A 57671-nucleotide genomic window follows, 5' to 3' on the forward strand; every position below is an offset into this window, starting at 1 on the left:
GCGGGGAGTCCCGCGCGGTTACGGAGGCAGGCACCCAGGTCGCCATCCGCGGCTCCAAAGAAAGCTTCACAGAGACCATCAGCACGAATATTGCCCTGGTCCGCAAAATCATCAAGAACCCGGACCTCTGGACCGAAACGATGAAGCTGGGCGATGTTACCCACACTGATATCACGATTATGTATATCCGCGGCATTGCCGATGAAGCGACGATTCAGGCGTTCAAGGATAAGCTTCAGGAGATTAAGGTCGATATGATTCTGGAGTCGGGATATATCGAGCAGATCGTAGAGGACAATAAATATTCGCCGTTCCCCACAATGTTCAATACGGAGCGCCCGGATAGTGTGGCAGCCAATCTGCTGGATGGACGGATAGCTATCTTCGTGGACGGTACCCCATTTGTCCTGATTGCTCCTACGACCTTCTTCATGTTCTTTCATACGGTGGAGGATTACTACCAGCGGTATGATATCTCCTCGCTGATCCGGATGCTCCGGTTTGTGTGCCTGGTCATTTCGATGTATGGTCCGGCAATCTTCGTTGCTGCGCTGAACTTCCATCAGGAGATGATTCCAACCCCGCTGCTGATCAATCTGGCGTCACAGCGGGAGGGGGTGCCGTTCCCTGCCTTTGTTGAAGCGGTTCTCATGGAGGTTACCTTTGAGATTATCCGGGAAGCAGGGGTCCGTATGCCTTCACCGATCGGCCAGACCGTCTCCATCATTGGCGGTCTCGTGCTTGGGACAGCAGCGGTTCAGGCAGGGATCGTCTCGCCGGCGATGGTCATTGTGGTCTCGCTGACAGGAATCTCCAGTTTTGCTACACCTGCCTTCAACATGGCGCTCTCCATCCGCATGCTGCGGTTTATCATCATGGCGATCGCCGCATTTATGGGATTGTATGGCATCGCCATATTCACTATTATGCTGATTGCTCATCTATGCAGCCTGCGCTCGCTCGGGGTTCCTTACATGACGCCTATCGGTCCCTTTGTTCCGGGGAATCTGAAGGATACCTTCATCCGCTCCCCGCAGAGCTTCACGAGGCTCAGAAAGCGGCTAGTCAACAACAGCAACCGCTCTTCAGCCTCTCCCGCAGGGAAAAGGGCCGCCGGGAGGAAATCTGATGAACGGTAAGGGGCTACTGCGCCTGATCGCCGTAGCGGTGCTGGTCCTGCCGCTTGGCGGCTGCTGGAACAGCCGTGAATTGAATGAGCTGGCCGTTGTAAGCGGCATAGGGATGGATCTTGTCCCGGAGACAGATGAATACCGGGTCACCTTTCAATTGGTCAATCCGTCTTCAACATCGACAAGTACCTCTCCCGGAAGTGGCAAACCTGCTGTAGTGGTGGTAACGGCCACTGACAAAACGATGTTCGGCGCGCTGCGGCGGGCGTCGAAGCATGTAACCCGCCAGCTTTTTTTTGCCCATACCCAGCTTATTGTACTTGGGGAGCCCCTGGCGCGGGATGGTATTAACGATATCTTCGACATCTTCGAGCGGTCCCATGAGCTGCGGCTCAATTCAGAAATACTGGTCGCCCGTGGCAGCGATGCCGCCTCTGTCTTGAAGCTGCTGACCCCTGTAGAGAGTCTGCCTGCTCTGGGGCTGGTCAAAAAAGCGCAGAATACCTCCAGTGTCTGGGGGGAGAACCGGCCAATCAGCGTATTTGATGTCATTCACGGCATTACTGGAGAAGGTGATCTGACGATCAATGCGGTGAAGATCAAGGGAGATGCTCAGGAGGGGGAGAAGAAAAGCAATCTGGAGGGGTCAGAGACCCTGACCGAGACGGTGATGAACGGGCTTGGGGTGTTCAGACAGGGAAAGCTGCTCTACTGGATGAAGGACTCAGAAGCACGGGGCACCGAGTGGCTGCTTAACCAGATAGATGAAACCGTGCTCGATATTGATGCGGATGACAAAAAAGAGTCCGTTGCCGTCAATATCATCTATTCCAGAACGGAGGTAAAAACCACGATGGAGAACGGTCTTCCGGTCTTTCATGTGACGATTGCGGAGGAGGGAAGCGTTAATGAAACAGACAGCTTCGTGGATCTCAGCAAGCGGGAAGAAATTATGAAGCTTGAGCAGGAGCTGGAAAAGAAGACGAGGATTGAGGTTATGCAGGCTTTTGAGAAGGGACAAGAGCTGGAGAGTGATATTTTCAATTTCGGCAATGAGCTGAAGCGGACGAATCCGCAGGAATGGGCAGCGCTGGACGGGGACTGGGGCCAGATCTTCGCGAAGGGCAAGCTGGATCTTAAGATCAAGGCTTACATCCGCAGTACCGGCATGAGTCTGAAACCCTATATTCCGGAAGGTAAATAATCGGTTTAACCGCAGAAATCAGGTGATTGGTGTTATGAAAAAAGAAGCGATCAGTCCGAACCAGCTGCTTGCGTTGATCATTCTGTTTGAGCTGGGAACCGCCGTGCTTGTCCCTATCGGCCTGGAGAGCGGCCATTCGGTCTGGCTCGCGATTCTGATGGCCCTTCCCGGAGGCATCCTGCTGTATCTGGTATTCGCACAGCTCTATCTCCAGTTTCCGAACCAGATTATTAGCGGGTATACACGCACCATTCTCGGGCCGTGGCTGGGCTGGCCGGTCAGCCTGCTGTTTCTGCCGGTGATTCTCTATAACGGCTCCAGAAATCTGCGGGAAGCGGGGGATTTGCTGATCACGGCCTCCTATGACAAAACCCCGATTCTGATCATTAATTCGATCATGGTTATTGCCGTGATATATATCCTGAGCAAGGGGATAGAAGTGTTCGCCAGAACCGCCGAGATTGTCCTGTGGATCGTGATCTTTATGGGGTGCATCTGTATTATCGCTGTTATTTCGGCCGGGCTGGTGGAGTATAAGAATCTGTTCCCGCTACATCTGAATGACTACACGAAAGCCTTGAAATCAGCCTATCCCAACATCCTGATCTTTCCGTTCGGCGAATTGATGTGCTTCACTACCATTCTGCCCCACTTCAATAAATCCCGGAAAATTAAGAAGACCGGAATCGCAGCCATCATTGTCAGCGCCTGTCTGCTCAGCTTCACGCATGCAATCGAAATGTCTGTGCTTGGCGAGAACCTGTACAGCCGTACCGCCTTTCCCATGTTTACGACCATTACCCTTGTGAATATGGCCAATTTCATTCAACGGCTGGATGCCCTGGTAATGCTGACGCTGATTATCGGGGCGTTCTTTAAGCTGACCGTCTACTGTTATGCTGCTGTTGCGATTGCCAACGATCTGTTCAAGGTAAACGATACAAGCAGGCTGGTTATTCCGGCAGGCGTGATTATGCTGTTCAGCTCTTTTGTCAGCGCGCAGAATTATCCGGAGCATATGAATGACGGGAAGACTTTTCTGCAGACGATTCTGCCGGTATTCTGTGCGGTGATTCCAATCCTGCTGTTGCTGATTCATCTTGTCCGGCGTAAGTTCGGATTGTACCGTTAGAAGAATTAAGACGGTTTCCGGCGGGATTGACGCTTCTTAGAGGCATGAACGGCTACCTGAACGAACGGGAGAAGCAGGAAGATTGTGATACATATGGCTTCCTGTAGTGTGGTTGTAGCAAAGATGGTCGAGAGCGAATGAATGGATGCACGCAGGCTGATGCCGGACATCACATCAATGATGACTATTAACGTAAGCGTAAGCACAGCGAACAGCACATAGATAGAGATAATCTTCATGGAGGTCTCCTTGTGCACCGCAAGAATAATTTGCCGGTTCCGGCGCGGCGGGCTACAGATATTATCTCCGAGTATCGGATAGGGTAAACGCCAAAAGCTGCCGGAAGCCATTCGAGGCTCCGGGCAGCTTATTCATGAGTCCATTATTGTTGTGCCCCGGTCAGCCAATCGGCCAGCTCCTCCGTCTGAGCCAGAACGGCAATCGGATCATAATACCAGGAGCGATCTTCTTTCCATACATAGATCTTCCCGTTCTTGACCGCCGGCAGGCTGCCCCAGATCGGGTCTGCCTGGAAGTCTTGGGCAGTCCGGGTGTTGTCGGTGATGACCAGGTAATCACCTGCATACTTGCCCAGAGTCTCAGCGGATAATTCAGCCCACTGCTTCTCCATAATTTCAGCAGCCTCCCCAGCCGGCGGCTTGCGCCCCAGCGCCTGATAAATAGGCTGTCCTCCGCGTCCGAAGTTGTCCCCATAGACCCAGGTAGACTTGTCTGCATGCTCTAGAATGCTGAAGGTGGCCCCGGCAGGAATGGCTGCATCCACCCGGGCCTTGGCGTCAGCAATACGCTTATCGTAATCAGCCAGCCACGCTGCTGCTTCCTGCTCCTTGCCCAGCAGCTTCCCGAAATAGGTTAGTTCTTCATGTGCATTCTTCAAATCGCCGTATGGTACAATGACCGTCGGGGCAATCTGGCTGAGCGCCGCATAGCTGTCTGCATTGCCGGAGATAATCAAGTCTGGATTCAGCGCGATGATGTTCTCCGGTGACATTTTACCGTATGTGCCGGTATCGAATACTCCTGTGAGGAATTCTTTGAAATACATATTCTCCAGTGTAAGCCCGGGCGCACCGACCGGAATGGTATCCAGTGCAATTAAGCTGCCCAGATATTCCTCGGCAACAATCCGCTGCGGTGCTGCCGGCACCTCAATATCTCCATTCACAGTTGTCACGGTATGGAAGGCGGGAGCTGCGGTTGCAGCAGCCTTCTCCGGCTGAGGGGAGGAAGCGGGTATCGCGGTAGCCTTAGCTGAAGCAGCACCATTGCTGCTATTAGAAGGGTTGTTTCCACAAGCCGAGGCGATAAGAGTCAAAACCAGAAGCACAGAAAAGGCTAACCAATGCTTCGGATGAATGTGGCGTGAACGTAAGTACGGGATTTTCAAGATGTCTCCTCCTTAATCTGGAACGATTATCATTCTCAATAACACTTTACAGAGTTTGCGCTGATTAGACTATGGCTGAATGTGATGTCCGGCTATGTAAATTTATGATGTCAGCGCCTGCACCAGGACCTTCAGCTGGGCCTCGGAGGAGAGCGGATCGAAGCCGTAGAACATGTCTGACTGATTCAGGAAATAGATTCTTCCGCCTGCTGAGCCATTAACGGGCTGATGCTTCGCAGGGTGAAGTAAGCTCTGCAGCGGCTCCAGCGCTTCAGCAGCCTCAGCATTGGAGGTAATGAAGATATGGTCGGTGTGGTAGCGGGTGATGTTATGGAAGGCAATCTCCAGATAGCCCTTATGCAGCAGTCCCTCGGCAATGAGGCCAAGCGGCGGACGGAAGCCAAGATCATGATACAAAATCTGCGCCCCGCGGCCGTAGCTGCTGCTGAAGCAGTAGGCTGTCTCTGCGCCAAGCTCCAGGACCATGGCGGTTCCCCGGTCACCGATCCGCTGGTCTAGCAACTGATTAGCCTGGTCACAATGCCAGTCATACATACTTAGCCAGGCCTCAGCCTGCGGCTTGCGTCCCGTCACCTCGGCAATCAGCCGGAATTGCTCCCGCCAGTCCATTTGCATGAAGGGAATCTCAATCACCGGGGCTACGGACAGGAGCTGCTTGCTCTGGTCAGGCAAGGAGTAGCTGATAATGACATCCGGCCGTGCAGATGATAGACGTTCGTATAGACCCGCCGATCCGATCCCTTCATTCAGCAGCTTCTTCCTGGAGGGAACGGGCTGCATGCTCTCCATCCAGGCCGAATAGACTCCCAGCCGCGGGACCACTTCAAGCGCCTGGAGGCTGGCCGTATGATTGAAGTTCAGTGAGGCTACGGATTTGCTCTTACGGTGATAGGCTGAAGGCGAAATTCCTACGACCTGCTTGAATTTGCGGCTTAAATAGGTTCCTTCGCTATAACCAACCTCAAGCGCCAGCGTACTCAGATTCGGAGCCCCTGTAAGGATACGCTGCTGGGCCTTACGGATGCGCAACAGTGTTATATATTCATTGAAGGTCTGCCCGGTGAACCTGCGGAAGCTGCGGGAGAAATGCTCCGGGGTGATTCCGGCAAGTCCGGCAGCCTGTACTCTCGTCAAATCTTCATTATAGTGGGACTCTATATAATGCAGTACACGGTCAATCCACAGAGAGGGCGGCTCTGTGTACTCCGCAGCACTGTCATACAGCTCCGTGAGCAGTTCCGTGAACTGGGCTTGCAAGGAAAACGGCGTGCGCTGCTCCGGCTGATTCCAGCCGCTAAGAAGCTGCACAGCAAGCGTGCTTACCCGGGGAGGACAGTTTCGGACCGGCAGAGCGTGATTCACCAGGCTGAAGGGCCGGCTGTTACCGGAGATCACTGTATATTCGATCCACACGCCCTGCAGCTTATGGCTGCGGGGCAGCCTGATATCCACCGGACTGTCGCTGCACACAATATGACCGCCGGACAGACGGATACGTTCTCCATTCCAATCTATATCCCCATTTCCGCTGGTAACCACTATCAGAAATGAGGTGTAGGGCTCAATGGTATTTTTATGGTCAAAGAAGGCTTGATCCAGTGCCATTACACGCACCGGGATATAAAAGCTATGGGGTGTAGGCAATGAACTGCCGGCTTTTCGCGTCTGCATATTTGGAGTCACTCTTTTCATAGATGATAATCATTCTCAATGTTAGTATAACAGTCTTTCCTGCTATTGACGATCCTTGAACAGGAAGGTAAAGTTTAGGGTCAGAGACAAGCAGGGTATAGTTGTATTAGAGGGGGCGAAGAAGGCCATGACAACCTGGAATCTGCAAGGCACGGTCAGCCATTTGCTGATCTGTAACGGAAGTGACTGCAAGAAGCATAAGGGTGAAGAGGTAGCGGAAGCGATTGAGGATGAGATTACGAAGCAAGGGGCAGATGCGCTGATACATACAACAGTAACCCGCTGCAACGGAAGGTGCTCGGATGCCTGTGTCGTGATCTCTTACCCGGAAGGCGTATGGTACAGGGATGTCACCCCTAAATCTGCCAAAAGCCTGGTGCGCAAGGTGCTGAAGGGAGAACAGCTCGAAGAGAATCTGCTCTATACGTATGAAGAAGGCTTCAAGGCCGCTACCCCCAAGGGTGCCAAAGGTAAAAAGAAGAAATGATAGTATAGCGATTAGTGCAGCCCGCCGCTGGAATTCTCCGGCTAAGGGCTGTTTATTTTTTCCAAGGGGGGCATTACAATAGATAGAAAAGTCTAAGAGGGGGAAGCGGGATGTTCGTAAGCTTTGGGCCGGGGGATGATGTGCTGCACAGCAATCCGTTCATGCAGGAAGAGGTGGAATATAATCTTATTCATCTGATCGCGGGGAATAAGGAAGCCATGCGGCTGAAGACGGAGGAGAATGATCTGATCTTCGCCCATGCCGCCGGGCGTAACTCGTGGTTGTGGTTATCACCGGAGCTGGCTGAAGAGAGGCGCCATTCCCTTGTCCGCCAGTTGGCGGAAATGCTGGCGGACCGCGAGTTGCCGGGGGTTACCGGAACGCCGGAGACAGGGAAGCTGTTCGCTGATGCGTACAGCAAGCTTAACGGCAAGTCCTACCACGTCCGGATGATGATGGAGGCCTATCACTGCCCGCAGGTGCAGATGCCGCATGGTGTTAGCGGGAAACTGCAGCAGGCGGAGGCAGGCGATATTCCGCTCATCGCCGGGTATTTAGCCGGATTCGTGCAGGATTGCTTCGGTATGGAGAGTGCACCGGAGGATCATCTGGACTATGCCGCAGAGGTTACGGAGTCGGGCAAGCTACGACTGTGGATCGATCGGGACCAGCCGGTGTCCATGGTTAATCTGGCCCATCAGTCTGCCAGATATGCACGGATTAATGAGGTATATACTCCGCATGAATTCCGCAAGCACGGGTATGCCAGTGCAGCCGTTGCTGCCCTGTGTGCTGAACTGCTCAGCAAGGACATAACGCCCATGCTCTATGCCGATGCGGCGAATCCCGATTCCAATAAGGTCTATCAGTCGGTGGGCTTCAAGCGGACCGGAAGTATTGTTGATTTGCGCTTTCAGTAAGATTGTAATTATTAAGTCTATTACAGGGAGGAATGTCAAAGGATGCTGCAAGGAATGAAAATAATAGTGACCGGTGCTGCTTCAGGTATTGGTAAGTCCATTGTCAGACACAGTCTGGAGGCGGGAGCTGAGGTCATTGGTTGTGACCTGGATGGTCCCCGTCTGGAGGAGTTGAAGCACGAAGCCGCTTCGGATAAGCTCTACACTTACCGGTTGGATGTCGCCGATTACAGCGCGGTGGAGCACTTCTTCTCAGCCCTTCAGCAAGACCATGCGGATGTAAGCGGCCTGGTTAATAATGCAGGAATCTATCTTGGCCGCGGCCTGCTTGAGTATACGCCGGAGGAGATCAGCAGGGTGATGGATGTCAACATTAAAGGGTATGTCTACTTCTCGCAGGCCTTCGGACGGATGCTGCTGGAGCGCAAGCAAAAGGGCGTCATCGTCAACATGTCATCAGTTTCCGGCCAGGAAGGCAGCTCAGATGCAGTATATGGTCTAACGAAGGCTGCTATTCTTGGCTTGACCAAGAGCTGCGCAATGAATTTTGCTCCTTTGATCCGCGTGAATGCAGTGGCTCCGACCATGGCGGACACCCCGATGATGGGACATATTCCGGCCTGGAGGCAGCAGGAATACCGGGAACACCAGTTGAATCCTGAACCGCTGCTGGCGGAGGATGTTGCCGATACGGTGATTTTTATGCTGAGCAGCAGAGCCAGAGCTTATACAGGAGCCACCTTTGATATTAACAATGGCTGCTATTTGCGTTGATAGTTTCTGATTTGACTTGCAGCCACAGGGTTACTATGCTTATACATAGTGCAAATAATCACACTTAACAGGTAAGAGTTGCAGCTAGGGGGCGGCAGGATATGGATAGACGGCAGGTATGGCCGGATAAATTCAAGAAGTTTTTTCTGAACAACAAGTTTGTGGTAGGTCTGCTGATTGCGCTGCTGGTGGGCTTAACGATACTCGTATTCTCAAAGATTCCGTTTGTGTTCAAGCCGCTGTCTGTGCTTCTGCATACGGTGGCAGCGCCGCTGCTGCTCTCGGGAATCGCCTATTATCTGCTGAATCCGCTGGTGGACCGTCTGGAGAAGAGAAGCCGGGTAAAGCGGGCGTATGGCATTGTCATTCTATATCTGATCATCATGGGGATCATTACCCTGGTTCTGCTTATGGTCATCCCGATCATCCGCACCCAGCTTATGGGCCTGATTGACAACTTCCCCGTCTACAGTGAGCAGATCCAAGAGGAGTTCGTCCAGCTTACCGGCAGTGAACTGTTCAACAAGATTCAGTCGAGCGTGGGCACTGACCTTAGCGATATCACCAGCAAAGTGACGACCTGGGCCTCCGCCTTCCTGAATAATGCCGTCAGCGGCGTAGGCAGCTTCGTAGGAACACTGACCGAAATTGTACTGGCTGTAGTGACCACACCGTTCATTCTCTTCTATCTCCTGCGCGACGGCAAAAGATTGCCCGACTATCTCATGAGACTCATCCCTACCGCGCTGCGGCCGCAGTCCCGGATGGTGATGCAGGAAATGAACAATCAGATCGCATCGTATATCCGCGGCCAGATTATTGTCAGCTGCTGTATCGGAGCACTGCTCTATATCGGGTATCTGATTATCGGGCTGGAGTATTCGCTGGTTCTGGCAATCGTTGCCGCTTGTACGGCGGTGGTCCCTTATCTGGGGCCGGCCATTGCGATTACCCCTGCGCTGATTGTGGCGATGGTTACCTCACCGTTTATGCTGCTGAAGATGGTCATTGTCTGGACCGCCGTCCAGTTGATTGAAGGGAAGTTCATCTCGCCGCAGATTATGGGGAAATCGCTGAAGATCCACCCGATTACGATTATTTTTGTGATTATTTTTGCCGGAAAAATGTTCGGTGTACTCGGTATCATACTTGCGGTTCCGGGCTACGCCGTGCTTAAGGTGGTAATGACCCATATCTTCCAGTGGTTCCGCTTCCGCTCCGGGCTCTACAGAGTCATCGAAGAAAAGACTGAGGAATAAAGCGAAAAGGAATGAGTGCAATGACAGGACAACTGGTGAATACAGCTTATGGGCAACTGAAGGGAGAAGCGGGAAACGGCGTGAATGTGTGGCGCGGCATCCCGTTCGCTGCCCCGCCGCTTGGAGAGCTGCGCTTCCGGGCACCGCAGCCGCCGGAGTCCTGGAGCGGCGTGCGGGAGGCCGTCAAGTTCGGACCGGTCAGCCTGCAGCCGGTCAGCACCAGCGGGACGCGGTTCGGCGGCACCACCCCTATCTATGATGAAGACTGTCTATATCTGAATGTCTGGTCCCCGGCGGTTGCGGAGGAGACCGAAGCGCTGCCGGTGATGGTGTGGATTCACGGCGGTACCTTCGTTACCGGCGCAGGCAGCCAGCCAATGTTCGAGGGCAGCAATATGGCCGTCTCCGGGAACGTCGTAGTGGTTACCGTGAATTACCGGCTGGGTCCGCTCGGCTTCCTGCATCTGTCTCCGCTGGGCGGAGGACTGGGCAGTAATCTGGGCCTCCTGGATCAGATTGCTGCCCTGGAATGGGTGCAGCAGAATATCGCTGCATTCGGCGGTGATCCGGCGCGTGTCACGGTCTTCGGGGAGTCGGCAGGGAGCATGAGTATTGCTGCACTGCTGGCGATGCCTGCGGCGAAGGGACTGTTCGCCCGGGCCATTATGGAGAGCGGGGCGGGGCAGACACTGAATGAAGAGCTCGGCGGGCAGATTGCCGCAGCTTTCCTGGCAGAGCTGGGCCTTCAACCCGGCGGCGATACGCAGCTTCTGCATACGCTGTCGGCCGGAGAGATCATGGAAGCCGCAGGGCGGATGGCGTACAAGCTGTCCGGAGACTCGATGAATATGTTTTTCCAGCCAGTTGTTGAGCCGGGAACCCTGCCGGTTGAACCGGTACAGGCCATTGCGGCGGGAGCCGCCAGCGGCATTCCCGTGGTGATCGGAACGAATCTGCACGAAGGCAATCTGTTCTTCCGCGAGGGGCAGAAGGCCGATAACTTCGAGCAATCGCTCAAAGCGCTGGAGCAGCTGATGGGAGTGGACGACCTCTCCGAGCTGACCTCGGATTACAGCCATACCTGGGAAGGACAGGCGGAGGTGCTGACCGACCTGTTCTTCTGGGCCAGCTCGATTTCGTTCGCGGACAAGCAGCAGGGACATGCCCCCGTCTGGATGTACCGCTTCGACTGGACGGTGCAAGGGCATCCACTGCTGGAGAAAGCCATTCACGGCGCCGAGATTCTGTATGTCTTCAACAACCTCCCGCTGCTGAAGCAGTACGGCCTGAGCGTGACGCCGGAGATGGAGGCAGTGGCCGGGGCGATGCAGACCGCCTGGACCGCCTTCGCCCATAGTGGAGATCCGGCAGCGCCGGGACTGGATTGGCCTCAGTACACGCCGAAGACGCGGGCAACGATGATATTTGACCAGTCCTCGCGTGTGGTGAACGACCCGGACGGGGAGAAGCGCAGACGGATATTTGAGTATTATAAGGGATAAGTTTACAGACAGCAGCCCTCGCCGGAGGAAGACCTCCAGGAGGGCTGCTGCCTGTGTGCGGGCCGGAATGTAAGTGGAAACCCGGAGTGTGGGCCAAATGTAATCGAAAAACCGATTACAATGGACGTTGCGTGGGTGTTAGAGCGGAATGTAATCGAAAAACCGAACACAATGGGCGGACGCGGCGGTGTGCTGGCTGCATGTTATGCCATCAGAAAGCGATGAGGCACCAGCATCCTTCCCCCTTAAAGGATGCTGGTGCCTCTGTTTATTTAACCGGCGTATAGCCCGTCCTCTCAACCAGTTCCTGGCCCTCGGCGGACAGAATCCAGTCCAGGAAAGGCTCGATGTTAGGGTTGGTGCTGCCGGCCGTTACGGCGTAGAATTCGACGGCGAGCGGGTATTTGCCGCTGCGGATGGTCTCCTTGGAAGGCGGCACCTGATCGATGGCCAGCAGCTTGATCTCATCGCTGGCATTCATCTGTGAGGCGTAGAACAGGAAGCTGAAGCCGAGTGCGTTATTGAAGTTACGGTAGCTGGCGGTCAGGCTGATAATCCCGCTCATCACATCAGCTACATTCTCCTTCGGAGGAGCCATCAGCTGGCGGTCCTCCATGATTTTTTGCAGCTTGGTCTGGCTGCCGCTGTTCTCTTCCCGCTGAAAAGCCCGGATGGACGCCTTCTTGCCGCCGACCTGCTTCCAGTTTGTGACGGTGCCGGAATAGATATCCTTAATCTGATCTACCGTTAAGCTATCCACCGGATTGCGTTTGTTGACGAAGAAGACGAATGCTTCGCGCCCGATCGGAGTGAGCTTCAGCTCAACGCCTGCGCGCTTCGCCTGCTTCGTCTGGGCTAGGGAAGGGGCTGCGGCAAATATAATATCAGCATTCCCGGCGATCAGACGCTTGTAAGCCTCGGAAGTGCTGGTGCACAGGACGAGATCATTTCCGGTTAGCTCAATGCTGGAGTTATAGGTATCCTTTGGATACACCGCCTGGGCAAAGGCGGAATACAGCGGATACAGTGCCGTTGCGCCATCCAGACGGGGCATTTGCTCCGTAAGCTGATAGGATGCCTTATGATCCAGAGAAGCAGCTTTGGTATTTGCCTCAAAGGGCGCGTATTGGTACAGGTTCACCTCTGGTTCCCTGACTTCTGCCAGGCTGTTCACATACGCTTGTCTGATCTCATGGCCTGCGGCTGTCAGCACACAGATTCCGGCAAAAGCGGCCAGGAGCATCCGCCTTACCTTGCTGCTGAACAGGCGGAAGATGCCCAGCACGGAGAATACAGCGAGCCCTGAAGCAACGACCAGGACTAGTGGGCCATAGAACAGCATCCCGCCTGTAAAAGAGACAATAAAGTAAGTAATAAAGCCAATAATGGCAATGCCGGCCAGAGCAAAGATGGAATACAGCAGATTGGTCGGAAAACTTCTTTTCATGATAACCTCCATAAATCTCTATATTAGGGATGATTAATGTTCATACTATAGTGTAGCGCACACTGCCGTTTCTGCCAAACGAACCAGAACCTGGATGCGGCACGCAAATTGGATTAGCAGAATGATGGTTTGAATGATTATTGAATGAAATATAATGATTATTTTCATAAAAAGCTGGACGAAATCAAAAATCAGAGGTATTCTGGGATTGTGAAAATAATAACAGAATACAAGATTCTCGGGGTAAGGTGAAATTCCTGACCGGCGGTGATGTTCGTGAGAACTAAGCCCGCGACTCGTTACTCTATCACAAGAGGAAGCGACTGATCTGGTGACAATCCAGAGCCGACGGTAAAGTCCGGATGGGAGAGGATCATAAGATAAAGGCGGCGGGTCTATTCCGTATGTCTTTATTGATAACGACCCCCGATGTTTGTCCTGTTCACAGGACTCATGGGGGTTTTTGGTCTCTATCGAGGGTTTGTATCGACAAGGAGAATGAAAGATGAGTAATGTATCTGCTTCATCCCAAGGCTTGCGTACCGCACCGGTGCGCAGCGGATTCTGGCTGGTGGTTCTGGGGGCGGCCTTATGGGGAGTTGACCCGCTGTTCCGCATTATCCTGCTGAAATCCCTGACTTCGTCCCAGATTGTACTGCTTGAGCATGTTGTGCTCTTCCTGGTTGCCGCTCCGGTAATGTGGCGTAACCGCGCAGAGCTGAAGGGTGTACGTCTGCGTCAGGCTGCAGCGCTGCTAGTGGTATCGTGGGGCGGCTCAGCCGTAGCGACCATTCTGTTCACCAAAGCTCTATCCAGCGGAGACTTCAATGCCGTGCTGCTGCTCCAGAAGCTTCAGCCCTTGTTCGCCATTGGTCTTGCCGCTGTTATTCTAAAAGAACGCCTGCCGCGCAATTTCGCACCGCTGCTTATCGTTGCCCTGGCCGGGACGTACCTGCTGACCTTCGGCTGGACGATTCCCTTCGGCCATGTAAACAGCTTCATGGGTGTAGGAAGCCTGATGGCGCTGGGTGCTGCCGCTTTGTGGGGCGGCTCTACGGTCATGGGCCGTTATCTGCTCGGCTCAATGAAATATGAGACGGTAACCTCATTACGCTTCATTCTGGCGCTCCCGTTGCTGTTCGTCATTACAAGCATGGAAGGCGCTCCGTGGCAGATGAGCGGCGGAGTCAGCGGCTCGGCGGCAGTTGCCGTTAACCTGCTGCTGCAGGCGCTGCTGCCCGGACTGCTCAGCATGCTGCTCTACTACAAGGGACTGAATACGACCAAAGCTTCGGTAGCAACCCTGGCCGAACTAAGCTTCCCGATGACCGGTATTCTGATTAACTGGGTGGTCTATCAGCAGCTTGTAACCCTGCCGCAGATTGTCGGCTTCGCGCTGATCTGGACGGCACTGTTCTTCATCTCCAGTCAGCAGCGGGATCAGCTGCAGCCGGCCAAACAGAATTAACTTCATAGCGCTACAGTCTGAGGGGACATACCCCAGGACCCAGCGCATCATAGTCAAAGAGGATGTTCCTACACGGCCGCGCCGTCCGGGAACATCCTCTTTGCCTTATAGCAGAAGCAGGGGAAGGCTGCCGCCGCTGGAGTGATTTTATTTCACATATGGAGTGACCTTGATGCTCTTGTACCCAAGCTCCTTAAGCTGCGCTGGTGCGATATACAGCCTGCTTGCCGAATTGAAGCTGTTCACAGGGGTGAGGACTGTGTGATTGCTGCCGTTTGTAATTTTGTAGATATAAGCAGCGGAAGGGTCGCCGGTTGCGCTAAGGTTCATGACTTCGATCTTCCAGCCGAGGGCCGCGGCAAGCGGCTTCACCGGTATCCACTCTTGTCCGCCCTTAGTGAACACGGTGGATACATCCACACTTTTTCCGTCCAGATTCAGGTTGTGTTCATAGGCTAAGGTGATCGGCATCTCCGTGACAGGCAGGTCTTTCAGCAGCATACCCTTAGGGAATGTGACTTCCGGTCTTGAAGATGGAGAAGCAGGGAACAAGGCTTCAAGCTCGCGGGTGTCCTTGACCAGTCGTGACGATCCGTCCTTCAGATTATAGATCCAAGGGAGACGTTTGGGCTCGTTTTTGACATATTGCAGCAGTCCCTTCGTCAAGTTCCAGTTGTTCAAGGTCCCTTTCAGCAGCTCCTGCCGCTTCCCGGTGGACGGATCGTACGTACTGATCACATTCTGCCTGGCAGCCTCATTATATCCGCTCTCAAGCAGCGTATGCTGGTTGATCCACCGGGCATTGTAATACTGCTGAGTAGAATAATAGACGGATACTTTGCCGGTTACGGTATTTCTCAGATACTGATCGTTGAATTTCGCGATATAGCCCTCTGGCTGACGTTCGTAACGGGAACGCTCCAGCACACCCCAGCGGCCGTCAGGGGATAGGGTGTATTCGCTTTTGCGCATAATGGACTGGCTCTGCTTATCGTAGACATAGGCTTGCTCCGGATCATCCATCCCCGTCAATTGCAGGTTCCCGCTGTCACTCTTCCGGAAATGCTGAAAAGCCTCCGGCCATTTACTATAGGTCCCATCCGGCTGCCGGGCAATGACGGCATTGATGAACTGGTTCCCGTCCAATTGACTCACCGAATACAGCTGGACGTTACTGCTCTTGCTGGTATAGGAATCGTATACTTCGATTTTCTCGGCTGCATGTGCTGTGAGCGGCGCAGCGAGTGCCAGAAGCATTGATGCAGAGAGAACCAACCGTAAGGATTGATGTAATGCTTTTTTCATATGAACTTCCATCCCTTCTGTGTAAATAACTGTAACTATAGACGGACCTGGGGCAGGAAAAGTTTCGGTGGTCCAACTTAATCCCGATGAATTGCAAAGGGGAAGAGTAAAAATAAGCCTTTTTTCCCATACTACCCTTATTCTTGCCGTAGGACAGCTTCACACCTGAGCTTAAGGAGGCCCCGCAGATGAACACTGATTCCCCGGCTCCAGCCGTATATATCCAGCTTAAGAACCGGGTGACGGTGCCCAAGGGCAAGGGGGTGCTGCTGCGCGATGTCGCTTATCTGATCACTGATCCGCAATGGCGGGAGCCGCTGTATACACTGCTTGTGCTTCAGCCGAAGGAGAGTGACGGCAATCTGATTCTGATTGATCTGCTGACCGTCATTCCCCGAATTCAGGATATGTACCCCGATGCGGAGATTCAGCCGATTGGCGAAGGCCGCACCATTGTACAGATTGAAGGCCCGGCTACGGCAACCAAGCCTTCCATGGCTCTTTTCGTGCTGGTATGGCTGCTGCTGTTCTTCGGCTCTGCGCTGACCATTATGAATTTCCATGCCGATGTCAGCATGCTGGAGGTACAGATCCGGATTGTGGAGATGCTGACCGGCCGCAGGGACGAGCATCCTTATCTTTTTCAGATTGCCTATTCGCTGGGCATCGGAATTGGGATGGTGATTTTTTTCAATCATTTATTCAAAAAGAAATGGAACGAGGAGCCGACTCCCCTTGAGGTGGAAATGTTCCTGTATCAGAAGAATATCGATCAATATGTAATCAACGAGGAGTACCGCAAAATGAAACGCCGAAGTGACGAAGCACCCGGCAGACGGGAGGGGGGCGCATGACGGCTCCGCTATCGCTCGGACTTCATCTGCTGCTCGGGATTGCCGGGGGAATCGCGGTGGGCGGCGGAGTGATTGCATTATTCGTAGTGCTGGACATCATCCCCCGGCTGGCGCAGCTTACCTCCTCCTATGACAAGGTTCACTGGTATGAGGGAGCGATGGTCGGCGGTTCCCTATTGGGAACGGTAAGCGACTTCTGGAACTGGAAAATGGCGGCCGGCCCGCTGATCGAGCTGGGGGTCGGCCTGTTCAACGGCGTATTTATCGGCATGCTGGCGGCGGCTCTGACCGAGGTGCTGAATGTCCTGCCGATCCTGGCCAAACGTCTGCATATGACCCACCTGCTGCTTGGTCTCTTAATGGCGATGGTATGCGGCAAGGTGGCGGGGGCGTTGTTCGACTTTTTTGTATATCAACAGTAAAGGGGGCTATGGAGTGAGGTATATTCACAGCGGTGATCAGGTAGAGACGGATAACAAGCAAGACCAGTCTGCGCAGCAGAAGTCGCCGGAGAAAAAGGAGCCGGAGGAAGAGCAACCGGCTGCGTCCCAGAATGGCCGGGGGCAGGAGCTGGAGGCGTCAGCGGAGCTGGGCGCGGTGACGCGCCCGATTGAGGGCGGGCAGGAGAGCCCCTCTGGCCTGGATGCTCCGTCAGAAATTGCCGGGGAGGATAGCGGCGGTAAGAACGCAGCAGTTGGAGAAGGTGAGGATGACGGCAGTCAGAGTGCTGTGTCTGGGGATGATGAGGCTAGCGGCGGGAAGAACGCTGCACCTGGAGACACTGGGGCTGTTAGCGGGAAAGATGCTGTGGCTACAGATGATGAGACCAGCACCGAAGACGATCCCGCATCCGAGAACGGAGACGATCAGGAATCGTCCGGGGGAGGGATCAAAGGGTTTTTCAGCAGTCTGTTCGGCGACGATGCCGGGCCGGAGGAAGCTTCTGCGGAATCCGGGAACGGAGACCAGACAAAAGACCATTCGCAGCAGGACACGCATTTTGCCGGAGATTCTGCTTCCGCCGGTTTTGCAGGACAAGAATCAGCAGATTCCGAAGGTGCGGGTATACCCGAGCAGACCGGAGCAGCACAGGCAGGAGACAAGTCACAGGATATGGAAACCTCGGACGAGCTGGGGGAGCAGACGCAGGATAAGAGCCATAAAGGCTTTTTTGCCAGATTATTTGGAGATGATGAAGAGTCTGAGGATCAGGAGGAAGGTCAGGAAGCGGGTCAGCCACAGCAGCCGAAGCAGTCCGCACCTAAGCAGTCCGCCCCCAAGAAGGCCAAAGCCGGTCAGGGAGCGGATTCTGCAAGCAAGCCTAAGGACCCTCTGCAGCAAAAAAGGGACAATGAACGCTCCGACTCCCTGGAGCAGTCGATTACCTATTGGCAAGGCAACGATAAGATCCCGCAATCATTGGCGGATGCTAAGAATACACTGACCGAGGTAGTCGGGCTGGGCTCCTCCTTTGATATTGTGTTCAGGGAAATGTCCTTCGGCGGGAAAAGTGCGGCTCTGCTCTGCATCAGCGGCTTCGCCAAGGATACGATTATCGATGAAATTCTGAAGCGCCTGACGTATCTGACCCCTGATCATGTATCGACCGATGTGGTTGCCAGCTTCATGAGTGAATATATTCCCCATGTTCAGGTAGAGAAAGGCGAGCTGTTCAGCGAGAGCATCAACAAAGTGCTAGCCGGCATGAGCGCGTTCTTCATTGAAGGAGAATCGCAGGTTATTATTATGGATACCCGTTCGTATCCTTCCCGCAGCCCGGATGAGCCCTCGATTGAGCGGGTGGTCCGCGGATCGCGGGACGGCTTCACAGAGACGCTGCTAAGCAACGTGGCTCTGGTTAGAAGACGTATCCGCGACCCTGGGCTGAAGCTGGAGATGCATCAGATTGGACGGAGAACCCGGACAGATGTCTGCTTAGCTTACATCGATGATATCGTGGATAAGACCCAGGTGCAGGCCGTTACCGATAAGCTGAAAAGCGTCAATCTAGACGGCATTCCCCTGGCGGACAAGCAACTGGAGGAAGCGATTGTCGGCGGCGGCTGGAACCCCTATCCGCTGGTCCGTTATTCGGAACGGCCGGATATTGTCGCTTCCCATCTGCTGGAGGGCCGGGTGGTTGTTTTTGTCGATACTTCCCCGAGTGTCATGGTGCTGCCGACGACGTTTTTTGATCTTTGCCAGCATGCGGAAGAGAACCGCCAGACGCCTTTTATGGGGACCTATCTCCGCTGGGTCCGCTTCATCGGGATCTTTGCATCGATGTTCCTGCTTCCGCTGTGGATGCTGATGGTTCTCCATCCGGAGCTGAAGCCAGGCATGCTTGATTTCATCGGTCCGCAAAAATCAGCCAATCTCCCGCTCATTGCCCAGTTCCTGATCGTTGAGCTGGGGGTGGACCTGCTGCGGATGGCTGCAGTGCATACACCGACGCCGCTCGGCTCCGCGATGGGGCTGATCGCTGCCATTTTGGTCGGTGATATTGCTGTACAGACCGGGCTTTTTGTCAATGAAGTGGTGCTCTATATGGCGGTAGCCTCTATCGGGATGTTTGCAACGCCGAGCTACGAGCTGGGGCTGGCCAACCGGATTGTCCGGCTTGCGCTGCTGCTGGCGGTGGCTGCTTATGGCATTCCCGGCTTCATGATCGGCACGACGCTGCTGGTGGTGCTGCTGACCACACACCGTTCGTATAACTCTCCATACATGTGGCCGTTTATACCATTTAATGCAAAAGCTATGGCGGAGATCCTCCTGCGTCAGCCGGTGCTCAGCTCCAAAACAAGGCCATCCTTCAACAAAACAAGAGATAACACCCGGATGCCTGAGAATAAGGACGCCCCGCGCAAGTCGTAGGAAAATACAAATCAACTGCAAAAAAGTCCATTCAATGGTGTTCCCTCTGTCTGTTATACTGAATATACTGAACAGCCCCGCAATAAGCCGGATTTGTATTCTGAGCATCTTTTTCAGGAACGCATCGGGGCCCCAAATCATATACTAGACAGGGTGGATCGGATGATTCCACAGAAATTGGAGGACTGCGCAATGTTTTTACACGGGACGAGCCGAATCAATGATGCAGGGCATTTGGAGATCGGCGGATGTGATGTAACCGAATTGAAGGCGGAGTATGGAACACCGCTATATATAGTGGACGAGCAATTGGTCCGCCGCCGCTGCCGCGAGTATATGGAGGCATTCACAGCTTCCGGTCTCGGGTTCCAGGTGGCTTATGCCAGCAAGGCGTTCTCGACGATGGCGATGTGCCGGCTTGCGGATGAGGAAGGGCTGTCGCTGGATGTGGTCTCCGATGGAGAGCTGTATACTGCGCTGCAAGCCGGTTTCCCGGCGGAACGCATTCATTTCCACGGCAATAATAAGACACCGGATGAGATTGAGATGGCGATTGATGCAGGGATTGGCTGCTTTGTCGCCGATAATCTGGTGGAGCTCCGCCTGCTTCAGTCCATTGCCGCCCGCAGAGAAGTGACGGTTAATATTTTGCTGCGTGTTACGCCTGGGGTGGAAGCCCATGCCCATCATGCCTACGCTTCCACAGGACAGACCGACTCCAAATTCGGCTTCGATATCGGCAACGGCTCAGCCCGTGAAGCGGTTAGCCTGGCTGACAGCCTATCTAATCTGAATCTGCTCGGCGTGCATTCGCATATCGGGTCGCAGATTTTTGAGACCGAAGGCTTCCAGCTTGCCGTTGAACGTATCGCTGAGTTCACCCGTACCGTCAAGGAAGAGCTGGGAATCAGCTTCCCTGTAGTCAACCTGGGCGGAGGCTTCGGAATCCGTTATGTGGACGGCGATACGCCGCTGCAGGTATCCGAATATGTCGCAGCCATCACAGATGCAGTGAAGACCCACTTCGCCGGCATTAACGATTCGCTGCCGCAGATCTGGGTGGAGCCGGGCCGCAGTATTGTAGGGGATGCCGGAACGACCCTGTACACAGTTGGAACCAGCAAGGAAATTCCGGGTGTGCGCAAATACGTAGCCGTTGACGGCGGCATGACAGATAATCCGCGTCCGGCCCTGTATGAATCCAAGTACGAAGCGCTGCTGGCAAGCCGTGCGACTGAGCCTAACGTGGAGAAGGTATCCATCGCCGGCAAATGCTGCGAGAGCGGCGATATGCTGATCTGGGACGTTGAGCTGCCTAAGGTGGAGAGCGGCGATCTGCTGGCTGTGGCCTGCACAGGTGCCTACAATTACTCCATGGCCAGCAACTACAACCGTATCCGCCGTCCGGCGGTGGTATTCGTGCAGAACGGGCAGAGCGATCTGGTCGTACGCCGTGAGTCCCATCAGGACATTGTGGCCAATGATATCGTGCCTGCACGGATTGCTAAAGAGGCCGTTACGAAATAAGACTATAAGGGTTGTGCTATAACGGCAGGCGGGAAGACTTCCCGCTTGCTTTGCTTTGTGCCCCGTTTCATAGTAAACTAATAAACGTGTTCTACATTTGTCATTTCGAAAGGGGTCATTTACATATGGCTAAGCAAGCGAAAATTACACTCGAAAACGGCGGTGTCGTGCTGATCGACTTGTTCGATCAGGATGCGCCTAATACAGTAGCAAACTTTGAGAAGCTGGCAAAAGACGGCTTCTACAACGGATTGTTGTTCCACCGCGTGATTCCAGGCTTCGTAGCACAAGGCGGCTGCCCTAACGGAACAGGCACCGGCGGTCCTGGATACACCATCAACTGCGAGATCAACCCGAACAAGCACGAGCGCGGCTCCCTGGCTATGGCCCATGCCGGCAAGAACACAGGCGGAAGCCAGTTCTATATCGCTTATGCTCCACAGCCGCACCTTGACGGAGTACACACAGTATTCGGTAAAGTGGTTGAAGGCATGGATCTGGTTGACGCTTTCAAAGGCCGCGACAAGATGACGACCGTTGAAATTGTAGAAGCTTAATACAAGCACTCCTTAGACGTTATAGGGGGAGGTTCTCCTCTTTCTATGGCATCGCCGAAGCACCCGGCTGGGTTATCCAGCCGGGTGCTTTTTGCCGTGCGGGGAATTGAACATAGCAGTTGGATTTCCTCCATCTGTTTACCTGCCAAGTTTCCGGCTGGCTGTGGCGCGGCGGGCCATGTACAGCTCCGGTAGCTTGAAGAAAATCAGGAACATCAGGAGGAAGATGACGAAGGCGAAGCCTTCTTCAACCAGCAGATAGTAGGGATAAGGACCGAAATAGTCCAGAACCGAGAACGTGCTGGGTTTGCGCATCAGGAACATATAGTTGGAGTCCAGCAGGACATTGGCGGAATAGACGCACGCGGCGACAAGGTTCAGGCAGAGCATGGTGAAGAATAGCGAGCGCCAGGCGGGCTTATATCCTTCGACCCAGGTCATGTACAGGGATGCGAGTATGATCGACCCGTGGGCGATGAAGAAGAGCAGGAAGCGGAAATGCGGAAACGGATAGACCAGATTAGGGGTAAGCAGGGCGATGAATGCACCGCCGATCCCGGCAAAATAAAGAAAGCTGTACAGCAGTCTGCTGCGCGTGAGCAGCATTACGACCGACAGAAGCAGGGTGATTCCGCATAGTTCCAGCGGCAGGGAGGAGCTGCGGCTCCAGCTGTCATGGGACAGATACCAGACATGCAGGCCCCCCTCAGAAGCAGCCAGCAACACGATCAGCAGCAGGCGTATGCCTAACCGCAGGCCGGACCTGTTGCGCAGGGCGAAGCGGGCCCAAAAGAGCGCCAGGCAGCATAGGGCAATAACGGACAGCGCAACGAGATGGGAGGCGGAGAGCATGACGAAATCGCTATCACGTGCACGGTCCCAGAATATAGTTCGGTTCACTTGGAATCTCTCCTTGAAATATAAAAATTTATAGGTTACACATGATAAATTATCCTTCTATTTCTCGCTGAAACGGCACCGTCCTTTAAAAGGACGGCAAAGTCGTTTCCGCTTGAATCCTGAATTAAGGGTTGCATAATAATTTCTTTAATTTTAACCATTTCTGATTCTAAAGTTCTACTCTTAGGTGATATAAGTATATATCGTCTGTAGTGGGCAGAAAAGTCAGGTTTACTAGTTTATTTACATAAGATGGACTCTTAGCCCGTATACATAACGAAACTTCAGGTGGAGTGTGTCCTTACCGGTGCGTTCAGCAGCCATCTTTTTAGCAGGTATGCTTCAAATCATTCAATCGAAAGAACGGGGGCTTATGGGAAATGGTGAAAAAAAGAACAAGCCTGGCAGTGGTCCTGGTCATGTTATTTGTGCAATTGGTCTCAGGGCTGGGCTTCACCCAGCAGGCTACAGCGGCGGCCATTGAACAGGACCAGGACATTATTACCAGTGTATCCATGGCGGTATATGGTCCGGATGGACAGACGGTGACAGGCAGTGTGTATGATGTGGATTCCACCGTGAGGCTGGACTATACCTGGTCGCTTCCTAACGGCCACGGCTATAGCCAGGGAGACACCTTTGCTTTCCAGCTTCCCGAGCAGTTCCAGCTCTTCAATGACATTCAGGGCGGACTGGAATCGGACGAAGGGACGGTAGGCACATTCACGGTCAGCCAGGCTACCCATCAGGTAGTGATGACATTTAACGATTACATCGAAAGCCATGCCAATGTGCAGGGGACCTTACGTATTAATACCCAATTTGACAAACAAGTGATCAGCGGCAGCACCGTCCAGCAGATTCTGTTCCCAGTGAACGGCGGGGTCCAGACGATTACGGTATCATTCAAGCCTACTGTAGGCTCGACGATTACCAAGAAGGGAATCTCCAGCGGCTTCAACGCAGATCATATTGACTGGACCGTCGATGTGAACAAAAGACTGGAGCCGGTAAGCGGCGCGGCTGTGACTGACCCGATTCCTGACGGGCTGGCACTGGACAGCACGGTTACGCTTGCCGTGTACCAGCTGAATGTTCAGCTTGACGGCACAGTTACGCAAGGCCAACTGGTAGACAGCAGCAAATATACTGCCGGAGTCTCCGAAGGGACGCTGAAGCTTCAGTTCACGGACCCTGTGATTACAGGGGCATACCGTATCGCTTATACTACGCAGGTAGTGAGTGATAACTTGTCCAGCTTCACCAATACGGCAACCTTCACAGGGGACGGCCGTGACCCGGTAAGCGCTTCGGATACAGTAGTTATTGAACGAGGCGGCAGCCTTAACAAAAAAGTAGTCCGTTATGACTGGGGCACTCAGACCATTAACTGGGCTATCGAATACAACTACAATAACCGGACGATCTCCCCGGAGAACGCGGTGTTGACGGATGTGTTCAACAGCTCCCAGGCGCTCATGGAGAACTCGGTGCGGATCTATCCGGTTACGCTGAATGCAGCCGGAGAAGCTGCTAAGGGCACAGCTCTTAATGCAGGCAGTGATTACACAGTAACGCCAGTCAACAGCGAATCCGGCAACGGATTCAGACTGGAGTTCAAGAATACGGTGAAATCGGCTTATCTGATCGAATATACGACCAAAGCCGCAGACCGTGTGTTCAAAGATACGAAGATCACCAATACTGTCTCTGACAGCACCTATAGCAGCAACGCTACTCAATTGATCCGGCCCATTATTATCTATAAGAATCTGTCCGGGGTGGATTACAACAAACACACGACCAACTGGAAAATCACGTTCAACGGGGACAATTATCCAATGAACGAAGTGGTAGTTACAGACAGCTTCCCGCAGGGAGGACAGAAATACATCTCAGGTTCTCTGGTGGTCCGTACTCTATCCGGCACAGTGATCCCTTCATCGGCTTATACCCTGATTGTGGATTCACCGGCTCAGCCTAATAAAGGCTTCGAGGTGAAGTTTAATGCACCGGTTACAGGTACTTATACCATTAGTTATCAGACGGAATTCAGCAATGACTGGCTAACAGGCAACACGAATGATTTCATCAACGTGGCCCGGATTGACTGGAAGGACAGCCAGAACAAGGCACAGTGGACAGAAGCCAGCGGGAAGTTCATTCCTAACTCTGAGGTGAAGAACAACGGGTTCAAATCAGGGGCGTATGACGCTTCTGCCAAAGAGCTGACCTGGACCGTAGGCGTCAATTACAACAGCAAATCCATTGCCGATCCTGTAGTGACGGATGTACTGAGTGACGGACAGTCTCTGGTACCCGGCTCACTGAAGGTATACAAGATGAATATTGCCAAGGATGGAACGCATAGCCCAGGCGCTGAGGTTGGCGGCAATGAGTTCAGCTATAGCGTGGGAAGCGGCAATGAGCTGAAGGTTGATTTTGACACAGCCATTCATTCGCCTTATTACATCGTATTCAAGACCAGCCTTGCCGGACAGCTAATCGGAACCAAGGTAGCCAATACAGCGAACCTGCTGGACGGCACGAAGAAGGTCTCCAAGGATTTGAAGGCCACGGTAGATATCCCGCACGGGGATGAATATGTGTTCAAAGACGGCGCACAGAATGGAGATAAGCTGAACTGGACCATTGCGATCAACCGCACCCAGTCCCATGTTAAAGATGCCGTAATTACCGATGTGCCAAGCACGAATCAGATCCTGCTGCCGGACAGCTTCCAGCTCTACCGTACGGTTACGGCCGTGAACGGCGAAGTGACAAAGAGCGGTCCTGCACTTCAGAAGAATACTGATTACACTTTAACGATCAGTGCCGATGCACAGGGCAGACAGTCCTTCGTTTTAAGCTTCCCCGGTGACATCTATTCCGCTTATGTGCTGGAATATCAGTCGCTGATCGTTGCGAACACTGGCGATAAGCTGGTTAACTCCGTGAGCTTCAGCGGCAATAACGTTAAGCTTATCACCAAGGAGACAACCAAGGAGATTATCGTAGGAGTGTCCAGCGGTTCGGGAACAGGCAGCGGCGTCAGAGGGACGCTTAATGTCTTCAAGCTGGAAGCAGGCAATGTTGCGAAACCGCTGGCGGGAGCTACCTATGAGCTATACCGTCTGAACGGAAATGACCGGGTGCTGGTGAATACCCGCACCACAGATGCAGCAGGCATTGCAGCGTTCAACAATCTGTGGCTGGGCAGCTACGTCTTAATTGAGACAGCTGCACCGCAAGGCTATGTGCTTGATCCCACCGAGCATCCGGTGACGATCGGCTCATCGGCCGTGCTGAATCTTACCCTATATAATAAGCTGGCGGAGCAGCCCACGCCGACAGTAACACCAACGCCGACTGTAACTCCGGTGCCAACCGAGACACCTGTAGAGACTACAGTTCCGACTACGGTTCCATCGCCAGTGCCTACAGATTCTACGGGGCCAGAGGCCACACCTGTTCCGACATCGCCTGCTGGAGGACCGGTATTCACTCCGGTACCTACACCAGCCGGAACATTCGAACCGGGAGTCATTATCGATGATTCGCAGATACCTGCAGGACCAGGCTTGCCGGGAACGCCGCAGGCATCTGCACCGGCACCAACTGTGACTCCAGGACCGGCAGCGCCTGAAGTGGTGACGCCAATCGACGATAATATCCCGCTGGGCAATCCGGAAGTAGATGTTGAAGACGATCCGGTTCCGCAAGGAACGGTCTCGGGTATAAACGACGGCAGCGGCAGATTGCCGCAGACCGGAGAGAGCAGTCCGCTGCCGATCTACCTGACGGGTGCAGGCCTAATTCTGGGCGGCTTCATCCTCAGCCGGGTCTTCCGCAGAACACGCAAGCAGGACTAGGCAGAATTAGAGCAGCAGGATAGGGTTCCAAAAGCTTAACATGTAAAAAGGGAGCGATTCTCCATTATTGGAGACTCGCTCCTTTGCGTTTTTAGAAATTAGGTGCTTCGCATCCCGCTTAAACAACGGTCCGTTTGCGGAGCGTCCATCCAAGTGCATACGTTAATCCTACTCCGCATATAAAGCGGCTGTATCTCAAACTATATACCGTTTATACAATTTTCTGTTTGCCGTTGCTTTACGTGATGCTATAAATGCTATAATAACTTCAAATTCAAAGTTTCGGAGGGATGGTTCGTCATGTGGAAGGAATTCAAAAGCTTCGCCATGAAAGGCAATGTACTTGATCTGGCGGTTGCCGTGATCATTGGAGCGGCATTCGGCAAAATTGTTACCTCGCTGGTGGGAGATATCATTATGCCGCTTATCGGTCTGATCAGCGGAGGTATTGATCTGAAGGAACTTAGCTTCGGAACCGGAGAAGCTGAGGTGAAATACGGTATGTTCCTCCAGACCGTAGTCGACTTCTTCATTATTTCCTTCTCCATCTTCATGGTGGTGAAGCTGAGTACCAGGTTCAGACGTAAGGAGACCGTCAAGGTTGAGGTTGTGGAGACACCTGCTCCGGCACCGGATGTGGTCTTGCTGACGGAAATCCGCGATCTGCTGAGAGCGGACAAGCAGCGTGAGACGGGTGTATAAGGGAATTAAGTTACATAAATATAGTAAATTTCCGAAGCACACTTGCATTTCCCGCAGTGAAGTGATAATTTTGTTGTAGGCGTAACTTGGTATTGAACTGAATAGATCAATCCTTCAGGGCAGGGTGTGATTCCCTACCGGCGGTGATGCTGACGGATCTGGCTGAATATAGCTGGTTCCGGCGCTTAGTCCGCTACCCGCTTCGTATGATATTGCTACGGACGGTGGACCCGGTGTAATTCCGGGACCGACAGTATAGTCTGGATGGAAGAAGGAGAGATTCACGTGCCGTGCTTGCAGCAGGCGGCCGAGCAGCAGTGTTTTCGGATATTATGTGCGAACTTTCACAATGATGGAGGTCCGGCGTTTATTTACGCATATATTCTTTGCTGCGATCACCTCTCGTATATCCCGTCTTGAACTCCTCCTGGAGATTGAGACGGGTTTTTCTGTTTAGGGTTTGGTACACATGAAGACTACAGCCTTGGGATAGGAGGCAAGACATGGATAAGATGAACGATGAGTTTTACATGTCCCTTGCGCTGGATATGGCGGAACGGGCACAGGGCCAGACCGGAATTAATCCTGTGGTGGGCTGCGTAGTCGTGAAGGACGGCGCTATGATCGGGATTGGAACCCATCTGCAGCGCGGAACCGGACACGCCGAGGTGCATGCACTCAATATGGCAGCCGGTAAAGCGCAAGGCAGTACGGCCTATGTTACGCTGGAGCCATGCAGCCATTACGGTATTACGCCACCTTGCAGCCAGCGTCTGATCGACGAAGGGGTGGCCAGGGTGGTTGTTGCCTGTGAGGACCCCAACCCTCAGGTGGCGGGCCGGGGAATTGCGATGCTGCGCGAGCAGGGAATTGATGTTGAAGTAGGTCTGCTGCGGGGCCGGGCGCTGCGGCTGAACGAGAAGTTCATCAAGTATATTTTGACGAAGCAGCCGTTCGTAACCCTCAAGAGCGCGAGCACACTGGACGGCAAAATCGCCACCCGGACCGGAGACAGCAAGTGGATCTCGAATGCTGAGGCACGGGAGATTGTACATACCCTGCGTCACCGCCATCAGGGGATTATGGTCGGGGTGAATACGGTGATTGCCGATAATCCTTCGCTGACGACCAGACTGAATGTGCCCGGGCGGAATCCGCTGCGGATTATCATCGACTCCACGCTGCGGCTTCCGCTGGATAGCGCGGTGGTCAAGGATGGACTCGCGCCTACGGTGGTCGTAACGACAGAGGCAGCCGATCCTGACCGCAGAGCAGCACTGCTGGCTGCAGGGGTAGAGGTCATTGCTGCGGGCAGCGGTCCGCGTGTGGATCTGCAGGCGGCTATGGCTGCGCTCGGTGCAATGGAGATTGGGTCTATTCTGCTGGAAGGCGGCGGGACGCTGAATGGGGCTATGCTTGCGGAGGAATTAGTTGACCGTGTGGTCCTCTTCTTCGCTCCCAAGATTGTCGGCGGCGGCGCGGAAGCAGCAGGAACCTTCGACTTCGGGGGTGTGGAGCTGATGCGTGATGCCATCCGGCTTGAAGGATTGGAAGTGGAACTGCTCGGGGATAATGTGTGTATCAGCGGCACCCCGGTTCCTCAGCATTAACCGACTATTCAGGAAGGAGGGATGGTATGTTTACCGGCTTGATTGAAGAGGTGGGAGTTCTGCGCAGCGTCACCAGCGGCGGGGAGATGATGGTGCTGAATATCGGCGCCTCACTCATTATGGGGGATCTGAAGATCGGCGACAGTGTGGCTGTCAATGGGGTCTGTCTCACGGCAACCTCGCTCGGGGACCATCATTTTACCGTTGACGTTATGCCCGAGACCTACCGCAACAGTACGCTCAAGGAGCTGCGCACCGGTTCCAAAATGAATCTGGAACGCGCCATGGCTGCTGGCGGACGCTTCGGAGGACATATTGTCCAAGGGCATGTGGATGGAACCGGTGAGATCCGCAGCGTCAGGCGCGATCAGAATGCAGTAGTGTTCGAGATTGCCCCGGACCGTAAATCCCTGTTTAAATTCATCATTCCCAAAGGCTCCATTACGATTGACGGCATCAGCCTTACGGTTGTGAGGACGGAAGCCGCAACCTTCACCGTGTCGATTATCCCGCACACGCTGGGAGAGACGGTGCTGGCCCACAAGCGGGCGGGAGACCGGGTGAATATCGAATGTGATGTGCTCGGTAAATACGTGGACCATCTGCTCCATTACGGTTCGCGCGCAGGCAATGAAGATGATGGAGGAGGCTCGAAGATCAGCCATGATTTTTTGGCGGCCAACGGGTTCGCATAATCTATAGATCAGGCATACGGCAGGCCGTAAGGCGTGCGTATAGCCATTAGGAGGACAGTAATATGAGCCAGCTAGCTGATAAAGACAGTGTTCTAGACCCGATTGAAGATGCGATCTATGACTTAATGCGCGGTAAGGTCGTTATCGTTGTAGACGATGAGGACCGTGAGAATGAAGGAGACTTCGTTGCGCTGGCGGAACGGGCTACCCCGGAAGTGATTAACTTCATGATTACCGAAGGACGCGGTCTGGTCTGCGTACCGATCACAGCGGAGCGTGCAGAGGAGCTGGACCTGCACCCGATGGTATCCCAGAATACCGATAACCATGGAACGGCGTTCACGGTATCCATTGACCATGCGGATACGACGACCGGCATCTCGGCCGGCGAACGCTCCCAGACCATTAAGGCCATGCTGGACCCCAAGGCCAAGCCGGCCGACTTCCGCAGACCGGGGCATATGTTCCCGCTGATCGCCAAGAAGGGCGGAGTCCTGCGGCGTTCCGGGCATACGGAGGCTGCTGTCGATCTGGCCCGCATGTGCGGGGCTTACCCGGCAGGCGTCATCTGCGAAGTGGTGAAGGTGGACGGTACAATGGCCCGCCTGCCTGACCTGATTGAAATCGCAAGGAAGCATGATCTTAAGCTGATCAGCATTAAGGACCTTATTCACTACCGTAACGAGAAGGAGCGTCTGGTTACCCGTGAGGTAGCGGTGAATCTGCCGACGGATTTCGGTGATTTTCAGACCATTGCCTATACGAACGAGGTAGACGACAAGGAGCATGTTGCCCTGGTTAAAGGTGATATCTCCGGGGATGAGCCGGTGCTCGTACGTGTGCATTCCGAGTGCTTGACCGGCGATGTATTCCATTCGCACCGCTGTGACTGCGGTCCGCAGTTCGAAGCGGCGCTGCGCCAGATTGAAGAAGCCGGCAGGGGCGTTCTTCTCTATATGCGCCAGGAGGGCCGGGGTATTGGCCTGATCAACAAGCTGCGTGCCTATAAACTGCAAGAAGAAGGGCTGGATACTGTGGATGCCAACCTGAAGCTGGGCTTCGCGGCGGATCTGCGGGATTATGGTATCGGAGCACAGATTCTTAAGGATCTCGGTATCCGCCAGATCCGTCTGCTGACCAACAATCCGCGCAAGATCAAGGGGCTGGAAGGCTACGGCCTTGAGGTTGTGGAGCGCGTAGCGATTCAGATGCCGGAGAACAAGGACAATACCAATTATCTTCATACGAAGCAGGCGAAGCTTGGGCATCTGCTGAATTTTGACAAGATCGAACAGAATGAGAATACCAAAATTTAATCATAGATTACCTATCCTATACACGAAGGGTTGATGAGTAGCATGCCGAATTATTTTGAAGGACATTTAGTATCTGAGGGCTTGAAATATGGGGTGGTTGTAGGACGTTTCAATGAGTTCATTACCAGCAAGCTGCTCTCCGGGGCACTTGATGCCTTCAAACGCCATGGCGCCGCTGATGATGAAGTGGATGTGGCCTGGGTACCGGGCGTATTCGAAATTCCGCTGATCGCCCAAAAAATGGCTGAAAGCGGCAAATACGACGCCGTAATCACGCTGGGGACAGTCATTCGCGGATCTACAACACACTATGATTATGTGTGCAACGAGGTGGCCAAGGGCGTGGCGGCGATTAACCTTAAGACCGGTGTTCCGACTATTTTTGGTGTGGTTACGACGGAGAATATTGAACAGGCCATTGAGCGCTCGGGGACCAAAGCCGGCAATAAAGGCTGGGATGCAGCGACTGCCGCTATTGAGATGGCTAACCTGAATAAGCTGTTCAAATAATACACCTCTTGACGAAAGAGCGTAAATCGTGCTTATTTATAGGTATGAGAAGAAAGCATGAACATAGATCTTTCTACTTGTGTAGCGTCCTTGCGGCGCTGCACTTTACTTTTTTTGGGCTGGAGGAAACCGCGTGACTGTATTGTACAAGCTGGAGACGTTCGAAGGTCCGCTCGATCTGCTCTTGCATCTGATTGACAAGGCGGAAATCGACATCCAGGACATTCCGGTCAGCGAGATCACCGAGCAGTATATGGAATTCCTACAGGGAATGAAGGAGCTTGAGCTGGATATCACCAGTGAATTTCTGGTGATGGCTGCCACCCTCCTGTCGATTAAGAGCAAAATGCTGCTGCCGAAGCCGCCCGTTATTGAATTCGAGGACTTCGATTATTATGAGGATGACGGCTATGATCCGCGCGCGGAGCTGGTGCAGCGCCTGATTGAATACCGTAAGTTCAAGAGCATCGCGGTTCATCTGCTGGATATGGAAAGCGAGCGCAGCCTGATTTTTACGAAGGAGCCTGAGGATCTGGGCCCCTTTGTTCCTGCGCAGACGGACAATACACTGAAGGGCCTGCATACCGCCGACCTGATTGCTGCGTTCCGCAAGGCGCTAAGCAAGGCTGCCCGGCGCACCTCGTACCAGCGGATCACCCGGGATGAGATCTCGGTCAAGGACCGGATTCGTGAGGTGTCTGAAGCCCTGCAGCGCAAAGGGACCGGCGGCAGAATGCGGTTCTCGTCCCTGCTGCATGAGGAGATGGACCGGCAGGAGATCGTCGCCACCTTCTTGGCTATTCTGGAGCTGATGAAGATGAAGGCGATTTACTGCTACCAGGAGAAATTATTTGAGGATATTGTTATGGAGTGGAGAGGGGGAGAGGATGTCAGTGGACTACAACACGCTGAAATCAATTATTGAAGGCCTGCTGTTTCTCTCAGGGGATGAAGGCCTGTCGGTCCGGCAGATTGCCGAGATTACCGAGCAGCGGCCCGATCTGGCTACAAGAGCGCTGGATGATTTAAAAGAAGACTATCATTCGCAGAGCCGGGGTCTTCAGGTGGTCCAGATTGCCGGGAATTACCGGCTGGCGACACTCCCGGAGCATGCGCAGTATTTCGAGCGGCTGGCGTATTCGCCCTCCAGATCCTCCCTGTCCCAGGCGGCGCTTGAGACACTCGCGATTGTGGCTTACCGCCAGCCGATCACGAGAGTGGAGATCGAGGAGATCCGGGGCGTCAAATCCGAACGGGCCATCCACACGCTGGGCAACAAGGATCTGATCCATGAAGTGGGCCGGGCGGAGGCTGTCGGGCGTCCGATTCTGTACGGCACGACCAAGTCCTTCCTGGACAGCTTCGGGCTGGCCAGCCTGAAGGAGCTGCCGGAGCCGTCGAGCTTCGATACCTCCGAGGGCCTGGAAGAGGAGACCCAGCTGCTGTTCAGCAAGCTGGACAGCCAGATGACTTTTGATGAGCCGGAATAATGCAGCGGGCTGCCGCTGTGACAGAAATGCCGTTGTCCCTTCGGGGGCAGCGGCATTTTTTCAAAATATAAGATTTTATATGTTGCACACGATAAAGTATCCTTCTATTTCTCGCTGAAGCGGTACCGTCCTTTAAAAGGACGGCAAATCCGTTTCCACTTGTGAAAAATGGAGAAGTTAACGAAATCACCGAATGTTATCCAGCCGTAATTGCCATACTAATCCAGAGGCTACATGTTTATTATTCTAAAGTCTGCTTGGAGGTTAACCGTGTGACGTTATGGCTGGCAATACCCTTAATCCTGCTGCTGCTCGTAGTTCTGCTGTTCCTGCTGGTTCTGGCGTCATCGATTCATTTTCACTTGCGTGTCCGCAGGCTCGGTAAGGATGACCGCATCGAATTCGACATCAAAGCTGTATATGGCTTCGTTAAATTTCATTATGAGGTGCCTGCGCTGGTCTTCCAGAGCCTCGAACAGGGAATTAAGCTCAAGGTGGAGACAAGCGGAATCGCACCGGTGAAGCTGGATAGCGAGAAGGAAGGGCAGGTCGATAAGGAGTCTGTGACGCAATGGCTAAAGAATGTACGCACTGCGTTACATGCCACCCGCGGTCTGAAAAAATGGCTGCAAGACACCCTCGCTCATATTCAGATCACCAAGCTGGACTGGTCCACAGACTTCTCTCTGGGGGAGGCTGCAACGACCGCCACGGCGGTAGGGGCCTTATGGGGCCTGAAATGGACGATGATCGGCGTGCTCTCCCGGATGGTCAGACTGGTGCATAAGCCGGGAATATTTGTGGCGCCTGTCTTCCGGGATCAGCCGTCTTTTGCAACGGAAGCCGTCTGCAGCGGCAAGCTGTCCGCCGGATATGCGCTCTATGCGGGTCTTCTGCTGCTGCGGCGTGTGTCGAAGGTGGAAGGCGGTCTGGGCCGGTGGAAGAAATTGCTCAGCCGTGAACGCTCCTAAATAATCTACATACTCCAATCTATAGTGGGCAAGATAAATACTGCAGGTACATTTATATACACACGAGGAGGAGACAAACAATGTCAGATCATCCGATTCAAGGTCTCATGCAGACCGCAATGGAGAATATTAAAGGCATGGTTGATGTAAATACAATTGTTGGAGATCCGGTTGAAACGCCCGATGGTACCGTCATTCTGCCAATTAGCAAGGTGACGTTCGGTTTCGCAGCAGGCGGCAGTGACTTTAGAGTCGAGGATGAGGGTCCGGGCGTGAACAGCAGCGGGTCCGGTGTCAAAATGCTTCCTTTCGGGGGCGGCAGCGGGGGCGGTGTGTCCATTCGTCCGATCGCTTTTCTGGTCGTTGGCAGGGAAGGGGTACATATTGTGCCGCTGGATAATCAGACCCATCTGTTCGAGAAAATTATTGATGCCACGCCTAACCTGCTCGACAAAATTCAGAATATGTTCCAGCCCGGCATGGTTCCCGAAGCTTCAGATATTCCCGGCTCCAAGGTAACCAAAACCGTTGTGGAGACCGGGTCCGGCTCGCCTGACCATTCGTCAACACATTAGGATACAGCGAGGATACAGCGAACTCAAGAAAAGTATGGAATACGGGGATATCACCTTAGAAGGTGGTATCCCTTTTTTGCCGGATGATGGAGGATAGGACATACCTGCCCCATGCCCCGCATACACTTGTACAACCAGGCAAGACTGATGAACCGTTGCGTAAGGAACGGATAAGAAGCCGGAGGATGAACATGAAGACATTAACCCGAAAATCTATGCTGTCCTTACTGTTGTGTGCGCTGCTGCTTGCGCTGGTGCCTGTGTCTGCCGTTAGTGCAGAGAACCGTTCGATCTCTACCCATGCCAGGGCAGCGGCGCTGATTGATGTGACTTCCGGAAGAATTCTGTACAGCAGCCGCGGGGATGAACCGATGCTGATTGCCAGTCTGACCAAAATTATGACCGCCCTTGTGGCGATAGAGAACAGCGATATTACGTCGAAGGTCAAGGTTGGTAAAAATGCTTTTGCCAAGGAGGGCTCCTCCCTGTACCTGAAGCTGGGTGAAGAAATGACGCTGAAGGATATGCTGTACGGGCTGATGCTACGCTCCGGCAACGATGCAGCAACGGCAATCGCCGAGCATGTCGGCGGCTCGGAGCAGGGGTTTGTCTACCTGATGAATGCTAAGGCGCAGGAGCTGGATTTGAAAAATACGCATTTTGCCAATCCGCACGGGTTAGATGCAGAAGGCCACTTTTCCAGCGCGAATGATTTGGCCGTATTGACTGCTTATGCGATGCATAATCCGGTGTTCAAGGAGATCGTAGCCACCAAAGAGAAGACAGCGGACAATCCCTATGAGAAGTGGGACTATAAATGGAGCAACAAGAATAAGATGCTGCGCCTCTACGAAGGAGCGGATGGGGTCAAGACGGGGTATACCAAAAAAGCGCTGCGCTGCCTGGTCAGCTCCGCTACAAGGGACGGGCAGCAGCTCGTGGCGGTTACGCTGAATGACGGTAATGACTGGAACGACCATTCCTCGCTGCTGGACTTCGGCTTTAACCACTATCCGCTGAAGACGCTGGTCGAGCGGGGCGAGGCCGTCAAAGGCTACAGTCTGGTTACCGGCAAGGCCTTCGCCTATCCGCTTGGTCAGGGGGAGGAAGCAAGGCTCGTCAACAAGCTGGTGCTTAAGTCAGGTCCGCAGGCTGCTGCGGGGGGGAATGCTGCGGGTACGAGGAGTGCAGGTGCAGGCTCCAGTGTAAGTGCAGGTGCGGGCAGGGCAGGTACAAATGCCAACGGTAGTGAGGGCGATGTTAACTTCGGGCTCAGAGGTGTGATTATTTTGCAGCTGGGAGATAAAGAGATCGGGCGGGTTCCGGTGTACACTCCGGGCCAGCTCCCGCCGGAGACATCACCATATGAGAAAAGGTACAACGCTGCGAGTGCCTCCGCCTACCCGGCGGGCAACTGGCTGCAGGCCTTCGGCAGTGCGCTGCGGGCGTTGTTCCGCACAGGGGAATAGTGAGACCATGCTTTAAGACAGAGTATAAAGAATGATCCGGGGGAGGGATACCGATGTTAAATGCAATCTGGCTGGGGATGATTCTGATCGGGTTTGCCTTTGCAGCAGTTAACGGACGGATGAACGAGTTCACGGCCGCCGTATTCGATGGTGCGAAGAGCGGGGTGACCGTCAGCTTCGGGCTGATCAGCGTGCTGGTGTTCTGGCTGGGCATTATGCGGATAGCGGAGGATGCCGATCTGCTGAAGAAAATCTCCAGAGTGCTGGGTCCGGTAGTCTCCTTTCTGTTCCCGGATGTGCCCAAAGGGCACCCCGCCATCGGCTACATTCTCTCCAATATGAGCGCCAACCTGCTGGGGCTGGGGAATGCGGCCACTCCAATGGGCATTAAGGCGATGCAGGAGCTGCAGACGCTGAACCCGGATAAGGAGACAGCAACGCCAGCCATGTGTACCCTGCTTGCGCTGAATACCGCCAGCATCACCCTGATTCCGGCGACTCTGATTGCGATCCGGCTGAATTACGGATCAGCGGACCCGGCGGCCATCGTCGGGACCACCCTGGCGGCGACGGCAGTGGCTACCCTGGCCGCGATTGCTGCGGACAGGCTGTTCCGCCGCCTGACCCTGCTCCGCAGGCCGCCCGGACCGCCGCCGGTCCTGAAGGCCGGTACCGGCCCGGCAAACGGGAGCGGGGCGCTCCCACATTCTTCGGTGAAAGGATGACCGTCCATGTTACAACTGATCAGTCTGATCTCTGCCTGGGCGATTCCGGTCATGGTTACCTTTATTCCGCTGTATGCCTTCATGCGCAAGGTTCCGGTCTATGAATCTTTCGTGGAGGGGGCGAAGGATGGCTTCGGTACCGCTATCGCGATTATCCCCCATCTGGTCGGCATGCTGGTGGCGATCAGTGTGTTCCGCGCGTCCGGTGCGCTGGACTTCCTGATGGGCTTTGTAAGCCCTCTGATGGAGGGAATGGGTATTCCGTCAGAGGTGCTTCCGCTCGGTCTCCTGCGCCCGCTGACGGGCACTGGATCACTTGCCTATACTACAGACCTGATCCGCATCCACGGCCCGGACTCTCTCATCGGTATGATTGCTTCTACTATACAGGGGAGCACAGACACCACCCTGTATGTGCTGACTGTGTATTTCGGCGCTGTAGGCATCCGCAACGGCCGCTATGCCTTGAAGGTAGGCCTGTTCTCGGACGTCGTCGGCTTTATTGCTGCGATTGCTGTTTGTCTGCTTGTGTTCGGGTAGGGAGTAGATTGTAGGAGGTAGGTTAATAGATGGATTTCCTCCACCTGCTGCTAGACGAATGAACGTTGTGAAGACAACAGTTGGAAAAATGCCGCTTAATTATAAGTATTCTCGCCAAAGTATTGAAATTAAACAAATTAAATGCCCTATTTCCACCTGCTTCAGCTAACTTCCCCAAATCCCATGAATTAGGATACATTTATCCAATTATTTGCCTCCAGGAGAGAGCAAATGAAGGGTATTAGTGCACCTGATCACTTCCCTGGCAACCTGCCGCCAGTGGTTGTGGTTCCCAAGCGCTGCCCAGCAGCCGCTCGCCCTACAGTCCTCACCCCTTCTGGGAGGTGAGGACTGTTTGTTATTAGGTTTGCCCGTGCGTAGACGGAGTAACGGAGAGGAATTTTGGAACTGGAGGAGCGCCAGCGTCCGCCTTTAAAGTTGGATTTCTACTGCTGCAGGGCAGTCTGATCAAGGAAATCCAACTTTAACAGCGGCCGGAAGTCCAAACATTCCCCGGAGTTACGATTAGTCAACGCTTTTTAATTAACAAACAGTCCTCACCGCCCGCCCCCCCACTTCATATGCTATTTCAGCAATACGGAGGGAGGACGACAAGGGTGGAATACAAAGGCTTTATTCTGCATCATTCCCGCTGTCCGTCTATTAACGGCAAAGGCTTCGACTTCTGGGTCGGGCTGAACGGCTCGGTCTATGCGGCGCCGCTGCTGACAGACCCGGAGCATATTCATATTTGCCTCGAAGGCAACTACGGGGAGGCGGAGCAGCTGCCCAAGCTTCCGGAGCGCCAGCAGCAGCTGTTTGCAGCGGGGAAGCTTATACTGGAGCTGTCCGGGCGCTATCAAATGTCGCCGCTTACGGTGGAGCCGCATAGTGAAACTTGCCCCGGAGCATTTTTTCCGTGGAATGATCTTGTGATTTATGCCTCCGATGGTTATCATTAACCTGAGGTGAGTAGTCGAAAATGGAAAGATTACAGAAAATATTGGCGCAAGCAGGTGTTGCGTCCAGACGCAAATGTGAAGAAATGATTTTGGCCGGTAAAGTGGAAGTCAACGGGGAACTCGTAACTACGCTTGGCACGAAGGCGGACCCCGCAACCGATATTATTAAAGTCTCGGGCAGACTGATCCGGGGCGAGAATAAAATCTATATTATGTTCAACAAGCCCAAAGGTGTAATTACAAGCGCCTCGGATGACAAGGGCCGCAAGGTAGTAACGGATTACCTGAAAGGAATCACAGAGCGCGTATACCCTGTAGGCCGCTTGGACTACGATACGGAAGGGCTGCTGCTGCTGACGAATGACGGTGAGTTTGCCAACCTGCTCACGCATCCGAAGCATCATGTGCCGAAGACGTATCTGGCCACGGTCAAGGGTGTGCCGCACGGCACAGCGCTGGACAAGCTGAAGGCCGGCATTAAGCTGGAGGACGGCATGACCGCTCCGGCGGAAGTCGAATACAAGGATATCGATGAAGCCAATAAGGAAGCGGTAATCAGCATCACCATCCATGAAGGCCGCAACCGTCAGGTCCGGCGGATGTTCGAGGCCGTGTCGCATCCGGTTATCCGCCTGAAGCGGATTTCCTTCGGGGATATTCTGCTTCAGAATCTCAAGCGCGGCTCCTACCGCCATTTGACCAAGGATGAGATCAATCATCTGCAGCAAATTGCCAAAGCGGGAATGCTTCGGGACAATCAGACACGCAAAGACACATAAAGTTCACAATTCCCCCTCCTAAAACTGTGACAATATTCGTTATAATGTTCATAGGATGTTCACACCTTACAACTAAAGTAATGAGTTGCGTCACAGAAGGGGGTACCCCTGTATGGGCAAAGCCAGGAAGCCAATCCAAATCGTGATACTATTTCTAATCGTTCTGCTTGGGGGTTATGCCATCAGCTCCTCTGTGTTCGGGGGAGACGGCAAGCCGCAAGAAGGCGGGAAAGCGCCTAATTTTGAATTGCTTGGGCTGGACGGTGCGACCCATACGCTGGAGGAATTCAGAGGGAAGTCAGTTGTACTGAACTTCTGGGGCTCCTGGTGCGCACCATGCGTGAAGGAAATGCCTGCCTTGCAGGCGCAGTGGGAGAAATGGAAGGATCAGGGTGTTGTAGTCTTGGGCGTGAATGTGGGCGAGGATCAGATGACGGTGGACAATTTCGTGAAGCTCGTGGATATTGATTTTCCGGTTGTGATGGATAAGGGACGCGATGCGGTCCGCAGCTATGGGGTCTCCCCGCTGCCCACTACCTTCTTCATTAATACGAAGGGCAGGGTGGACAGCATTCATATCGGCCAGCTGGATCTGAGCTCGCTTGACGAGCAAATCGGGAAGCTGGTGGGACCATGAGTAAGCATGAGCCGCTGATCAGCAACACCAAATGTGAATGCGGTCACCAGAATCCGGTAGGAACGGTTCTCTGTGAAGCCTGCGGCAAGCCGCTGGATGAGAAGGAAGAGCACGCCTCGGGGAATCTGGAGATGCGCTACGATGGGGTGGCCCGCCGTTCACAACGGGTAAGTCCGGGAGTGATCGATAAGGTCTGGAACTTTTTTTCCTCAGTCAAAATTGCCATCTACCTGATTGTATTGACGCTGCTGGGTGCGATGCTCGGTACGATTTTTCCGCAAGAAAGCACCTTTCTGAATATTGACGCTTCAACCTATTATGAACAAACGTATGGAACAGCCGGGAATATATATTATAGACTCGGCCTTTCGCATACCTATGAATCCTGGTGGTTCGTGACGCTGCTGGTCATGATCGGAGCTTCTCTGGTCATCTGCAGTCTGGACCGCGTGCTTCCGCTCTACAAGGCGCTAACCCGGCAGAAGGTCCGCAAGCACCGCCAGTTCCTTACCCGTCAAAAGCTTACGCTGATTACAGAGGTGGAGGGGGAGCCGGAGGAATGGGTGGCACGGATCGTTCAGCCGCTTAAGAAGAAAGGATACCGCGTGCGGACGGAGGGAGGCGCATTACTGGCCGAGAAACACCGTTTCAGCCGCTGGGGACCTTATGTAATACATATTGGCCTGATTATATTTTTGCTTGCTGTGCTTGCCAGGGGATTGCCGGGTCTGAATATGGATCAGCATCTTGCCTTCCCGCAGGGAGAGGCAGTACGGATACCGGACACCAGCATGTACCTGAAGAATGAGAAGTTCACAGTAGAATTCTATAGTGAAGAAGAGATGCCCGAGGAATTCCGGGGCAAGAAGGTCCTCCCTAAGCTCTACGAGACCAAGGCGGTTCTATATGAATGTACGGCGGACTGCAGCGATCCTTCCAAGGAGCCTCAGCTTGCGGAAGTTGCCCGGCACGACATTCAGGTGAATTCTCCGCTGAGCTACCAAGGAATGAAAGCGTATCAGTTCGACTATGATCTTACGCCTGTGCTGCGTTCCGTGCAGCCTGATCTCGTCAATGCTTCAACCGGTGAGAGTTACGGCAAGTTCAGACTGGATATGAAGAATCCGCAGCGCAGCTTCAAGGCGGGACCGTACACACTTGAGCTCAAGGAGAAGTATATGGATTTCGGATTGAATGAGGAAGGCCGTCCGGTCTCTACCTCCCCTTATCCGAACGCTCCGGCGTTTCTCTTCCTGATCCGTGGTCCGGATCTGCCGGCACAGGGGCAGCAATATTTCTATTTCCCGAAGCAGGTGGACAAGGAGCGCTTCCAACAGGAGGCCATCAACGACAAGCTTGGAGGCGGCACACGGTTTCTGGAGCTTGAGGTGGGCAGTATGACGGATGTGGATTTCTCGGAATCCACCAGCTATCTCAATATTCGTGTGGACCGGGCAATGCCGTTTGTCTGGATTGGTGCGGGTATTGTCATGCTGGGGCTGATTCTCGGCTTCTATTGGCAGCACAGACGCATCTGGCTGATCGTTGAGGGCGGACAGCTGGTGCTTGGAGGACATACGAACAAGAACTGGTTCGGCTTCCGCCGTGAGCTTGTTTCTATTCTGGCGCAGATAGACATGACAGTCGATGACAAATCATTGGACAACGGAGGAGGCATGGCATGAGCTTGCTCGATTTCAGCAGTGACGTCTTTATAGCCGCATTTTTCTTGTACAGCGGTGCCTTCATGTTGTTCACCATTGCCATTATGGGCCGCAAATGGTCGGGCAGGAAGCCGGAGGAGCATACGGCACGGTGGGGCCGGATTGCTTTTATCACCTCCTCACTCGGGCTGATCTGCCATCTGGCCTACTTCATTACCCGCTGGATGGGGGCCGGTCATATTCCGGTCAGCAATATGTATGAGTTCATGACCTTCCTATCGATGATGGTGATGGTTGCCTTTACGGTGATCTTCGCCATCTACCGCAAGATGATTCTCGGGGTATTCGCGGTTCCGATCTCCATTGTTGTGATGGCCTATGCAGCAGTATTTCCGCAGGAAGTGCAGCCGCTCATTCCTTCGCTCAAATCGATCTATCTGAATATTCATGTCACGCTCGCCGCCCTCGGAGAGTCCTTCTTCGCGGTGGGCTTTGCTGCCGGACTTATGTATCTGCTGCGGACAGTGAAGTTTGAGAGCAAGGAACGCAGTGACCGCAAGCAGCAGCGGCTGGTCGAATTTACTCTGTTCTCGATCATTGTTATAATTGGGTTTCTTGGATCTGTATTTGCCTTCCGCGGCGCGGGCTATGAATCTGTTTTTGTCCGTTCGAACGTTACGATTGACAGCCCCGGGCAGGAAGATAGTACAATAGAGAAAGTGAGTTATAAAATGCCGCCGATTGTGGCACCGTACCATAGCGAAATTGAGAGCTTCCAGCCGTTTCTTGGGCTTCAGAAGCCTTTGTTTCATGCACCTTCCTGGATGAATGGTGTCAATGCAGGGCGCAAGTTCAACACTGTGATCTGGTCACTGCTGTCCGGACTGCTGCTGTATGGCATTCTTCGGCTGGCCGTGCGTAAGCCGCTTGGGAAGGCCCTTCATCCGGTGCTTGATGGAATCGACGAGAATGACCTGGATGAGATTACCTACAGGGCAATCGCCATCGGGTTCCCGATTTTCACACTGGGGGCTTTGATTTTTGCAATGATATGGGCCGAGGTGGCTTGGGGCAGATTCTGGGGATGGGACCCCAAGGAAGTCTGGGCACTCGTCACTTGGCTGTTCTACAGTGCGTATCTCCATTTGCGGCTGGCCCGCGGATGGCAGGGACGCAAATCCGCTTGGCTCGCTGTACTCGGCTTTCTAATCGTAATGTTTACCCTGGTCGGCGTTAACCTGGTTATAGCCGGACTTCATTCATATGCGGGAACGGACTGATAAGCTCAGACTTCTTTCGGGCATGCGTATGATCCAGGGTGACGTTCTACTGTAATTGATGAAGGGGTTGTTGTGTAAATGGCTGAGCACTTGAATAGAATTCTGGTAGTGGATGACGAAGAACGCATCCGCCGCCTGCTCAAAATGTATCTTGAAAAAGAAGGCTACGAGATTGATGAGGCGGAGGACGGAGAAATCGCCCTGCGCAAAGCAACTGCCAATGACTACGGTCTGATCCTGCTGGATGTGATGCTGCCGGGTATTGACGGGATTGAAGTGCTGACCCGGCTCAGAGGTGTGAAATCCACGCCGGTCCTGATGCTTACCGCTAAGGGTGAGGAGATCAACCGGGTGCAGGGCTTTGAGATGGGGGCAGACGATTATGTCGTCAAGCCGTTCAGTCCGCGCGAAGTGATCTACCGGGTCAAGGCGATTATGCGCCGTTCTTCCGCAACAGCATTTTTGTCCAAAGAGAGTAATTCAAGCAACAATATCGTGTTCCCGTTCCTGATTATTGAGCATGATGCTCACCGCGTAAGCGCAGGAGGGCAAGAGGTAAGTCTGACGCCCAAGGAATACGAGCTGCTGCATTATCTGGCTATCTCACCGGACAAGGTATTCTCGCGTGAGGAGCTGCTGAAGGATGTATGGAATTACGAGTTCTTCGGAGATCTGCGCACCGTGGATACCCATGTCAAGCGTCTGCGTGAAAAACTGAATAAGGTATCCCCGGAATCGGCAGCGATGATTACAACGGTATGGGGAGTAGGCTATAAGCTTGAGGTGCCTAAATAAGTGAACTTCTGGAGAAGCCTTGTCGGTAAGCTGTGGATCACGATCATCTTTCTGGTTGCTGTCGTGCTCATTACACTCGGGCTGTTCCTGCTGCCATACATCGACAGTAATTTCACCAATTCCGGGGCAATCAAGCGCTTGTTCATGTATACGTGCATGATCGGGTTCTCTCTGACCACATTCTTTGCCCTGTTCCTGTTCACGAAGATCACTCAGCCGATGCAGCAGGTTATTGAAGCAGCGAATGATATCCGCCGCGGCGAATATGGAACAAGACTGACCCTGGTCACGAGCGATGAGATCGGCCAGCTCGCCACATCGTTTAACCACATGGCGGAAGAGCTGGAAGAGAATATACGCAGTCTGAATAATGAAAAAGGGCATTTATCCAGTGTCCTGCGCAGCATGAGCGATGCGGTGATTACCTTCGATATCGAAGGCCGGATCATCCTCACCAATCCGCATGGCCAGACCCTCCTCGAAACGTGGAGTGATCTTACCTGGGAGGAGGAAGAGGATAACGGGCCTGTTCCGAAGGCCTCTGCTTCCAGTGAGGTCCCGCCGCCGCTGCGTCCACTATTCCTCAGAACCCTTGAGAACGGGGGCGATCAGCGCTCCAATGTCCATGTCCGGCAAGGGGTATGGTCGGTGCACATGGCACCGCTCTATTCCGAAGATCATCTGCGCGGAGCCGTTGCTGTTCTGCGTGATGTGACGGAAGAGGTGCGCCTGGAGAAGATGCGGCGTGATTTCGTGGCGAATGTATCCCATGAGATCCGCACCCCGCTCTCGATGATGCAGGGCTATAGTGAAGCGCTGCTGGACGGAATGGCCTCCTCACCAGAGGAGAGCAGTGAGCTGATTCAGGTTATTCATGATGAATCCTTGCGTATGGGCCGTCTGGTGAAGGATCTGCTGGACCTGGCACGTATGGAAGCAGGACATACGGATATGCTTAAGGCTCAGGTCGATGTGGGAGAATTGCTGGAGCGGGTATACCGCAAATTCTCCGTCAGAGCCAAAGAGCGTGATATTATGCTTGAACTGAAGCGGCCAGAGCAGGAGCTGCTGCTGGGGGCTGCCGATGAAGATAAGCTGGAGCAGGTGCTGACCAATCTGCTGGATAATGCCTTCCGCCACACCCCGGCTGACCGGAAAATCTCCATTCTGGCAGGCACAGTAGTGCTGGAAGGCAGAAGTCTGGTGGAGATAGCGATCAGAGACCAGGGAGCCGGAATCAATCCTGAGGATCTGCCGTTTATCTTCGAACGCTTCTACAAAGCCGATAAAGCTCGCCTGCGCGGAGAATCGGGCGGTACGGGGCTGGGGCTGGCGATCGTGAAGAATATCGTCGAATCGCATCACGGCAGTATTTATGCCTCCAGCAAGCTGGGAGAAGGTACCACATTTACCCTGCGGCTTCCTGTCGAAAAACAGTAAACCAAGACCATGCATGACAGCGCCTCTGAGAGCAGAGGTGCTTTTTGTTGAAATCACCACATTAATATTGTTCATCGTGAAACATATTTTCAAGCTAAGGCTTGCAGGAGGCTGGGCATTATGATCTTATCCTTGGACCAAGGTACTACCAGCTCACGGGCAATTCTCTTTGATGCAGAGGCGGAAGTGATCTCGCAGGGGCAATATGAGATCAAGCAATCCTTTCCCCGCCCGGGCTGGGTTGAGCATGACCCGGAGCAGATCTGGGAGAGTCAGCTTGCAGCGGCCAGAGATGCCATTGCAGCAAGCTCCGAACCGGCTGATCACATAACGGCTATCGGCATTACCAACCAGCGGGAGACGGCGCTCATCTGGGATAAAAGTACAGGTAAGCCGATTTATCCGGCAATTGTCTGGCAGGACCGGCGGACAGCAGATCAATGTGAGGAGCTGAAGTCACGCGGGATGGCCGGAATCATTGCGGACAAGACGGGGCTGGTCATCGACGCCTATTTCTCGGCGACTAAGCTGGCGTGGATTCTGGATCATGTACCGGGAGCAAGAGACAGGGCAGCCAAGGGAGAGCTCCTGGCAGGGACGATAGACACCTGGCTGATCTGGAAGCTGACCGGAGGCGCCGTACACGCTACAGACGTTACTAATGCTTCAAGAACGATGATGTATAACCTGCATGAGCGTCAGTGGGATGAAGAGCTGATGGATACGCTGCGCATTCCGCCGTCTATTCTGCCGGAGGTGAGGATGTCGGGCGGAGATTTCGGTATCTGTGACCAGCAGTGGTTCGGTCTGGAGATTCCTATCCGGTCGGTGCTGGGGGATCAGCAGGCAGCACTCTTTGGCCATACCTGCCTGGAAGCCGGCAGTGCCAAGAATACCTATGGAACTGGCTGCTTCATCCTCATGAATACAGGCACTGAAGCTGTGGCCTCCAGTCACGGCCTGTTGACCACGGTAGCCTGGGGCATGGGCGATGAGCTCTATTATGCGCTGGAGGGCAGTGTGTTTGTAGCTGGAGCGGCTGTGCAGTGGCTGCAAGAGGGACTGGGGTTAATTGTCGCGCCTGCTGACTCGGAAGAGAAGGCCAGTGAAGTGGATGAGAGTGAAGGGGTTGTGGTGGTTCCTGCCTTTACCGGACTGGGTGCGCCTTACTGGGATATGTATGCGCGGGGCGCCATATTCGGCTTGACGCGGGGGACCACCTCCGCACATCTGGTGCGGGCGACGCTGGAATCCCTGGCCTTCCAGTCCCGCGATGTCATCGACGCGATGCAGAAGGATGCCGGTATGCCGCTCACCGGACTGAGAGTGGACGGCGGGGCGGTACGCAACAATCTGCTGATGCAGTTCCAGGCTGATATCCTGGGCAGCGAGGTGACACGTACAACCTATGCGGAGACTACAGCACTTGGCGCTGCACTGCTCGCCGGGCTCACCTCCGGGGTATGGACCCGTGAGCAACTGGAGAGCTTCAACACCGCTGAGAAGGTCTTCTCCCCGCAGATGGAGCCGGAAGAGAGGGAACGCAGATATGGCGCCTGGCAGGATGCTGTGTCGCGCACGATGGGCTGGGAGAAGCATGAGGGCCAGCACGAAGGCAGACTTTAGATGTAAGAACAGAAACGGCCCGCAGGCAGAAACTCTGCTGCGGGCCGTTTTTTACTCTGGAACAGAATGATCAGTATGATTAGTACTCCATTACAAATGCGACATTCTGCCATCCGGCGCCAACGGTCCAGAACAGGACCTTGTCTCCGCGTTCAAGCTGCCCGGTAGTGACGGCTTTGTGAAGGGCGATGAACGGGCTGCTGGTCGAGGTATAGCCGAACTCATCGCCTATGTAGACTGCGGCCTCAGGGTGAATGCCGGTTTTGCCGGAGACAGCCTGGATGTTCGGAAGAGACAGCTGTGAGAAGCAGGCGGCCTTAACCGATTCAGGGGCAATCCCGTTGTTGCTCAGCAGAGTGTTGATCGATTCGGAAGCGGCATCCACACAGATGGAATCATCGAACGGAATGAACTTCACATTGAACTCTCCTGCGGCAACACCGGTGCGTCCGAGCTTAGCCAGGCCTTCTGCCGGAAACAGAGAGTTGCCGTACACGCATGTGTCTGTCTGGTAGATAGAATCAATGAAACCGACCGAATGCTCGTCGCGCTCCAGAATGACAGCGGCAGCGGCATCACCGAAGTTCGCGTAATACACCGGATCATTCTTGTCCGCATGCGGTGCCACGTAATCTGAGCCGATGACCAGGGCGCGGCGGATTCTCGGGTTCGCCATCATCTGGCGGCTGACCTGCTCAACCGAGGCGGTCATTCCGGCACAGTTGGCATTGCTGTCAATACAGATGGTATGCGAAGCTCCGTTAATCAGGCGGTGAATCATCAATGAGTTCGTAGGAAATATATATTCAGGGGTCTGGCTTGCATAAGCGATCAGGTCAATGTCAGGGCCGGTAAGACCGGTCTTCTCCAGAACATTACTTGCGGCTTCAAAAGCCATTGTCAGGGAGTTCTCGTCCGGGCTGTCGATGCTGTAGCGGTTTTCACGGCCCAGAGTAGCCAGCAGTCCACGGATATCAATACCTTTGTCATCAAAATGCTGAATGAAAAAGTCATTGCCGATTTTTTTGTCTGGATGGTAGATATCAATGTCCTTAATGCGAATCCCCGCCATAGTACAGACCTCCTAAAGTTTTGTTAGCTATACCTCTCACAAATCTGCTTCTTACAAAACTCTCTTCCAGCCTTAGCAGCCTGTTCAATGAATGAACATGTGCGTTTCATGCGGCTGATTTTGGTTTAAATTGTATTAATTAAGCTTGTACGGTTGAAGTGATCTCCAGGTTCTCAAGTCCGGCTTTGCGGCCCAGGCGTGCAAGCTGCATTTTGAGGATCGGGTTATTTTCCAGGGTCAGACTCACTTTCTGGAAGCCGTCAGCCTTGAACATGATAAAGCAGCCTTCAAGCAGCGGTACAACATCAGGGGCCGTTACATTCAATTTGCGGCAGTCGATCTCTAATGCATATTCAGCAGGGCTAATCGGGTTAATGGTCTGCTGGTAAGCCTGAATAGATTTGAGTCCGTCCTCGTTAGAAAAGGTTCCCTCCAGCTCAATATTGATTACTTTCTTCGCATTGTCTGTCTTCAAAATAAATTGTCCCATGTTGATCTCTCCCTAAATGTAAATTGTAATACCTCCAAAACATCATTCCAACGACTCCATTCGACAAAATCGCAATTTGATTTGGGATATTTTGCCTTCATTATAACCAGATCCTGCTGAAATGTGCAATCAAAAGTCGAAAATTGTAGATTTATGAAGATTTTTCTTTGATCTCCTCCAGGGTATCCAGCAGCACATTAAAAGCCGAAATCACCCGGGGGGCACCGACGCAAGGGGTCAGATGCAGCAGCACACCCTTGATCTGCTCGACGGTCATGCCAACGCGGAGCGCCATTACATAATGAACCCCCAGCTGTTCATATTGTCCCATCGTAATCAGAGACGAGATCACCGCGATCTCCTTCCAGTCAGAGCCAATCGTGGTCCGCTGAAAAATATCGCCATAGGCATTGCCCATGATATATTCGGCTAATTCCGGAAAATGCTCTTTGATCGGATCCAGGGCCTTGGCCCCATAATCTCCTGAGAGATCAGTGAAATGATCGAGACCGCTATTCATGTTCTTGTTCACGTTATGTCCTCCTGATAGTAGGTTAGAAAAAGTCTGTGAATACGGCTTCCTTACGTAAGATCTAGCGTGCGGTGAGCCGTGGGAGGCATCTCATCACGGTCAGTCAGCAGCTCAATGACAGAGGTCTTGTTAAGCGCGATAGCCTCGCGGATTGCGGCGGCGAACTCCTCCTGCGTCTCGCAGCGGAAGCCGGCTGCACCCAGCGATTCGGCGAATTTCACGGCATCCATCGGAACCTCGAAGATCGTCCCGTCAATCCGGCCGGTCGTTTTCTCCATACCCTTAAGTGCCATATCCAGCTGCATATTGTTCACCACGATGAAAATCACCGGAATATCCTTGCAAACGGCCGTGTTTATTTCAGCTCCGAGCATCATAAAACAGCCGTCACCGGTTATACAGAAGACGGTCTCCCCGGGAGAGGCAGCCTTGGCGCCGATGGCCATGCCAATTGAATTGCCCATGCAGGCAAAGTAGGCATCAAATATGAAGCTGCCGGGCCTGCGGACATTGAACCATTTCACCGCATTGAACCCATGGCTGCCGTCATCTACGAACACGCTGCTGTTGTAGGGGATTAGTTCGCTCATCGTGCTCATTACCGAAGCCAGAGATAGTCCCGCCAGCACGGGCAGCTCGTCATTGTAATCATTGGAAATTGTAATTTCATGCTTGGTGACCGTAGAGGGGTCCAGCTTCTGAAGATACAGTGCCAGGTTGTCCCTTAAGTCTCCGCCGACAGCTATGGTGGATGAGGACAGTATTTTGCCGACAAAGGTTGGATCTACATCGAACTGGATCAGCTGCTGCGGATGATTCTCCGGCTTCAGGTTACAGATGGTCATATCGCTGAGACGGGAGCCCAGAACAATGAACAGGTCGCTGTTGTTCAGCAATTCATCGCCGTGCGAGGAGCCGCCGACACCGACAGGGCCGTGATAGAGCGGATGATCATAAGCTATGGCGCCTTTGCCGCCTGGAGAGGTGACTACAGGAATGTTGAAGGTTTCGGCCAGCTGCACCAGTTCCTGATGGGCCCCGGAGCGGTTGACGCCTTTACCGGCAATGATTAGAGGGCTGGCGGATTGATTAATCTCTGAGATGACCCGGTCATAATTCTGATAGCTGACTAGTCCCTCGCGTTCCGGCAGAACGATCCGGCATTCCGTGAGCCGCTCTGTCTGCACATCAAACGGAATGCAGAGATGAACCGGACCTTTCCGGTCAGCGAGGGCGATGGATAGGGCATGGTTGAAAATCGTGCTGAAGTGATCGCCGCGTTCAACGAGCTTGCTGAAGAGGGTGGCCGGCCGGAACATATCCGCCAAATCAGCCAGATAAGAAGTGGAATCCTGGCATTGGGGAATGCCCAGCTCCTTGATGGACTGATGGCCGGTGATGAAGAGGACGGGAAGATTATTGGCCTTGGCATGCGCTGCTGCGGTGAGCAGATTCGTTCCGCCCGGACCGGAGGTGCCGAAGGCTACCCCGAGACTGCCGGTCTTCAGAGCATAACCGCCAGCGGCGAAGCCGGAGCTGGATTCGTGCCGGCCGGGGATGAACTCTATGCCGTAGTCAACCATTTTCAAAGCGATGGGGCAAATAGATTTGCCTATGATTCCAAAAGAATGAGTGACTCCCAGATTGTGTAATGCTTCCGCCATATAATCTGCAACTGTCTTCAGAACATCCACCCCGCATGTTGTTATTTGTATAAGTCAGCAATAGAAAACCTGTACTCAACATTGGAGCACAGGTCTGTTGCACGAATCACCATAATCAAACGCGAAAACTCAAGGCGTTCACAGTATTTCAGCAACCTGGCTGTCATGATCCCACTTCAGAAATGAGACTGTAGATCCATGGCTTTGCGTCATTCCCTTTCGGAGAATTTTGCCGGTATGTGGTTATAAATGAATCTGTGGAGAATTTTCCTTTACAATATATTCCTTGCTCCTCTTTTGTCAATAACCCCTGTGAGAAGAAACTCGGAATTTGGCGAATATTCAGGAGTGAAAATGGCTGAATATTTGGAATTTCAAACTTTTGAAAATGGTTGTCCCTGGAAGACTAAAGTCTTAAAATGCAAATGGAAATTTCGGGCTATTATTATGAGGAGTAAGCACAAAGACTCATTACAATCCTGAGTTACTGCAAAATGTTAAGAATTCACTAGATATACAGCATTGCAAAATTCAATGATAGGACTTAAGTAGCGGTCATGTGAGAAGTTGGCTTATAGATAAGCTATGACAATAGAACGACTATAGTAAAGAAGTGCAAAGCACGTTTTTTACCCTTATGCACAATTTCAACAATTTGTGAATATTACATAACAATCTTAGTTTGGCAGAGAAAAAGAGACACCACCCGCAGAAAATTCCGCAGGCGTGTCTCTTTGTGCCGAAGCTAGAATTTGAAAATATGAATTGTTTTTTGCAGATTAAAGACAGCGGAGGTCATCTTCTCTGTCTCCTCAGCCACGGATTGCAGAGCGTGAATCTGTTCGTTCATTGCGGCGGATACCTCTTCGGTCCCTGCGGCGGTCTCCTGGGTGATGGCTGAGATATTCTCGATCGCCCCGGAGATCTTGAGCGCACTCTCCAGCATAAGGTCACTCTCTGCGGAGAAGGAAGCGATCTGCTCGGTTATGTATTGGACACTATGCACAATTTGAGCAAAGATGTTAGCCGTTTCCGTTATCATCTCATTCTGTACCTGAACTACCTCTTCGTTAATGGCGATATTATCGATGGCCTGCCTGATATCCGCTTCAATGCTGCGGACCAGTCCGAACACCTCTTTGGTGGAAGCGGTGGATTCCTCGGCCAGCTTGCGGACCTCTTGGGCAACAACTGCGAACCCGCGGCCATGCTCGCCTGCGCGGGCAGCTTCAATAGAGGCATTGAGCGACAGCAGATTGGTCTGTTCGGCAATTTCGGTAATCGTCTTGGTTATCATCGTAATGCCGCGAGCGTTCTGTGATAGGGCTTCGATCGTATCCGCCACTTTTTGGGTAGCCTGGATGTTCTTGCGCATGCCTTCGGCTTGGGTATCCACCGATTGCCGTCCCTGTTCTACCAATTCCAGCGTATGTACAGATCTTCTATTCATTTCCTTGGTGGAATTCGTATAATTGGAGACTTTGATTTCGATATCCTTGATCGATTCGGTCATATCAGCGATATCCACCGAGATTTCGTTAGCACCGAGAGCCAGTTCATTGGAGGAGGAGGCGACCTGCGCCATTACAAACTTCAGGTTCTGATTCTTGTCTTCAATCCCTCGGCTGGCGTCCATAACCTGACGGGTAATCTGTGAGGCATCGGTGAGGATTTTTTTGAGCTTGTCAATCATGGTGTTGAAGGAGCGGCTAATGTCGCCCATGGAGCCATTCTCGTCGGCACGGCTGGTGAAGTCGCCTTTGGCAATCGTGTGCGTCACATTGGAGATATCCTCAAATGAAGATGTAAGCGTTCTCTCAATGAAGCGCGAAAGCGGGTAAGTCAGTGCTGCCAGGACGGCGACAAGAATAATGCCGATGATCAGCCTGTCCATCAGGATTAGCGTGATTAAGACAGGGACAGCGAATAACGCGGCAACCAGGTAACATCCGGTGACGATTTTTTGTTTCAACGGCAGCTTGTTCATCCAGTCCATAATGTAAAGTTCCCCCTATAAATAATAATGTGTATTGTAATATTATAGGGGATACTAGTGCATTTGGTCTATTATTAAAAATCGTATAATGCTGCCGCTTCACGCAGAGCCGAAGCAACTGTATCCGCAAGCTCAAGCGGTGCGGTCACCTTGATGCCCTGACCCAGGGAAAGGATGATCCGGCATGCAGACTCTGGCGTGTTGAATTCAGCCTTGGCTCTGATCCAGCCTGGGGCCTCAGAAGGCTCCTGGTGCAACAGGGCAACGTATCGGTCCTTCTGCAGCTCCTTCATCGTATTCTCTCTTAGAAGCAGGCTGGCGGGGTACCGGGGCAAGGCAGACTTGAACGCAGCGGTGGAGGCTTCCCAGTACTCAGACAGGACGAAATCCTCCGGCTGCTCAAAAGACTCATCTGTGACTTTGGCCTCAGTGATTCTGGAGACCCGGTAGGTCCGCAGCTCACCGTCATGCCCCGCGACCAAGTACCAGACACCGCGCTTGACTACCAGCCCCAACGGTGCAACCAGCCGCTCGGCAGCGTCCTCTCCGCGCAGATAGGTGATGCTCACCTTGCGGTTCTCCCATAAGGCTCCCTGCAGAGCGGCTAGGCAGGGATAGGTCTCCCCGGAGGGATGCCATCCGGCTCCATCGATGTGAATCCGCTCGCTGAGGAAGCTGAAAGGAGAGATGGGCTGCCTGGTAGCGGCAGCCTGCAGCTTGCGGGCGGCCGAGGAGAACTCCTCCTGAATGCCCAGAGCGTGCAGGATCGCCGGATCAGCGGGCACCAGCAGCGCGGCAATCTCCTTAGTGTTCATCCCGCTCAGGGAATTCCGGTAGCCATCAGCCAGCTTCCAGCCGCCTTCCCGGCCGCGCTCCGCCAGCACGGGGATGCCGGAGAAGCTAAGTGCCTCCATATCCCGGAAGATTGTACGTTCGGATACCTCAAGCGTTTGCGCCAGTTCTTTGGAGCTGATTTTGCCGCGGCTCTGTAAGAGTTGAACGATAGTGATCAGACGATCCGCTCTCATTCTGCTGCCTCCCTAGATGTATTATTTATATATGTCAATGGTTGTCATGTATAAGGTATATATTAGACAAGAGTACGGATTAGCGCAAATGATCTTCTAATCCGGGCATGATAGATGAAAGGGAGCGGATCAAATGACAAGTCTGCAAGGGAAAGTGGCATTGGTAACAGGAGGGAGCAGGGGAGCGGGCAGGGGCATAGCGCTGGAGCTGGCGAAGGCAGGTGCTTATGTCTACATTACAGGCAGGAATGCAGGTACACCGCAGGAGGCACAGGCGAGAACGCTTGAAGGGGTGTTGGCTGAGATTCGCCGCTCAGGCGGGGACGGTGCCGTGATCCGCTGTGATCATACCAATGACAGCGAGACAGAAGCTGCAATCCGGCAGATTAGCGCAGAGCAGGGCAGGCTGGATATCTTGATTAACAATGTCTGGGGAGGCAACAATTTGCCGATCTGGAATAATCCTTTTTGGGAGCTGCCTACGGAGCATTGGGACAATATGTTCAATTCAGGTGTAAGGGCACAGCTGATGACCAATTATTATGCAATTCCGCTGATGCGCAGCGAAGGTGCGGGGAAAGGGAAATTAATCGTTCATACGACCTTCTGGGATGAGTATAAATACACCGGAAACTTCTATTATGATCTGTCCAAAAATGCGCTGGTGCGCATGGCCTACGGATTATCCCTTGAACTGGCTGTAGATGGCATCGCGGTCATACCACTCTCTCCGGGCTGGATGCGGACCGAAGTGGTTCTGGATGATTTCCATACCGATGAAGAGCACTGGCAGGAGGTCACGGAGCTGCAGACTACCGAATCGACAGCATATGTCGGCCGCGCGGTTGCAGCGCTTGCTGCTGATCCTGAAGTGATCTCCATGACTGGTACTCCCCAGAAGGTAGGAGAGCTGGCACGGAAATATGGCTTTACGGATATCGATGGCCGGCAGGTGCCAGCATTCCGGATTTCATAGTAAAACGCAAAAAACACTCTTTGGAAGTGCGCAGCCTGGGGCTGCACTCCCGAAGAGTGTTTTATTGTGAAGAAATAAGAATTAGAGCAGAATGATCTCCTCAGCGGTGTTGATCTCCGGCAGTCCGGCCAGCTTCACCAGGACCTCCTTCGGCACACCCTTATCAACGGTCAGGAGCATAATGGCGGCTCCGCCGATGATAGTGCGGCCAACCTGCATGGATGCGATATTGACGCCGTTCTCGCCAAGCAGGGTGCCGACGAGTCCGATGATACCCGGCTTATCGTTATGCGAGATGACCAGCTGGTGGCCTTCCGGAGCAATATCGACCGGGAACTTGTTGACCTTAACGATACGTTCGCCGTAGCCCTGCAGCAGGGTACCGGCAACCAGACGCTCTTCATCATGCTCAGCCTTGAGTGTTACCGTGATGAGGTTGGTGAAGCCTTTGGTTTTGGAAGCTTTGGTCACCACTACGTTCACGTCGCGGGTCTTGGCCAGATGCATCGAGTTGACGATGTTCACATCTCCGGCGAAGTGGCGGGTGAGCACGCCCTTAACGACATAGCGGGTAAGCGGCTGGGTATCCACATCCGAGAGATCACCGGCATACTCCACATGGATCTCGCGGATCGCCCCGTCCGTAATCTGAGTAGCGAAGCTGCCCAGCTTCTCGCCGAGGGTGAAGTACGGCTGCAGCTTGTTCATTACGCTAGGTGCAACCGGCGGAATGTTCACCGCGTTGATGAACGGTTCGTTGCGCAGGATATGGAGGACCTGCTCCGATACATCGATGGCCACGTTCTCCTGGGCTTCAATTGTCGAAGCACCCAGATGCGGAGTCACGATAATCTTCGGATGCGTAAGGAACGGATGGTCTGCTTCAGGCGGCTCCTTCTCGAAGACGTCGAACGCAGCACCGGCTACAATGCCGCTGTCAATCGCTTCTACGAGCGCCATTTCATCGATGACACCGCCGCGGGCACAGTTGATGATACGCATGCCTTTTTTCATGACTTCGAATTGCGGACGGGAGATCATGTGACGGGTCTCCGGGGTAAGTGGCGTGTGAACAGTGATGAAGTCTGCACCGCGCACAATGTCGTCTACCGAAGCCAGCTTCACTTCCATTTTCTCTGCACGGTCAGCCGTCAGGAACGGGTCATAGGCCAGGATGCTCATGCCGAAGGCTTTGGCGCGCTTGGCAACCTCGCTGCCGATCCGGCCCATACCGAGTACGCCCAGTGTCTTGCCGCGCAGCTCTACGCCGAGGAAGGTCTTTCTGTCCCATACGCCGGAAATTGTCTTCGCATAGGCTTGAGGAATATGACGGGCCAAGGCCATCATCATGGCAAAAGCATGTTCACAGGTCGTAATGGTGTTGCCGTCCGGAGCGTTGATAACGACTACTCCGCGCTGCGTGGCGGACTCCAGCTTGATGTTGTCCACGCCGACTCCGGCCCGGCCGATAACCTTGAGATTAGTACCGGCTGCGATAATTTTGTCCGTCACGGTAGTCTGGCTGCGAACGAGTAAGCCGTCATATTCGCCAATGATTGCAACTAGCTCATCTTCACTTAGTCCTGTTTTCTTGTCTACAGTCACATCGCTTGCGTCCATCAATTGCTGAATGCCCAAATCGCTGATCGGGTCCGATACTAATACTTTAAACATGGTCTCTTGTCCTCCTTCAAATGGGAAAGCTTATTGTATATGCCAAGGATCGCCGGGTTAGGCAATCCGCAGTACCAGAACTTACAAGAGCATAATGAACACGTTGACACCGGGGTAACGCGCTGCCGCGCAAAAGAAACAGCATGCAGAGGTACCAGATTCATAGGAATATGGCAATAAAAAAACTCCCAACCCCATACTACTGCCGTAGTAAGGGACGAGAGTTGTCGTGGTACCACCCTAATTCACTGCGACGGTTAAGAAGCAGCCTCATTGGCCTGCAAAGGCCACACTGGTAACGGAGTGATCCGATTGTATCTACTCTAGTGTTCAATACAATATCTCAGGAGCGCTAAAGATTAATGTCCGCCACCGGTTCTCACCACCCACCGGCTCTCTGAAGACTGCTAGTAATCTTTGTTCCATCATCGGTTTTGCTTGATTAATTTGTCATAATGTAACATGGTGATGCCAAGTGTGTCAATAGGATTCTTCTGAGCGGGTCCGCCTTGAAGTGGACCGTAATTTTCGTTATGATGCAATAACTGGTCCTACTCGTAGAAGAAAGGGAGCTGCGGCATGATTTCCTTGCCGTAATATTGTTCCCGCCACTTGATGAAGTCCTGCTCCTGCACCGCACCGGTGGAGATGAGCAGAGTGACGGAAGACTGAATATTATTCAGCTTCAGCGAGCTGGCGGTCCCGGAGTAGATCATATCATCAATCTTGGCAGTGATATCCTGCGGATCATATCCGACATAGATGCCGCGGTTCAGCATCATATCGGCGATGGAAGCATTCTTGAGCAAGAGCGGCATTTTTTTCCACTGAATGAAAGAGATTGTCTTCAGCTCACCAGACTGCTGCGGAATGGACGAATGAGTCTTCGACCCCCATTTGAGCATGGAATCATAAAAGTTCTTCTGGGCCAGCAGCCCGAATCTCACGGCACTGGTTGTGAAGTTGTCGCTTCTCAGCACTTTGGCGGCTTCGGCGCCGGAAGCACCCGCAGTCACCTTGCCGGAGGCTTGGGAGAAGAGTGTGAGACTCTTAAGAATATTGAGCTGAGATTCATAGAGCATCGGTGAATTAGTAAAGAGCGAATCCTGAGTAACCTTATCATACTGCTTGTCCGCCAGAATACTCAGATTCTTCAGCGTTGCCGCGTTCTGGCGAGCGTCCGTGCTGCGGGCAAGACCGTCCAGCTGCTGGTTCCAATTGCGCTTGAATTCCCGGTAGGGCAAAAATACGTTATGATAAAAGGTGACAAGATCCTGCTGCTGGTAGGAGCCGGAGAATTCCTGGGCGCTTGGGTGGTCCTTCAGCTGTGAATACTTGGCCTCTGTCTTGTCAGCTCCAACCTTGACTCCCGTGAAAAATGAAGCGAATGCGGATATTAGAAAAAACAAAAAACCTAGTGTGTACATCATTTGAGTGCGGGAGGTACGGCTGTTCATGATTAGGTGCTCCTTCGTATAGGTAAATTAACTTATGTAAAAACATTTATAGAACAGGCAGGTTATAATGAAAAAATTCAAATTGGGTGATATCAAAATTAAAAAGGCCGATCCACAGCAGTTAACAGACAAGCTGTTACTCATTAATCTGTATATTACTCAGGGCCTTACCTTATTTATCGGTTTGATATGGATATTATTGCAGAAAAGAAATCCTATTCACATATTAAATTTTCCGGATAGTGTACATTTCGTGTACTGGGGACTTGGCCTAGCCGTTATTATGCTCGCTGTGGACTTCCTGCTGACCCATATTGTTCCTGAAGACAGCATGGATGACGGGGGGATCAACGAGCTGCTGTTCGGCAAACGGCCGCTGTGGCATATTGTGGTTATTTCGGCGGTGGTTGCGGTGTGTGAGGAGCTGCTCTTCCGCGGAGCGATCCAGCATTCTCTTGGACCGTACTGGACGAGTATACTGTTTGCCGTTATTCATGTCCGTTATCTGCGGCACTGGATTCCAACGGGCTGGGTCTTCCTCAGCAGCTATGGTCTTGGGCTTATCTACATCCATTCGGGCAGTCTGTGGGCACCTATATTGTGCCATTTCCTTATAGATTTGTTCTCCGGTATGGTTATTCGTTACAGGAGGGTATCATG

At 53.2% G+C, this 57671-nt stretch carries 52 protein-coding genes, 3 riboswitches and 1 other annotated feature (3 of these 56 cut by a window edge); of the genes, 38 read left to right on the top strand and 14 right to left on the bottom strand.

Annotated elements, in window-relative coordinates; genetic code table 11:
* The 3 genes in view from MKX42_RS12750 to MKX42_RS12760 are tightly spaced (at most 34 nt apart) and all read left to right on the top strand, a layout consistent with a single transcriptional unit that may run on beyond the window.
* Window positions 1-1139: the 3' portion of a spore germination protein gene (locus MKX42_RS12750; RefSeq protein WP_340752815.1), read on the top strand. The gene continues 394 nt to the left of window position 1, outside the view; the window shows 1139 of its 1533 coding nt (coding positions 395-1533); the start codon falls outside the window, past its left edge; it ends in the stop codon at window positions 1137-1139.
* Entirely contained in the window at window positions 1129-2334 is a 1206-nt protein-coding gene (locus MKX42_RS12755; RefSeq protein WP_340752816.1) for a Ger(x)C family spore germination protein, read from the top strand. The genes MKX42_RS12750 and MKX42_RS12755 overlap by 11 nt, the downstream gene beginning before the upstream one ends.
* Window positions 2335-2368: 34 nt before the next feature.
* Window positions 2369-3466, top strand: a complete 1098-nt coding sequence (locus MKX42_RS12760; RefSeq protein WP_340752817.1) for a GerAB/ArcD/ProY family transporter — start codon at window positions 2369-2371, stop codon at window positions 3464-3466.
* 5 nt (window positions 3467-3471) lie between these two features.
* Here MKX42_RS12760 and MKX42_RS12765 read toward each other — a convergent pair whose 3' ends face one another.
* From MKX42_RS12765 to MKX42_RS12775, 3 genes are all read right to left on the bottom strand, one after another.
* Entirely contained in the window at window positions 3472-3705 is a 234-nt protein-coding gene (locus MKX42_RS12765; RefSeq protein WP_340752818.1) for a hypothetical protein, read from the bottom strand.
* 143 nt (window positions 3706-3848) lie between these two features.
* A complete protein-coding gene (locus MKX42_RS12770) occupies window positions 3849-4874 on the bottom strand; it encodes an ABC transporter substrate-binding protein (protein ID WP_340752819.1) in 1026 nt (341 codons plus the stop codon).
* Between the two features lie 102 nt (window positions 4875-4976).
* The gene (locus MKX42_RS12775; protein WP_340752820.1) at window positions 4977-6566 is read right to left on the bottom strand and encodes an AraC family transcriptional regulator; all 1590 of its coding nucleotides are present in this window, start codon (window positions 6564-6566) and stop codon (window positions 4977-4979) included.
* A 148-nt stretch (window positions 6567-6714) separates the two neighbouring features.
* Between MKX42_RS12775 and MKX42_RS12780 the strand changes: the two genes are divergently transcribed.
* From MKX42_RS12780 to MKX42_RS12800, 5 genes are all read left to right on the top strand, one after another.
* A complete protein-coding gene (locus MKX42_RS12780; protein WP_036727434.1) occupies window positions 6715-7074 on the top strand; it encodes a (2Fe-2S) ferredoxin domain-containing protein in 360 nt (119 codons plus the stop codon).
* Window positions 7075-7184: 110 nt separating this feature from the next.
* A complete protein-coding gene (locus MKX42_RS12785) occupies window positions 7185-7994 on the top strand; it encodes a GNAT family N-acetyltransferase (RefSeq protein WP_340752821.1) in 810 nt (269 codons plus the stop codon).
* A 42-nt stretch (window positions 7995-8036) separates the two neighbouring features.
* On the top strand, window positions 8037-8768 hold the full coding sequence (locus MKX42_RS12790) for an SDR family NAD(P)-dependent oxidoreductase (protein ID WP_340752822.1): 732 nt from the start codon (window positions 8037-8039) through the stop codon (window positions 8766-8768).
* A 101-nt stretch (window positions 8769-8869) separates the two neighbouring features.
* A complete protein-coding gene (locus MKX42_RS12795; RefSeq protein ID WP_340752823.1) occupies window positions 8870-10027 on the top strand; it encodes an AI-2E family transporter in 1158 nt (385 codons plus the stop codon).
* A gap of 20 nt (window positions 10028-10047) precedes the next feature.
* The gene (locus MKX42_RS12800; protein WP_340752824.1) at window positions 10048-11529 is read left to right on the top strand and encodes a carboxylesterase/lipase family protein; all 1482 of its coding nucleotides are present in this window, start codon (window positions 10048-10050) and stop codon (window positions 11527-11529) included.
* Between the two features lie 268 nt (window positions 11530-11797).
* Here the strand turns inward: MKX42_RS12800 and MKX42_RS12805 are convergent, their stop codons facing one another.
* Window positions 11798-12976, bottom strand: a complete 1179-nt coding sequence (locus tag MKX42_RS12805; protein ID WP_340752825.1) for a PstS family phosphate ABC transporter substrate-binding protein — start codon at window positions 12974-12976, stop codon at window positions 11798-11800.
* 230 nt (window positions 12977-13206) lie between these two features.
* Window positions 13207-13354: riboswitch (FMN riboswitch) on the top strand.
* A gap of 127 nt (window positions 13355-13481) precedes the next feature.
* On the opposite strand from MKX42_RS12805, the gene MKX42_RS12810 reads away from it, so the two are divergent.
* A complete protein-coding gene (locus MKX42_RS12810) occupies window positions 13482-14444 on the top strand; it encodes a DMT family transporter (RefSeq protein ID WP_340752826.1) in 963 nt (320 codons plus the stop codon).
* 147 nt (window positions 14445-14591) lie between these two features.
* On the opposite strand, the gene MKX42_RS12815 is transcribed toward MKX42_RS12810, so the two are convergent.
* Window positions 14592-15749 (bottom strand): hypothetical protein, encoded by a 1158-nt coding sequence (locus MKX42_RS12815; protein ID WP_340752827.1) that lies wholly within the window; start codon window positions 15747-15749, stop codon window positions 14592-14594.
* 188 nt (window positions 15750-15937) lie between these two features.
* Between MKX42_RS12815 and MKX42_RS12820 the strand changes: the two genes are divergently transcribed.
* The 5 genes from MKX42_RS12820 (at window position 15938) to MKX42_RS12840 (ending at window position 21564) form a co-directional block, all read left to right on the top strand.
* Window positions 15938-16603 (top strand): stage V sporulation protein AA, encoded by a 666-nt coding sequence (locus MKX42_RS12820; protein ID WP_340752828.1) that lies wholly within the window; start codon window positions 15938-15940, stop codon window positions 16601-16603.
* Entirely contained in the window at window positions 16600-17025 is a 426-nt protein-coding gene (locus MKX42_RS12825) for a stage V sporulation protein AB (protein WP_340752829.1), read from the top strand. Before MKX42_RS12820 ends, MKX42_RS12825 begins: the two co-directional genes overlap by 4 nt.
* A gap of 691 nt (window positions 17026-17716) precedes the next feature.
* On the top strand, window positions 17717-19480 hold the full coding sequence (locus MKX42_RS12830; protein WP_445669374.1) for a spore germination protein: 1764 nt from the start codon (window positions 17717-17719) through the stop codon (window positions 19478-19480).
* Between the two features lie 192 nt (window positions 19481-19672).
* On the top strand, window positions 19673-21007 hold the full coding sequence (gene lysA / locus MKX42_RS12835; protein WP_340752830.1) for a diaminopimelate decarboxylase: 1335 nt from the start codon (window positions 19673-19675) through the stop codon (window positions 21005-21007).
* A gap of 125 nt (window positions 21008-21132) precedes the next feature.
* On the top strand, window positions 21133-21564 hold the full coding sequence (locus MKX42_RS12840) for a peptidylprolyl isomerase (RefSeq protein ID WP_036727386.1): 432 nt from the start codon (window positions 21133-21135) through the stop codon (window positions 21562-21564).
* 138 nt (window positions 21565-21702) lie between these two features.
* Here MKX42_RS12840 and MKX42_RS12845 read toward each other — a convergent pair whose 3' ends face one another.
* Window positions 21703-22464, bottom strand: coding sequence for a YwaF family protein (locus MKX42_RS12845; protein ID WP_340752831.1), 762 nt, complete (start codon window positions 22462-22464; stop codon window positions 21703-21705).
* A 380-nt stretch (window positions 22465-22844) separates the two neighbouring features.
* On the opposite strand from MKX42_RS12845, the gene MKX42_RS12850 reads away from it, so the two are divergent.
* From MKX42_RS12850 to glpK, 21 genes are all read left to right on the top strand, one after another.
* Window positions 22845-26336: a collagen binding domain-containing protein gene (locus MKX42_RS12850; RefSeq protein WP_340752832.1), complete on the top strand. Its 3492-nt coding sequence runs from the start codon at window positions 22845-22847 to the stop codon at window positions 26334-26336.
* A 300-nt stretch (window positions 26337-26636) separates the two neighbouring features.
* Window positions 26637-27038, top strand: coding sequence for a large-conductance mechanosensitive channel protein MscL (gene mscL / locus MKX42_RS12855; protein ID WP_340752833.1), 402 nt, complete (start codon window positions 26637-26639; stop codon window positions 27036-27038).
* A gap of 106 nt (window positions 27039-27144) precedes the next feature.
* Window positions 27145-27318, top strand: a riboswitch (FMN riboswitch).
* A 223-nt stretch (window positions 27319-27541) separates the two neighbouring features.
* Window positions 27542-28648 carry a bifunctional diaminohydroxyphosphoribosylaminopyrimidine deaminase/5-amino-6-(5-phosphoribosylamino)uracil reductase RibD gene (gene ribD, locus MKX42_RS12860; RefSeq protein WP_340752834.1) on the top strand — a complete coding sequence of 369 codons (1107 nt, stop codon included), beginning with the start codon at window positions 27542-27544 and terminating at the stop codon, window positions 28646-28648.
* Between the two features lie 26 nt (window positions 28649-28674).
* Entirely contained in the window at window positions 28675-29343 is a 669-nt protein-coding gene (gene ribE / locus MKX42_RS12865) for a riboflavin synthase (protein WP_340752835.1), read from the top strand.
* Between the two features lie 62 nt (window positions 29344-29405).
* Window positions 29406-30659: a bifunctional 3,4-dihydroxy-2-butanone-4-phosphate synthase/GTP cyclohydrolase II gene (locus tag MKX42_RS12870; RefSeq protein WP_340752836.1), complete on the top strand. Its 1254-nt coding sequence runs from the start codon at window positions 29406-29408 to the stop codon at window positions 30657-30659.
* Between the two features lie 42 nt (window positions 30660-30701).
* Window positions 30702-31169, top strand: coding sequence for a 6,7-dimethyl-8-ribityllumazine synthase (gene ribH / locus MKX42_RS12875; protein WP_036698212.1), 468 nt, complete (start codon window positions 30702-30704; stop codon window positions 31167-31169).
* A gap of 133 nt (window positions 31170-31302) precedes the next feature.
* Entirely contained in the window at window positions 31303-32094 is a 792-nt protein-coding gene (locus MKX42_RS12880; RefSeq protein WP_340752837.1) for a segregation and condensation protein A, read from the top strand.
* The gene (gene scpB / locus MKX42_RS12885; RefSeq protein WP_340757680.1) at window positions 32063-32659 is read left to right on the top strand and encodes an SMC-Scp complex subunit ScpB; all 597 of its coding nucleotides are present in this window, start codon (window positions 32063-32065) and stop codon (window positions 32657-32659) included. The genes MKX42_RS12880 and scpB overlap by 32 nt, the downstream gene beginning before the upstream one ends.
* Window positions 32660-32931: 272 nt before the next feature.
* Window positions 32932-33630, top strand: coding sequence for a DUF2953 domain-containing protein (locus MKX42_RS12890; protein ID WP_340752838.1), 699 nt, complete (start codon window positions 32932-32934; stop codon window positions 33628-33630).
* Between the two features lie 80 nt (window positions 33631-33710).
* On the top strand, window positions 33711-34205 hold the full coding sequence (gene ytfJ / locus MKX42_RS12895) for a GerW family sporulation protein (RefSeq protein ID WP_340752839.1): 495 nt from the start codon (window positions 33711-33713) through the stop codon (window positions 34203-34205).
* 185 nt (window positions 34206-34390) lie between these two features.
* Window positions 34391-35674: a D-alanyl-D-alanine carboxypeptidase family protein gene (locus MKX42_RS12900; protein ID WP_340752840.1), complete on the top strand. Its 1284-nt coding sequence runs from the start codon at window positions 34391-34393 to the stop codon at window positions 35672-35674.
* A gap of 53 nt (window positions 35675-35727) precedes the next feature.
* Window positions 35728-36399 carry a nucleoside recognition domain-containing protein gene (locus tag MKX42_RS12905; RefSeq protein WP_340752841.1) on the top strand — a complete coding sequence of 224 codons (672 nt, stop codon included), beginning with the start codon at window positions 35728-35730 and terminating at the stop codon, window positions 36397-36399.
* A 6-nt stretch (window positions 36400-36405) separates the two neighbouring features.
* Entirely contained in the window at window positions 36406-36939 is a 534-nt protein-coding gene (locus MKX42_RS12910) for a spore maturation protein (RefSeq protein WP_340752842.1), read from the top strand.
* 617 nt (window positions 36940-37556) lie between these two features.
* Complete coding sequence (locus MKX42_RS12915) at window positions 37557-37901, top strand: N-acetylmuramoyl-L-alanine amidase (RefSeq protein ID WP_340752843.1); 345 nt, start codon at window positions 37557-37559, stop codon at window positions 37899-37901.
* A gap of 20 nt (window positions 37902-37921) precedes the next feature.
* Complete coding sequence (locus MKX42_RS12920; RefSeq protein ID WP_036727368.1) at window positions 37922-38680, top strand: pseudouridine synthase; 759 nt, start codon at window positions 37922-37924, stop codon at window positions 38678-38680.
* A 112-nt stretch (window positions 38681-38792) separates the two neighbouring features.
* On the top strand, window positions 38793-39317 hold the full coding sequence (resA, locus tag MKX42_RS12925) for a thiol-disulfide oxidoreductase ResA (protein ID WP_339310405.1): 525 nt from the start codon (window positions 38793-38795) through the stop codon (window positions 39315-39317).
* Window positions 39314-41002 (top strand): cytochrome c biogenesis protein ResB, encoded by a 1689-nt coding sequence (resB, locus tag MKX42_RS12930; protein WP_340752844.1) that lies wholly within the window; start codon window positions 39314-39316, stop codon window positions 41000-41002. The genes resA and resB overlap by 4 nt, the downstream gene beginning before the upstream one ends.
* Window positions 40999-42261, top strand: coding sequence for a cytochrome c biogenesis protein CcsA (gene ccsA / locus MKX42_RS12935; protein WP_340752845.1), 1263 nt, complete (start codon window positions 40999-41001; stop codon window positions 42259-42261). Before resB ends, ccsA begins: the two co-directional genes overlap by 4 nt.
* Before the next feature lie 78 nt (window positions 42262-42339).
* Entirely contained in the window at window positions 42340-43056 is a 717-nt protein-coding gene (locus tag MKX42_RS12940) for a response regulator transcription factor (RefSeq protein WP_036727360.1), read from the top strand.
* On the top strand, window positions 43057-44496 hold the full coding sequence (locus tag MKX42_RS12945) for a HAMP domain-containing sensor histidine kinase (RefSeq protein WP_340752846.1): 1440 nt from the start codon (window positions 43057-43059) through the stop codon (window positions 44494-44496).
* A 120-nt stretch (window positions 44497-44616) separates the two neighbouring features.
* Window positions 44617-46122 (top strand): glycerol kinase GlpK, encoded by a 1506-nt coding sequence (gene glpK, locus MKX42_RS12950; protein WP_340752847.1) that lies wholly within the window; start codon window positions 44617-44619, stop codon window positions 46120-46122.
* 79 nt (window positions 46123-46201) lie between these two features.
* On the opposite strand, the gene MKX42_RS12955 is transcribed toward glpK, so the two are convergent.
* The 6 genes from MKX42_RS12955 to MKX42_RS12980 all read right to left on the bottom strand — a co-directional run bounded on the left by MKX42_RS12955 (window position 46202) and on the right by MKX42_RS12980 (window position 52904).
* Window positions 46202-47194, bottom strand: coding sequence for a 3-oxoacyl-[acyl-carrier-protein] synthase III C-terminal domain-containing protein (locus tag MKX42_RS12955; RefSeq protein ID WP_340752848.1), 993 nt, complete (start codon window positions 47192-47194; stop codon window positions 46202-46204).
* A gap of 139 nt (window positions 47195-47333) precedes the next feature.
* Window positions 47334-47684 carry a hypothetical protein gene (locus tag MKX42_RS12960; RefSeq protein WP_340752849.1) on the bottom strand — a complete coding sequence of 117 codons (351 nt, stop codon included), beginning with the start codon at window positions 47682-47684 and terminating at the stop codon, window positions 47334-47336.
* A 151-nt stretch (window positions 47685-47835) separates the two neighbouring features.
* Window positions 47836-48216, bottom strand: coding sequence for a carboxymuconolactone decarboxylase family protein (locus tag MKX42_RS12965; protein WP_340752850.1), 381 nt, complete (start codon window positions 48214-48216; stop codon window positions 47836-47838).
* Between the two features lie 50 nt (window positions 48217-48266).
* The gene (locus MKX42_RS12970; RefSeq protein WP_340752851.1) at window positions 48267-49910 is read right to left on the bottom strand and encodes a thiamine pyrophosphate-binding protein; all 1644 of its coding nucleotides are present in this window, start codon (window positions 49908-49910) and stop codon (window positions 48267-48269) included.
* Between the two features lie 117 nt (window positions 49911-50027).
* Window positions 50028-50124, bottom strand: a riboswitch (cyclic di-GMP riboswitch).
* A gap of 501 nt (window positions 50125-50625) precedes the next feature.
* The gene (locus MKX42_RS12975; RefSeq protein WP_340752852.1) at window positions 50626-51876 is read right to left on the bottom strand and encodes a methyl-accepting chemotaxis protein; all 1251 of its coding nucleotides are present in this window, start codon (window positions 51874-51876) and stop codon (window positions 50626-50628) included.
* Window positions 51877-51950: 74 nt separating this feature from the next.
* Window positions 51951-52904, bottom strand: a complete 954-nt coding sequence (locus MKX42_RS12980; protein WP_340752853.1) for a helix-turn-helix transcriptional regulator — start codon at window positions 52902-52904, stop codon at window positions 51951-51953.
* 133 nt (window positions 52905-53037) lie between these two features.
* On the opposite strand from MKX42_RS12980, the gene MKX42_RS12985 reads away from it, so the two are divergent.
* Window positions 53038-53880: an SDR family NAD(P)-dependent oxidoreductase gene (locus tag MKX42_RS12985; protein WP_340752854.1), complete on the top strand. Its 843-nt coding sequence runs from the start codon at window positions 53038-53040 to the stop codon at window positions 53878-53880.
* Window positions 53881-53961: 81 nt separating this feature from the next.
* Here the strand turns inward: MKX42_RS12985 and serA are convergent, their stop codons facing one another.
* A complete protein-coding gene (gene serA / locus MKX42_RS12990) occupies window positions 53962-55554 on the bottom strand; it encodes a phosphoglycerate dehydrogenase (protein WP_340752855.1) in 1593 nt (530 codons plus the stop codon).
* A gap of 210 nt (window positions 55555-55764) precedes the next feature.
* Window positions 55765-55992 (bottom strand) — a binding site (T-box leader).
* A 113-nt stretch (window positions 55993-56105) separates the two neighbouring features.
* Window positions 56106-57011 carry a hypothetical protein gene (locus MKX42_RS12995; RefSeq protein ID WP_340752856.1) on the bottom strand — a complete coding sequence of 302 codons (906 nt, stop codon included), beginning with the start codon at window positions 57009-57011 and terminating at the stop codon, window positions 56106-56108.
* 67 nt (window positions 57012-57078) lie between these two features.
* On the opposite strand from MKX42_RS12995, the gene MKX42_RS13000 reads away from it, so the two are divergent.
* Window positions 57079-57671, top strand: partial view of a CPBP family intramembrane glutamic endopeptidase gene (locus MKX42_RS13000; RefSeq protein ID WP_036698166.1) — the 5' portion only. The gene runs 1 nt beyond the window's last position; the window shows 593 of its 594 coding nt (coding positions 1-593); the start codon lies at window positions 57079-57081; the stop codon is cut by the window's right edge — 2 of its three bases fall inside, at window positions 57670-57671.
* Window positions 57669-57671: the 5' end (the start) of a hypothetical protein gene (locus tag MKX42_RS13005; RefSeq protein ID WP_340752857.1), read on the top strand. 375 nt of this gene lie beyond the right edge of the window; 3 of the gene's 378 nt are visible here — the first part of the coding sequence; its start codon is at window positions 57669-57671; its stop codon lies beyond the right edge, outside the window. The genes MKX42_RS13000 and MKX42_RS13005 overlap by 4 nt, the downstream gene beginning before the upstream one ends.

The sequence above is a fragment of the Paenibacillus sp. FSL R7-0204 genome, from assembly GCF_038002225.1.
GTDB lineage: Bacteria > Bacillota > Bacilli > Paenibacillales > Paenibacillaceae > Paenibacillus_AQ.

What these genes read in the sequence shown, in the direction of transcription:
- MKX42_RS12755 (WP_340752816.1), top strand. Translation starts at nt 1,129, where the DNA reads ATGAACGGTAAGGGGCTACTGCGCCTGATCGCCGTAGCGGTGCTGGTC.
- MKX42_RS12760 (WP_340752817.1), top strand. Translation starts at nt 2,369, where the DNA reads ATGAAAAAAGAAGCGATCAGTCCGAACCAGCTGCTTGCGTTGATCATT.
- MKX42_RS12765 (WP_340752818.1), bottom strand. Translation starts at nt 3,705, where the DNA reads ATGAAGATTATCTCTATCTATGTGCTGTTCGCTGTGCTTACGCTTACG.
- MKX42_RS12775 (WP_340752820.1), bottom strand. Translation starts at nt 6,566, where the DNA reads ATGCAGACGCGAAAAGCCGGCAGTTCATTGCCTACACCCCATAGCTTT.
- MKX42_RS12780 (WP_036727434.1), top strand. Translation starts at nt 6,715, where the DNA reads ATGACAACCTGGAATCTGCAAGGCACGGTCAGCCATTTGCTGATCTGT.
- MKX42_RS12785 (WP_340752821.1), top strand. Translation starts at nt 7,185, where the DNA reads ATGTTCGTAAGCTTTGGGCCGGGGGATGATGTGCTGCACAGCAATCCG.
- MKX42_RS12790 (WP_340752822.1), top strand. Translation starts at nt 8,037, where the DNA reads ATGCTGCAAGGAATGAAAATAATAGTGACCGGTGCTGCTTCAGGTATT.
- MKX42_RS12795 (WP_340752823.1), top strand. Translation starts at nt 8,870, where the DNA reads ATGGATAGACGGCAGGTATGGCCGGATAAATTCAAGAAGTTTTTTCTG.
- MKX42_RS12800 (WP_340752824.1), top strand. Translation starts at nt 10,048, where the DNA reads ATGACAGGACAACTGGTGAATACAGCTTATGGGCAACTGAAGGGAGAA.
- MKX42_RS12805 (WP_340752825.1), bottom strand. Translation starts at nt 12,976, where the DNA reads ATGAAAAGAAGTTTTCCGACCAATCTGCTGTATTCCATCTTTGCTCTG.
- MKX42_RS12810 (WP_340752826.1), top strand. Translation starts at nt 13,482, where the DNA reads ATGAGTAATGTATCTGCTTCATCCCAAGGCTTGCGTACCGCACCGGTG.
- MKX42_RS12815 (WP_340752827.1), bottom strand. Translation starts at nt 15,749, where the DNA reads ATGAAAAAAGCATTACATCAATCCTTACGGTTGGTTCTCTCTGCATCA.
- MKX42_RS12820 (WP_340752828.1), top strand. Translation starts at nt 15,938, where the DNA reads ATGAACACTGATTCCCCGGCTCCAGCCGTATATATCCAGCTTAAGAAC.
- MKX42_RS12825 (WP_340752829.1), top strand. Translation starts at nt 16,600, where the DNA reads ATGACGGCTCCGCTATCGCTCGGACTTCATCTGCTGCTCGGGATTGCC.
- MKX42_RS12830 (WP_445669374.1), top strand. Translation starts at nt 17,717, where the DNA reads ATGGAAACCTCGGACGAGCTGGGGGAGCAGACGCAGGATAAGAGCCAT.
- lysA (WP_340752830.1), top strand. Translation starts at nt 19,673, where the DNA reads ATGTTTTTACACGGGACGAGCCGAATCAATGATGCAGGGCATTTGGAG.
- MKX42_RS12840 (WP_036727386.1), top strand. Translation starts at nt 21,133, where the DNA reads ATGGCTAAGCAAGCGAAAATTACACTCGAAAACGGCGGTGTCGTGCTG.
- MKX42_RS12850 (WP_340752832.1), top strand. Translation starts at nt 22,845, where the DNA reads ATGGTGAAAAAAAGAACAAGCCTGGCAGTGGTCCTGGTCATGTTATTT.
- mscL (WP_340752833.1), top strand. Translation starts at nt 26,637, where the DNA reads ATGTGGAAGGAATTCAAAAGCTTCGCCATGAAAGGCAATGTACTTGAT.
- ribD (WP_340752834.1), top strand. Translation starts at nt 27,542, where the DNA reads ATGGATAAGATGAACGATGAGTTTTACATGTCCCTTGCGCTGGATATG.
- ribE (WP_340752835.1), top strand. Translation starts at nt 28,675, where the DNA reads ATGTTTACCGGCTTGATTGAAGAGGTGGGAGTTCTGCGCAGCGTCACC.
- MKX42_RS12870 (WP_340752836.1), top strand. Translation starts at nt 29,406, where the DNA reads ATGAGCCAGCTAGCTGATAAAGACAGTGTTCTAGACCCGATTGAAGAT.
- ribH (WP_036698212.1), top strand. Translation starts at nt 30,702, where the DNA reads ATGCCGAATTATTTTGAAGGACATTTAGTATCTGAGGGCTTGAAATAT.
- ytfJ (WP_340752839.1), top strand. Translation starts at nt 33,711, where the DNA reads ATGTCAGATCATCCGATTCAAGGTCTCATGCAGACCGCAATGGAGAAT.
- MKX42_RS12900 (WP_340752840.1), top strand. Translation starts at nt 34,391, where the DNA reads ATGAACATGAAGACATTAACCCGAAAATCTATGCTGTCCTTACTGTTG.
- MKX42_RS12905 (WP_340752841.1), top strand. Translation starts at nt 35,728, where the DNA reads ATGTTAAATGCAATCTGGCTGGGGATGATTCTGATCGGGTTTGCCTTT.
- MKX42_RS12910 (WP_340752842.1), top strand. Translation starts at nt 36,406, where the DNA reads ATGTTACAACTGATCAGTCTGATCTCTGCCTGGGCGATTCCGGTCATG.
- MKX42_RS12920 (WP_036727368.1), top strand. Translation starts at nt 37,922, where the DNA reads ATGGAAAGATTACAGAAAATATTGGCGCAAGCAGGTGTTGCGTCCAGA.
- resA (WP_339310405.1), top strand. Translation starts at nt 38,793, where the DNA reads ATGGGCAAAGCCAGGAAGCCAATCCAAATCGTGATACTATTTCTAATC.
- resB (WP_340752844.1), top strand. Translation starts at nt 39,314, where the DNA reads ATGAGTAAGCATGAGCCGCTGATCAGCAACACCAAATGTGAATGCGGT.
- ccsA (WP_340752845.1), top strand. Translation starts at nt 40,999, where the DNA reads ATGAGCTTGCTCGATTTCAGCAGTGACGTCTTTATAGCCGCATTTTTC.
- MKX42_RS12940 (WP_036727360.1), top strand. Translation starts at nt 42,340, where the DNA reads ATGGCTGAGCACTTGAATAGAATTCTGGTAGTGGATGACGAAGAACGC.
- glpK (WP_340752847.1), top strand. Translation starts at nt 44,617, where the DNA reads ATGATCTTATCCTTGGACCAAGGTACTACCAGCTCACGGGCAATTCTC.
- MKX42_RS12955 (WP_340752848.1), bottom strand. Translation starts at nt 47,194, where the DNA reads ATGGCGGGGATTCGCATTAAGGACATTGATATCTACCATCCAGACAAA.
- MKX42_RS12960 (WP_340752849.1), bottom strand. Translation starts at nt 47,684, where the DNA reads ATGGGACAATTTATTTTGAAGACAGACAATGCGAAGAAAGTAATCAAT.
- MKX42_RS12975 (WP_340752852.1), bottom strand. Translation starts at nt 51,876, where the DNA reads ATGGACTGGATGAACAAGCTGCCGTTGAAACAAAAAATCGTCACCGGA.
- MKX42_RS12980 (WP_340752853.1), bottom strand. Translation starts at nt 52,904, where the DNA reads ATGAGAGCGGATCGTCTGATCACTATCGTTCAACTCTTACAGAGCCGC.
- MKX42_RS12985 (WP_340752854.1), top strand. Translation starts at nt 53,038, where the DNA reads ATGACAAGTCTGCAAGGGAAAGTGGCATTGGTAACAGGAGGGAGCAGG.
- serA (WP_340752855.1), bottom strand. Translation starts at nt 55,554, where the DNA reads ATGTTTAAAGTATTAGTATCGGACCCGATCAGCGATTTGGGCATTCAG.
- MKX42_RS12995 (WP_340752856.1), bottom strand. Translation starts at nt 57,011, where the DNA reads ATGAACAGCCGTACCTCCCGCACTCAAATGATGTACACACTAGGTTTT.